Origin of the sequence: Castellaniella sp., assembly GCF_034675905.1 — a bacterium.
Lineage (GTDB): Bacteria > Pseudomonadota > Gammaproteobacteria > Burkholderiales > Burkholderiaceae_B > Castellaniella.
Window position 1 is genome coordinate 340,325 of sequence record NZ_JAUCCV010000005.1, and the last position, 51,294, is coordinate 391,618.

44 protein-coding genes (1 of these 44 running past the window's edge) are annotated in these 51,294 nt (G+C 64.8%); 9 read left to right on the top strand and 35 right to left on the bottom strand.

All coding sequences use genetic code 11. The features are described 5' to 3' along the window. The 7 genes from leuB to VDP79_RS07300 form a co-directional block, all read right to left on the bottom strand. Positions 1–434, bottom strand: partial view of a 3-isopropylmalate dehydrogenase gene (leuB, locus tag VDP79_RS07270; protein WP_323017543.1) — the 5' end (the start) only. 643 nt of this gene lie to the left of the window's left edge; 434 of the gene's 1,077 nt are visible here — the first part of the coding sequence; it begins with the start codon at positions 432–434; its stop codon lies off the left edge, out of view. Between the two features lie 87 nt (positions 435–521). Next, positions 522–1,178, bottom strand: coding sequence for a 3-isopropylmalate dehydratase small subunit (gene leuD, locus VDP79_RS07275; protein WP_323017544.1), 657 nt, complete (start codon positions 1,176–1,178; stop codon positions 522–524). Positions 1,179–1,186: 8 nt separating this feature from the next. Beyond that, complete coding sequence (leuC, locus tag VDP79_RS07280) at positions 1,187–2,590, bottom strand: 3-isopropylmalate dehydratase large subunit (RefSeq protein ID WP_323017600.1); 1,404 nt, start codon at positions 2,588–2,590, stop codon at positions 1,187–1,189. Between the two features lie 132 nt (positions 2,591–2,722). Continuing rightward, positions 2,723–3,544: a M48 family metallopeptidase gene (locus VDP79_RS07285; RefSeq protein WP_416233059.1), complete on the bottom strand. Its 822-nt coding sequence runs from the start codon at positions 3,542–3,544 to the stop codon at positions 2,723–2,725. After that, entirely contained in the window at positions 3,537–4,595 is a 1,059-nt protein-coding gene (gene aroC, locus VDP79_RS07290; protein ID WP_323017545.1) for a chorismate synthase, read from the bottom strand. Before aroC ends, VDP79_RS07285 begins: the two co-directional genes overlap by 8 nt. A gap of 130 nt (positions 4,596–4,725) precedes the next feature. Further along, entirely contained in the window at positions 4,726–6,222 is a 1,497-nt protein-coding gene (locus tag VDP79_RS07295) for a protein adenylyltransferase SelO (protein WP_416233067.1), read from the bottom strand. Positions 6,223–6,258: 36 nt separating this feature from the next. Then, positions 6,259–6,630: a DUF2069 domain-containing protein gene (locus tag VDP79_RS07300; RefSeq protein WP_323017546.1), complete on the bottom strand. Its 372-nt coding sequence runs from the start codon at positions 6,628–6,630 to the stop codon at positions 6,259–6,261. A gap of 41 nt (positions 6,631–6,671) precedes the next feature. Between VDP79_RS07300 and VDP79_RS07305 the strand changes: the two genes are divergently transcribed. Both VDP79_RS07305 and VDP79_RS07310 read left to right on the top strand, forming a co-directional pair. Beyond that, on the top strand, positions 6,672–7,919 hold the full coding sequence (locus tag VDP79_RS07305; RefSeq protein WP_323017547.1) for a YihY family inner membrane protein: 1,248 nt from the start codon (positions 6,672–6,674) through the stop codon (positions 7,917–7,919). 69 nt (positions 7,920–7,988) lie between these two features. Beyond that, positions 7,989–8,456 (top strand): CBS domain-containing protein, encoded by a 468-nt coding sequence (locus VDP79_RS07310; RefSeq protein WP_323017548.1) that lies wholly within the window; start codon positions 7,989–7,991, stop codon positions 8,454–8,456. On the opposite strand, the gene dusA is transcribed toward VDP79_RS07310, so the two are convergent. Further along, entirely contained in the window at positions 8,402–9,460 is a 1,059-nt protein-coding gene (gene dusA, locus VDP79_RS07315) for a tRNA dihydrouridine(20/20a) synthase DusA (RefSeq protein WP_416233060.1), read from the bottom strand. The two genes, VDP79_RS07310 and dusA, sit on opposite strands and share 55 nt — an antisense overlap. A gap of 94 nt (positions 9,461–9,554) precedes the next feature. Here dusA and VDP79_RS07320 point away from each other — a divergent pair, with 94 nt between their 5' ends. Further along, the gene (locus tag VDP79_RS07320; protein WP_323017550.1) at positions 9,555–10,535 is read left to right on the top strand and encodes a homoserine kinase; all 981 of its coding nucleotides are present in this window, start codon (positions 9,555–9,557) and stop codon (positions 10,533–10,535) included. After that, positions 10,532–11,311, top strand: coding sequence for a BPSS1780 family membrane protein (locus VDP79_RS07325; protein WP_323017551.1), 780 nt, complete (start codon positions 10,532–10,534; stop codon positions 11,309–11,311). The genes VDP79_RS07320 and VDP79_RS07325 overlap by 4 nt, the downstream gene beginning before the upstream one ends. Here the strand turns inward: VDP79_RS07325 and VDP79_RS07330 are convergent. The 21 genes from VDP79_RS07330 to metE all read right to left on the bottom strand — a co-directional run bounded on the left by VDP79_RS07330 (position 11,304) and on the right by metE (position 32,841). Then, positions 11,304–11,687 carry a hypothetical protein gene (locus VDP79_RS07330; RefSeq protein ID WP_323017552.1) on the bottom strand — a complete coding sequence of 128 codons (384 nt, stop codon included), beginning with the start codon at positions 11,685–11,687 and terminating at the stop codon, positions 11,304–11,306. The genes VDP79_RS07325 and VDP79_RS07330 overlap by 8 nt on opposite strands. Next, entirely contained in the window at positions 11,684–12,550 is an 867-nt protein-coding gene (locus tag VDP79_RS07335; RefSeq protein WP_323017553.1) for a type II secretion system F family protein, read from the bottom strand. The genes VDP79_RS07330 and VDP79_RS07335 overlap by 4 nt, the downstream gene beginning before the upstream one ends. Before the next feature lie 38 nt (positions 12,551–12,588). Continuing rightward, on the bottom strand, positions 12,589–13,437 hold the full coding sequence (locus VDP79_RS07340) for a type II secretion system F family protein (protein ID WP_323017554.1): 849 nt from the start codon (positions 13,435–13,437) through the stop codon (positions 12,589–12,591). Continuing rightward, entirely contained in the window at positions 13,431–15,254 is a 1,824-nt protein-coding gene (locus VDP79_RS07345; protein WP_323017555.1) for an ATPase, T2SS/T4P/T4SS family, read from the bottom strand. Before VDP79_RS07345 ends, VDP79_RS07340 begins: the two co-directional genes overlap by 7 nt. Beyond that, positions 15,251–16,714, bottom strand: a complete 1,464-nt coding sequence (locus VDP79_RS07350) for a type II and III secretion system protein family protein (protein ID WP_323017556.1) — start codon at positions 16,712–16,714, stop codon at positions 15,251–15,253. Before VDP79_RS07350 ends, VDP79_RS07345 begins: the two co-directional genes overlap by 4 nt. Further along, positions 16,711–17,748 carry a Flp pilus assembly protein CpaB gene (cpaB, locus tag VDP79_RS07355; protein WP_323017557.1) on the bottom strand — a complete coding sequence of 346 codons (1,038 nt, stop codon included), beginning with the start codon at positions 17,746–17,748 and terminating at the stop codon, positions 16,711–16,713. The genes VDP79_RS07350 and cpaB overlap by 4 nt, the downstream gene beginning before the upstream one ends. Beyond that, positions 17,745–18,449, bottom strand: a complete 705-nt coding sequence (locus tag VDP79_RS07360) for a hypothetical protein (RefSeq protein ID WP_323017558.1) — start codon at positions 18,447–18,449, stop codon at positions 17,745–17,747. Before VDP79_RS07360 ends, cpaB begins: the two co-directional genes overlap by 4 nt. Continuing rightward, a complete protein-coding gene (locus VDP79_RS07365; protein WP_323017559.1) occupies positions 18,446–19,165 on the bottom strand; it encodes a hypothetical protein in 720 nt (239 codons plus the stop codon). The genes VDP79_RS07360 and VDP79_RS07365 overlap by 4 nt, the downstream gene beginning before the upstream one ends. 1 nt (position 19,166) lies before the next feature. Then, the gene (locus VDP79_RS07370) at positions 19,167–20,468 is read right to left on the bottom strand and encodes a hypothetical protein (protein ID WP_323017560.1); all 1,302 of its coding nucleotides are present in this window, start codon (positions 20,466–20,468) and stop codon (positions 19,167–19,169) included. Between the two features lies 1 nt (position 20,469). Next, positions 20,470–20,700 (bottom strand): hypothetical protein, encoded by a 231-nt coding sequence (locus tag VDP79_RS07375; protein ID WP_416233068.1) that lies wholly within the window; start codon positions 20,698–20,700, stop codon positions 20,470–20,472. A 289-nt stretch (positions 20,701–20,989) separates the two neighbouring features. After that, positions 20,990–21,688 carry a fumarylacetoacetate hydrolase family protein gene (locus VDP79_RS07380; protein ID WP_323017561.1) on the bottom strand — a complete coding sequence of 233 codons (699 nt, stop codon included), beginning with the start codon at positions 21,686–21,688 and terminating at the stop codon, positions 20,990–20,992. Positions 21,689–21,759: 71 nt separating this feature from the next. Next, positions 21,760–22,296, bottom strand: a complete 537-nt coding sequence (ppa, locus tag VDP79_RS07385; protein WP_323017562.1) for an inorganic diphosphatase — start codon at positions 22,294–22,296, stop codon at positions 21,760–21,762. 35 nt (positions 22,297–22,331) lie between these two features. Further along, positions 22,332–23,810, bottom strand: coding sequence for a heme biosynthesis HemY N-terminal domain-containing protein (locus VDP79_RS07390; RefSeq protein ID WP_323017563.1), 1,479 nt, complete (start codon positions 23,808–23,810; stop codon positions 22,332–22,334). 12 nt (positions 23,811–23,822) lie between these two features. Then, on the bottom strand, positions 23,823–25,073 hold the full coding sequence (locus VDP79_RS07395; protein WP_323017564.1) for a uroporphyrinogen-III C-methyltransferase: 1,251 nt from the start codon (positions 25,071–25,073) through the stop codon (positions 23,823–23,825). 8 nt (positions 25,074–25,081) lie between these two features. Next, complete coding sequence (locus VDP79_RS07400; RefSeq protein ID WP_323017565.1) at positions 25,082–25,864, bottom strand: uroporphyrinogen-III synthase; 783 nt, start codon at positions 25,862–25,864, stop codon at positions 25,082–25,084. A gap of 4 nt (positions 25,865–25,868) precedes the next feature. Then, entirely contained in the window at positions 25,869–26,804 is a 936-nt protein-coding gene (gene hemC, locus VDP79_RS07405) for a hydroxymethylbilane synthase (protein WP_323017566.1), read from the bottom strand. A 91-nt stretch (positions 26,805–26,895) separates the two neighbouring features. Next, positions 26,896–27,612, bottom strand: coding sequence for a TerC family protein (locus VDP79_RS07410; RefSeq protein ID WP_323017604.1), 717 nt, complete (start codon positions 27,610–27,612; stop codon positions 26,896–26,898). Between the two features lie 142 nt (positions 27,613–27,754). Continuing rightward, complete coding sequence (gene sucD / locus VDP79_RS07415) at positions 27,755–28,636, bottom strand: succinate--CoA ligase subunit alpha (RefSeq protein ID WP_323017567.1); 882 nt, start codon at positions 28,634–28,636, stop codon at positions 27,755–27,757. 19 nt (positions 28,637–28,655) lie between these two features. Further along, a complete protein-coding gene (gene sucC / locus VDP79_RS07420; RefSeq protein ID WP_323017568.1) occupies positions 28,656–29,816 on the bottom strand; it encodes an ADP-forming succinate--CoA ligase subunit beta in 1,161 nt (386 codons plus the stop codon). 78 nt (positions 29,817–29,894) lie between these two features. Then, positions 29,895–30,455 carry a DUF2889 domain-containing protein gene (locus VDP79_RS07425; protein ID WP_323017569.1) on the bottom strand — a complete coding sequence of 187 codons (561 nt, stop codon included), beginning with the start codon at positions 30,453–30,455 and terminating at the stop codon, positions 29,895–29,897. Between the two features lie 88 nt (positions 30,456–30,543). Then, positions 30,544–32,841: a 5-methyltetrahydropteroyltriglutamate--homocysteine S-methyltransferase gene (gene metE / locus VDP79_RS07430; RefSeq protein ID WP_323017570.1), complete on the bottom strand. Its 2,298-nt coding sequence runs from the start codon at positions 32,839–32,841 to the stop codon at positions 30,544–30,546. Between the two features lie 103 nt (positions 32,842–32,944). On the opposite strand from metE, the gene VDP79_RS07435 reads away from it, so the two are divergent. Continuing rightward, positions 32,945–33,859, top strand: coding sequence for a LysR family transcriptional regulator (locus VDP79_RS07435; protein ID WP_323017571.1), 915 nt, complete (start codon positions 32,945–32,947; stop codon positions 33,857–33,859). Between the two features lie 5 nt (positions 33,860–33,864). Here the strand turns inward: VDP79_RS07435 and recX are convergent, their stop codons facing one another. Then, positions 33,865–34,377 (bottom strand): recombination regulator RecX, encoded by a 513-nt coding sequence (gene recX, locus VDP79_RS07440; RefSeq protein WP_323017572.1) that lies wholly within the window; start codon positions 34,375–34,377, stop codon positions 33,865–33,867. Continuing rightward, on the bottom strand, positions 34,367–35,437 hold the full coding sequence (recA, locus tag VDP79_RS07445; protein WP_323017573.1) for a recombinase RecA: 1,071 nt from the start codon (positions 35,435–35,437) through the stop codon (positions 34,367–34,369). Before recA ends, recX begins: the two co-directional genes overlap by 11 nt. A gap of 237 nt (positions 35,438–35,674) precedes the next feature. Between recA and VDP79_RS07450 the strand changes: the two genes are divergently transcribed. The 4 genes from VDP79_RS07450 (at position 35,675) to VDP79_RS07465 (ending at position 40,767) form a co-directional block, all read left to right on the top strand. Further along, the gene (locus VDP79_RS07450) at positions 35,675–36,376 is read left to right on the top strand and encodes a response regulator transcription factor (protein ID WP_323017574.1); all 702 of its coding nucleotides are present in this window, start codon (positions 35,675–35,677) and stop codon (positions 36,374–36,376) included. An 8-nt stretch (positions 36,377–36,384) separates the two neighbouring features. Next, positions 36,385–37,848, top strand: coding sequence for a sensor histidine kinase (locus VDP79_RS07455; protein WP_323017575.1), 1,464 nt, complete (start codon positions 36,385–36,387; stop codon positions 37,846–37,848). A gap of 50 nt (positions 37,849–37,898) precedes the next feature. Continuing rightward, positions 37,899–39,527 (top strand): MFS transporter, encoded by a 1,629-nt coding sequence (locus VDP79_RS07460; RefSeq protein WP_323017605.1) that lies wholly within the window; start codon positions 37,899–37,901, stop codon positions 39,525–39,527. 337 nt (positions 39,528–39,864) lie between these two features. After that, positions 39,865–40,767 carry a recombination-associated protein RdgC gene (locus tag VDP79_RS07465; protein WP_323017576.1) on the top strand — a complete coding sequence of 301 codons (903 nt, stop codon included), beginning with the start codon at positions 39,865–39,867 and terminating at the stop codon, positions 40,765–40,767. Here the strand turns inward: VDP79_RS07465 and VDP79_RS07470 are convergent. The 4 genes from VDP79_RS07470 to VDP79_RS07485 all read right to left on the bottom strand — a co-directional run bounded on the left by VDP79_RS07470 (position 40,764) and on the right by VDP79_RS07485 (position 51,076). Further along, on the bottom strand, positions 40,764–42,056 hold the full coding sequence (locus VDP79_RS07470; protein WP_323017577.1) for an aspartate carbamoyltransferase: 1,293 nt from the start codon (positions 42,054–42,056) through the stop codon (positions 40,764–40,766). The two genes, VDP79_RS07465 and VDP79_RS07470, sit on opposite strands and share 4 nt — an antisense overlap. 64 nt (positions 42,057–42,120) lie before the next feature. Continuing rightward, positions 42,121–42,708, bottom strand: coding sequence for a hypothetical protein (locus VDP79_RS07475; protein ID WP_323017578.1), 588 nt, complete (start codon positions 42,706–42,708; stop codon positions 42,121–42,123). Positions 42,709–42,794: 86 nt separating this feature from the next. Continuing rightward, the gene (gene pbpC / locus VDP79_RS07480; RefSeq protein WP_323017579.1) at positions 42,795–45,080 is read right to left on the bottom strand and encodes a penicillin-binding protein 1C; all 2,286 of its coding nucleotides are present in this window, start codon (positions 45,078–45,080) and stop codon (positions 42,795–42,797) included. Continuing rightward, the gene (locus tag VDP79_RS07485; protein ID WP_323017580.1) at positions 45,080–51,076 is read right to left on the bottom strand and encodes an alpha-2-macroglobulin family protein; all 5,997 of its coding nucleotides are present in this window, start codon (positions 51,074–51,076) and stop codon (positions 45,080–45,082) included. Before VDP79_RS07485 ends, pbpC begins: the two co-directional genes overlap by 1 nt. Positions 51,077–51,294: the final 218 nt, after the last annotated feature.

Sequence of the window (51,294 nt, forward strand, 5' to 3'; positions counted from 1 at the left end):
CGCACGCCACGCGGCTGGCCGAAATAGATGTCCCCGGTCAGCTCACGCACAATCAGGATGTCCAGGCCGGCCACGACCTCGGGCTTCAGGGACGAGGCATTAGCCAATTCCGGGTACAGGATGGCGGGCCGCAGGTTGGCGAACAGGCCCAGGGCCTTGCGCAGCCCCAGCACGGCTTGCTCTGGGCGCAGGGCGCGTTCCAATTGATCATATTTCCAGTCACCCACCGCGCCAAACAGCACGGCGTCGGACTGCAAAGCCAGATCCAGCGTGGACTGCGGCAAGGGATGCCCCTGGGCCGCATAGGCTGCGCCGCCGACGGGCGCCTCGGTAAAGGATAAATCCAGATTCAGGGCGCGCAGCACGCGCACGGCTTGTTCGACGATTTCCGGGCCGATGCCGTCACCCGGCAATACTGCAATACGAGAAGTCATGAAGGGTTCCAGGTCACAAGGACCCGGCCCAAGCTGGCGGAATGCATCCACCACCCTGGGCCGGGTCCGGGGGTTGATCAGACAGGGTCAAGAATGGCTGGGCGTCGGCTTGACCAGCCAGGGATGCTGCGCCAGGCGGCGGGACTCGAAATCGCGGATCTGTTCGGCGCGCAGCAGCGTCTGGCCGATCTCATCCAGGCCTTCGAGAAGCGATTGCTTGCGATAGGCATCCACATCAAAGGACCAATGGCTGCCATCAGGCGCCGTCACCTGCTGCTGCGCCAGATCGACCGTCAGCTGATAACCCGGCGTGGATTCCACCGCCTTGAACAGCTGATCGACGACGGCTTCGGGCAAGACGATGGGCAACAGACCGTTCTTGAAACTGTTATTGAAGAAGATGTCGGCGTAGGACGGCGCGATCAGCGCCCGGAAACCATATTGCTGCAGCGCCCAGGGGGCGTGCTCGCGACTGGAACCGCAGCCGAAGTTCTTGCGGCACAACAAGACCGACGCGCCCTGATAGCGGGGCCGATTCAACACGAAATCCGGATTCAGGGGCCGATTACTGTTGTCCATGCCCGGTTCGCCGTGATCCAGATAGCGCAACTCATCGAACAGATTGGGGCCGAAGCCGGTGCGCTTGATTGATTTCAAGAACTGCTTGGGAATGATCAGATCCGTATCGACGTTATCGCGATCCAGAGGGGCCACCAGGCCCTGATGGGTGGTAAAGGCTTGCATGATGAATCCTATTGGAAAGTGCGCACGTCGACGAAATGGCCGGCGACAGCCGCAGCCGCCGCCATGGCCGGACTGACCAGATGGGTACGCCCGCCCTGCCCCTGCCGCCCCTCGAAATTGCGGTTGGACGTAGAAGCGCAGCGCTCGCCCGGTTCCAGCCGGTCGGCGTTCATGGCCAGGCACATGGAACACCCCGGCTCGCGCCATTCAAAGCCGGCATCCAAAAAGATGCGGTCCAGGCCTTCTTGTTCGGCCTGCGCCTTGACCAGCCCCGAGCCTGGCACCACCATCGCCAGGCTCACGTTGGACGCCACGCGCCGGCCCTTGGCCACGGCGGCGGCGGCCCGCAGGTCTTCGATGCGGGCATTGGTACAGGACCCGATGAAGACCTTGTCGATAGCGATATCGCTGATCGCCGTGCCGGGTTTCAAGTCCATGTACTGCAGCGCACGCTCCATGCCCTTGCGGCGCACGGCATCGGCTTGCGCGGCAGGATCGGGCACCTGGCCGCCGACCGCTGTCACCATTTCGGGCGACGTCCCCCAACTGACCTGCGGCTGGATGGCCGATGCATCAATATCCACCACTCGATCAAACGCCGCATCGGCGTCAGAGTGCAGTGTTTTCCAATACGTGACGGCCTGCTCCCACAGAGCCCCTTCGGGGGCGTAGGGACGGCCCTGGAAATAATCGATGGTCGTCTGATCCACCGCCACCATGCCGGAACGCGCACCGGCCTCGATGGCCATATTGCACATCGTCATGCGGCCTTCCATGGACAGGGCCTGGACAGCATCGCCGCCGAATTCGATGGCATAGCCGGTGCCGCCCGCCGTGCCGATCTGTCCGATGATGTACAGGATCAGGTCTTTGGCCGTACAGCCGAAAGGCAGCATGCCATTGACCCGCACCAGCATGCTGCGGCTCTTTTTCATCAGCAGCGTCTGCGTGGCCAGCACATGCTCGACTTCGGACGTGCCGATGCCAAAGGCCAGCGCCCCCATGGCGCCATGAGTGCTGGTGTGCGAGTCGCCACAGACCACGGTCATGCCCGGCAACGTGGCGCCCTGTTCAGGGCCGATGATGTGCACAATGCCCTGGCGCCGGTCATTCATGCGAAATTGTGTAATGCCCCAGGCGTCGCAATTCTTGTCCAGGGTATCGACTTGCAGGCGCGAAATCGGGTCCTGAATCCCCTGAGAACGGTCGGTCGTGGGGACGTTGTGATCGGCCACCGCCAGATTGGCGGCGATGCGCCAGGGCTTGCGGCCCGCCAGTTCCAGACCTTCGAAAGCCTGCGGGCTGGTGACTTCGTGCACCAGATGGCGGTCGATGTACAGCAGACAGGTGCCGTCGGGACCTTGATGCACCACATGGGCATCCCAGAGCTTGTCATACAGGGTTTGGGGCATGGTCATGATCTCTAAAATCAGGAAGGACGCGCCGGACGTCGCCGGCCACTGAAAACCATTATGCCAGTGTGATTTCTGATCGCAAGACCAGTCGTTATCCTAGTATTCGAGGTAACTGGTACCCGTTTAAGCCTAGCGCGGCTGATACAGGGGCAGCACTCGGGCCGAGGCCTGCTCAAGATCCTGGATACGGCTTTGCGACGAGGGATGGGTGGACAGGATTTCAGGAGGGGCGCCACCGCCCGCCTGCTCCATTTTCTGCCACAAGGTGATGGCGGCGCGCGGGTCATAGCCGGCCCGGGCAGCCAGTTCGACCCCCATGCGGTCGGCCTCGGTCTCGTTGGCCCGGCTATTGGGCAGTGTGAACATGACCTGGCTGAGATTCGATCCCAGATCGGCCACGGCCTGGCTGCCGGTCACGGCGGCCAGGATCGAAATGCCGATACTGGTTCCCATCTGGCGTGATACCTGTTCGCGGGCGTGCTCGCGCAAGGCGTGGGAAATTTCGTGCCCCATGACGGCTGCCAACTCGGCATCCGTGGGTTTGATCTTGTCCAACAAGCCGGTATAGACGGCGATCTTGCCGCCAGGCATGCACCAGGCGTTGACCTCGCCGGACTTCAGGACATGGACTTCCCAGTCCCAGTGCTTGGCATCCGGGCGAAACGCGCCGACCTGCGCGATCAGCCGCCGGGCAATGCTCTGCACCCGCTGCGTCTGCGCGGCGGACGGATCCAGCGCCTGTTTGGCCCGCGCCTGGGCCAGTATCTGCTGATACTGGCTGGCGGCTTCCTGGTCCAGTTCAGCCTCGGACACCAGGCTGGACATGTACTGCGTCCGATTGATGCCCACCTGGCCGGACTGAGTGGTCTGCACAGGAGCGCAGGCGGCCAGAGCGACCGTCAGCCCGGCGCTGACGATCCAGCGCAAGATCCGGCGGGGTCGCTTATCCACACTGCCCCCGATGCCTCAGGGCGTGATCCATCAGCACAATGGCCAGCAGCGCCTCGGCAATCGGAGTGGCCCGAATCGCCACGCAGGGGTCGTGCCGCCCCAGGGTCTGCACCATGACGGGTTCGTTGGCCCGGTTCACTGAGCGACGTTCAACCCGGATACTGGAGGTCGGCTTGATCGCCAGGGACACCAGCAACGGCTGTCCGGAGGAAATCCCCCCCAGCACGCCGCCGGCATGATTGGCGAGAAAGCCATCGGGGCTGAGCTCATCGCCGTGCTCGGAACCGCGCATGGCGACGCAATCGAAACCCGAACCGACCGACACGCCCTTGACCGCATTGAGGCCCATCATGGCGTGGGCGATGTCCGCATCCAGACGGTCGTACAAGGGTTCACCCCAGCCGGCGGGCAGGCCTTCGGCCTGGACTTCGATGCGCGCGCCGATGGAGTCCCCATCGTGGCGCAACTGGTCCATGAAGGCTTCCAACTGCGGCACGATGTCGGCATTGGGGGCGTAAAAGGGGTTTTCAGGCACGGCATCCCAGGATTCAAAGGGAATCGGGATCGGCCCCAGCTGGCTCATGTAGCCGCGAATGCGCACGCCGTATTCCTGCATCAGCCATTTGCGGGCGACCGCACCCGCCGCCACGGTAGGCGCCGTCAGGCGGGCTGATGAACGCCCCCCTCCGCGCGGGTCGCGAACACCGTATTTTTTCCAATAGCTGTAATCAGCATGACCGGGACGGAACGTGTCCGCAATATTGGCGTAATCCCGGCTGCGAGCGTCGGTATTGCGGATCAGCAGGCCGATGGGCGCGCCGGTGGTCTGGCCCTCGAACACGCCGGACAGGATTTCCACCGTATCCGGTTCGCGGCGTTGCGTCACGTGACGCGACGTACCCGGCCGGCGACGATCCAGTTCGGCCTGGATATCGGCCTCGGACAGCGGCATGCCGGGAGGGCAGCCATCGATCACGGCGCCGATGGCCGGCCCATGAGATTCACCGAAATTGGTGACACAAAACAAGGTACCCAGGGTATTGCCAGACATGGTCGGTATGCAGTGGGGAAATTGATCAAATAGCGAAATTCATTATGGCATGTCCGGGGTTTCGACGTCTCGAGAGCCTTTCGCTCCAGGCGCACGACCGCTGCAGCGAACCACGCGACTCACGGCCAGATCAGGACGAGCAGCTGACCGCCACGGTTGGCACATCGGCTGCCGGCGGCTGCGCATAGGACTCATGGCCAGTCTGCTGGGTATAGGGGTCCTGCAGCAGCGCCATCAGGCGACCGATTTCCGACGCATCACCCTGCTGAGCCGCCTGAATAGCATGCTGCGCCAGATGGTTGCGCAGCACGTACAAGGGATTGACGCGGTCCATGGCTGCCTTGCGCTCAGCTTGCGGGCGCGGGTCATCCGCCAAGCGCAGCCGATAGCGATCCAACCATTGTCGGGCCGCCCCGCCATCGGCAAACAGGCTCAACCAGGCTGGTTCGTCCGTGCCGACGTCGGCCAGGTAACGGAAAGCCAGCGTGAAGTCCGCTTGCTGCGCATGCAGCAACGCCCACCAGGCGTCTCCCAGTTCGGCGTCTTCCGGGCGCCATGCCGCAAGACCGAATTTCTGTGCCAGGCCCGCATGGTAGGCCTGCAAAAAGACAGACTCAAAAGGGGCCAGCGCGGCTTCCAGATCCGGCACGGTGCAGCCCAGCACCTGCAGGCTTTCCGCCAGGCGGGTCAGATTCCATTGCGCCACGGCAGGCTGCGCATTCCAGGCGTAGCGCCCCAAGGAATCGCTATGGTTGCAGACATGATTGGCCTGGAAGGCATCCATGAAACCATAAGGGCCGTAATCCAGCGTCAAGCCCAGGATCGACATATTGTCGGTGTTCATGACGCCGTGGCAGAACCCGACCAGTTGCCATTGCGCCATCAAACGCGCGGTGCGGCGAGTGACTTCCGCCAGCAGCAGACAGGCGGCGACCGCCCGATCAGGATGATCAGCCTGGCCCGCCAGACAGTCCGGAAACCAGTGCGTCACGACATAGTCCAGCAAGGCTGCCTGGTCCAGCGCTGAATGCGCCCAGTGCTCAAAGTGTCCAAAACGCACGAAAGACGGTGCGATCCTCGTCACGACCGCTGCGGTTTCTGGCGTTTCGCGGATCACGGTGTCGTCGGCAGCCACCAGCGCCAGCGCCTGCGTGGTGGGAATACCCAGGCCTTCCATGGCCTGGCTGGCGAGATATTCACGCACGCTGGATCTCAGCACCGCCCAGCCATCCCCCATCCGGGAATACGGGGTGCGCCCCGAGCCCTTCAGCTGAATTTCCCAAGCACCCTGCGGTCCGCTGACATCGCCCAGCAAATGCGCCCGGCCATCTCCCAACTGCCCCGCCCAGACGCCGAACTGGTGACCGCTGTAGACGGTCGCCATGGGCTCCACGCCCGGCAAGCGGCCGCTGCCGGCGCATAGCGCCAGAAAGGCGGGCGAATGCAGCGCCGCATCATTCAAACCCAAGCGCGCGGCCACCGCCGGATTGACATGCAGCAAACGAGGCCTGGACAAAGAGCGCGGCGCCACGCGGGTATAAAAGGAGGATGGCAGATCCGCAAAGGAACAGCCTGTCGCCTGGCCCGAAAACAGCGCGTCAACCGCCTGCCCGCCAAGCTTGGCCACCGCTGAAGAATCGCTCTGACGCACGATGACTGCTCCTTACGACGCCTTGCTGCGGGCGGCCCGCTTGGCAGGCCGGACATACAGGATGGCGCCGAAATACAGCCCCAGGGACAAGACGATTTCCACCCCGGCCAGCGCGACCGATGCGGTCGAGATATCCGACCAGGCCCGCACCGCGCCTTCCATCAGATACAGCAAGCTGAGCATCGCCACCCACTGCAGGGTATAGAGCTTGGCCTTCAGCACCCCGCGCACGGCAAACAGCAGGGGCACGGCCTTCAATGCCATCAGAGTGCCTCCCGGACGCAGCGGCGCCCACCACAGTTCCCAACCCACGCACAGGACAATCAGCGCAATCAGACAGAAGCAGGCCAGGCGGTGCAGGCCTGAATTGAGTTTCGTTTCCATGCTGCTATTATGGCTCGAAACCCGCCTTCCGCCGCTTGAAGATGACGCAGCCACCTGTTGTTTCCACCGCCGAACGTCGCGCCCGCGCACGAGACATCCTGCGATTCGCGCTGGACTTTGCCGGCCATCGCAAACTAACCCGCGTCGCCTCCAGCCTGACGTTTACGACCGTGTTGGCCATCGTGCCGCTGCTGGCGGTGGTGCTGGCGCTGTTCACCGCCTTCCCCTTGTTTGCTCAATTTCATCAGGCGCTGGAAACATTTTTAAGCGAAAGTCTGCTGCCGCCTTCGGTTTCGGACACCATCATGCGCTACCTGAACCAGTTCGCCGCACAGGCTTCCGGTCTGACGGCAGTGGGCGGCGGCTTTCTGGTGGTGACGTCGATCCTGCTGATCATGACCATCGACGAGGCCTTCAACGAAATCTGGAATGTCGCCCGCCAGCGCCCTCTGCGCCAGCGTCTGCTGGTCTACTGGGCCATCATTTCCCTAGGCCCCATTTTCACGGGCGCCAGTCTGTGGGCGACAACTGTGCTGGCACGCGAATCCCTGGGCTACATCGGCAGCCTGCCCGAAGGGCTGGGCCTGCTGCTGGGGCTGCTGCCTTTTCTGTTGTCAGTGCTGGGATTTACGGCGCTGTTCATGTTCGTGCCCAACTGCCGCGTGCTGTGGCGCGACGCCCTGGCGGGCGGTCTGGGCACCGCCATCATCCTGGCCATCATGAAGGCGGCCTTTACCTGGTATCTGACGCAATTTCCATCCTATACCGTCATCTACGGGGCATTCGCTACTCTGCCTATCTTTCTGCTCTGGATCTATCTGTCCTGGCTGGTGATCTTGCTGGGGGCCACGGTGGCATCCCTGCTGCCCGCCCTGCGCCTGCACCGCTGGGCGTTGCGCCGGCATCCGGGCGCCCAGATCGTGGATGCCCTGGGCATTTTGCACCTGCTGTGGCGGGCTCGCGACACCCTGCCCCCCGGTCGCAGCCTGGGTTTCCTGGAAAAGCACCTGCGCGTCCACCCCGACGCCTTGCACGACATTCTGGCGATCCTGCGCGAACTGGGCTATGCCGTGCCGACCTCGGACAGCGACCACTGGGTGCTGGCCTGCGATCCACGACAAGCGACGCTGGGACCGCTGACGGATCGCCTGCTGCTGGATCGCGATCAGCCCGGACTGGACGCGCCCACGACCGAGGCGCTGGCCGCGACCTTGCATCGCCAGCCTCCGACGCTGGATACGCTGTTCCAGCAGGCGGCTACCGCAAATCCGGACGATGATGCACAATAAGCATACGGGGGGCTTTTCCGCAGATTCCCCAGTGAACCACGACAAAAAAACAGCCCATAGGAAGCCATCATGCTGAAAGTCACTGAAATCCTGCGTGTGAAGGGGCACACGCTGTACACCGGCAGCCCTGACATGCTCGTACACGAGGCCATCACCTCCATGAGCCAGCTGGACATCGGGTCCCTGGTCATCATGGAACACGGCCAGCTGGTGGGCATGCTCACCTTCCGCGAAATCATCAACCACCTGAACCAGCACGACGGCCAGGCGGGGGATTTCACCGTGCGCAGCATCATGGACGACGCGCCGGTCAGCGTAACCCCCAATACCGACGCCGACGAGGTCCAACGCCTGATGCTGGACAAGCACGCCCGCTACATCCCCGTCATGGACGGCCCTACGCTGATGGGGGTGATCTCTTTCTACGACATGGCGCGCGCCATCGTCGAGGCGCAGCAATTCGAAAACGACATGCTCAAGGCCTATATCCGCGACTGGCCTTCCGAAGACGCCGGATCGTCCGCCCGCAAATCCTGATCCCTGCTGCTGGCCAGGGCATCCCAGGCGCGACGCAGCGCCTGGGGACCGCCGGCGCGCAGCGCCTTCGGGTCGGACAGCAGACGACGCCACTGGCGCGCGCCTGGCCGCCCGGAACGCCACCCCAGCAGACCGCGCACCAGCACATGCAAAGGCTCGCCCTGCTCGTGCCGCCACGTGACGTAATCCAAGAACTGCTGCAACACGCCGTCTGCCCAGGCCGCCTCGTCAGGATGTTCTGGCACGGCAGGCATCACTTCGCCCTGCGGCCCCAGGTGACGATCCAGCACGGCCAGAATGTCGGGATGGTGCCAGGCGGCGCGACCCAGCATCACGCCATCGACGCGCTGCATCCAGTCCAGGCAATCCGGCACATCGGCCAAACCGCCGTTCAGCACGATGCGTGCATCCGGAAAATCCTGCTTCAAACGCAAGACTTCGGCGTAGCGCAAAGGCGGCTTTTCCCGGTTGTCCCGAGGCGACAGCCCTTTCAGAACGGCATTGCGCGCATGCGCGATGAACACCCGACAGCCTGCGTCATATAAAGTGCCGACGAAATCCCGCACGAAACCATAGGATTCATCGTAATCCAGCCCCAGACGATGCTTGACCGTCACAGGCACCGACACCGCATCCTGCATGGCCCGCACGCAATCAGCGACCAGCTGCGGCTCGGCCATCAGGCAGGCGCCAAACGCGCCGTGCTGCACCCGTTCGGACGGACAGCCGCAATTCAGATTGATCTCGTCGTAACCCCAATCGGCCCCCAGTCTGGCGCTGCGCGCCAACGCATCGGGTTCGCTGCCCCCCAGCTGCAGGGCCACGGGATGCTCGGCAGCGTCAAAATCCAGGTGGCGGGCGGCCTCGCCGTGCAGCAAGGCCCCCGTCGTGATCATTTCGGTATACACGCGGGCTCGCGGAGCCAGCAACCGGTGGAAATACCGGCAGTGGCGATCGGTCACATCGATCATCGGAGCCACGCACAAACGCCAATCAGCCATCATCACAATTCAGTCGGAAAGAACCGCTAGTTTACTTTCGACTAAAATGCCGCGTTGAATCCATCCCCTTGCGGCCCTCCCGCCGCCTGCTCCATCCATGGCCGTATTCACCTCAGTCTCCGAAGACGACGCCCGCGCGCTGCTGCACCGCTACGACCTGGGTGAGCTGATCACGCTGCGCGGCATTACCGCCGGCATCGAAAACACCAACTACTTTCTGGATACGACGCGAGGGTCCTACGTCCTGACCCTGTTCGAAGTCCTGACGGCCGAACAGCTGCCCTTCTACATCGAGCTGATGCACCATCTGGCCACCCGCGGCGTGCCGGTGCCTCAGCCGCAGACATTGCGCGACGGCACCCGCCTGACTGCCCTGAACGGCAAACCAGCCGCCATCGTCACGCGCCTGAACGGCGGCTACGAACCGGAACCCGGCCCGGCCCACTGCGCGCTGGCGGGCGAAACCCTGGCCCGCGCCCATCTGGCGGCCCAGGATTTCGCCCTGCATCAGCCCAATCTGCGCGGCTTGCCCTGGTGGCAGGCCACCGCCCCTAAAGTGCTGCCGTTCCTGGATGCCGGCCAGGCGGCTCTATTAAGCCAGAGCGTGCAGGAACAAAGCGATTTTGCCGCCACTCCGGCGCTGGCCACGCTGCCGTCGGGGCCAGCGCACTGCGATCTGTTTCGCGATAATGTGCTGTTTGACGGCACTTTTGAATCGCCGCACATGGGTGGCTTCATCGACTTCTATTTCGCCGGTTGCGACGCCTGGCTGTTCGACGTCGCCGTCAGCGTCAACGACTGGTGCATCCAGCGATCTACCGGCGCCTTCGTGCGGCGGCGCCTGCAGGCCTGGCTGCAGGCCTACCATGCCGTGCGCCCCTTTACCGCCGCCGAGCAGGCCGCCTGGCCGGCCATGCTGCGCGCCGCCGCCCTGCGCTTCTGGATTTCCAGGCTCTATGATTTTTATCTGCCGCGCCCGGCGCAGACCTTGAAACCTCACGATCCACGCCATTTCGAACGCATTTTGCGGCTGCGCAGCACACAGGCTGCCCCCGCACTGCCCCAGGTCAGCGCATGAACCCTCTTTCCCTGCAAGCCGCCATTCTGCCGCCCAGCGCCGGTTGGGGCTGGATCGTCCAGGGCTATGCTCTGTTCCGGCGCCAGCCGCTGGCGATGATTTTCTGGAGCACCGCGACCAGTTTTCTGATCAACCTGGGGGCTGCCATCCCCATTCTGGGCCAGATCCTGCTGGTCAGTCTGACCCCCCTGCTGACCTTTCTGACCCTGTGCGCCTGCCGCCACCTGAGCCAAGGCCAGCGCATGCTGCCCGGCATGTGGCTGCGCCCCTTGCAGGCGACCGGCACCACCGGCACCCTGCTGCGTCTGGGATTTGCCTACCTGGGCTGCACTTTCCTGGCCGCCCTGGCGGCAGTCATTCCTTTTCTGCCGCAGCTGCTGGACGCCATGGGCAACCAGGCGCAGCCGGACTATGAGGCGCTGGCCGCCGTCATGACCCGCCCGATGATCGTCTTTGGCGGCTTCTATGTACTGCTGTCGGCTCTGTTCTGGCACGCGCCGGCCCTGATGGGCTGGCATCAGCTGCCCTTGCGCCGGGCCTTGTTTTATTCCATGGTGGCCTGCTGGCGCAACAAATGGGCCATCGTGCTGTATGTCGCCAGTTGGGCTGCCGTGTTCTTCGGCCTGCATCAGGTACTGGACGCTCTGGTGGCGACCGGCCTGTCGACCACGGTAGTGATCTGGCTATCCCTGGTCACGGACATCCTGATCACTGCGTTGCTGTATTGCAGCTTTTACCCGATCTACGCAACCATCTTCCGGGTCAACGCTACATAGATTCCTGCCCGGCCCTGTGCCGCCAGGCGTGTTCAATACGGCGCTGCCAGCCGGCATACCGGCAATACGCTGGCGGCAATTCCAGCGCCGCCCAGGCGCCCGGACATGCCGCGAAACGCCCAGGCGGCCACTGCGGCAACACGCGCAGGACCAGCCCCGTCTTCCCCAGAAACAGCAGATCGATGGGCTGCGCCAGCCCCCATCCCTGCACCGCGCGGCAACGCGGCAACACCAGCCCCCAAGGCGTCTCGCCCCAGGCTTCCCAGGCATGCAGACCCAGCAGGCGCTGTCGGAATGTGTCGGCCTCACGCAGGCTCAGAATATGTGCAGACTGCACCCAGTCCGGTTGATCGCGCGGCCCGCCCAGCAGCCTCATAGCCCGGCATCCAGCAATTTGACCGCGACGGGAAAGCCGATCACCAGAAAGGTGCAGGGAAAAATGCACAGCACCATGGGAAACAACATCTTGACCGGCGCCTGCAGGGCCAGGGTTTCGGCACGGACAAAGCGTTCGCTACGCTGGCGTTCCGCCTGGGTTCGCAACAAAGGTCCCAAGCTCATGCCCAGGCGGTCCGCCTGCGCCAGCGTCAGCACCAGACTGTGGACGCCGGCAAGATCCGAGCCCTCGGCCCATTGCGCCAGCCAGCGGGCGCGTTCGACCCCGGTGCGTTCCAGCGCACAGGCATCACGCAGGCTTTGACGCAACGGCCCCGCCGGCGCGTGATCGGCGACCTGGCGCAAGGCGGCCGGCAGGCTGAGGCCGGCTTCCACACACAAGGTCATGAGATCCAGCATGAACGGCAGTTCTTTCAGCATGGCCTGGCGACGCACCGCCGCCCGCTGGCGCAGGCGCTGATCCGGCCATAGATACGCCACCCCTGCGCCTGCCGCCGCCAAAACGGTCACCACGCGCCAGGACTGTTCGGCCAACAGGGCGCCGCCGCCCGTCAACACCAGCCCCGTCCCTGCCAGCAACAGGCGAGCCGCCAGCCAATGCTCGGCATGCCACGTGTCCGACAGCCCGGCCCGAGGCCCCCAGCGCTGCAAGCGGCGGCGCATGGGCCACGTCACCCAGGCGGCGCAGCTGGGCGCCAGGGCCTGCACCCAAGGCCACCAGAACGGCGCCGGCGGCGCATGCGCCCCCCGGGCGGTGTGCGCAACCCAAGGCCAGCCTGCCACCCAGCACCCCAGGCAGACCGCCAGCGTCGCCAGCATCAGACCCAGCCAGAACCACGTCATGCCTTATTCTCCTTGAACAATCATGCAACCTGGCAGAGTCAGACATCGATATCGACAACGCGCCGAATCCAGACAATACCCAGCCCTTCGAGCGCCGCAATGGCCAGCAGCACCAAGCAGCCGTACCAGGTTCGATACAGCAAGGCCATGGCCTCTGGTTCCAAGCGGCTGAGCACGAGCAGCAGGCACACGGGCAGACCCGCCATGATGTGGCTTTGCATGCGCCCCTGAGCGGTCAAGGCTCGCACTCTCCCCAACCAATGCTGACGCGCCCTGAGCGTCTGGGCAATGCGTTCCAATGTGTCGGCCAGACTGCCGCCGGTCTGGGCGGCGATCCCCAGCGCCGAAACCACCAGGCTGCAGGACTCGGTCGGCATGCGGCGATGCAGCTGCCGCAAGGCATCCTGAAACCCCAGGCCCAGGCGCTGCTCCCGCAGCATCAAGGAAAACTCCTGGGACAAGGGCGGCAGCGACTGCGTCACAATGTGCTGCAGCGCCGGCTGCAGGCCGGCGCCGGCCCGCAGGGCGCCGGCCAGCGCCTGCATCAGCTCGGGCAATTGCGCATCGAACAGGCGGGCGCGCTGCCGCCGCATCCGCTGCAGCACCAGGGAAGGCGCCATCAGCAGCCCCGCCAGCACGGGCAGCACCCCCCACCACTGTCCGACCAGCCAGCCTGCCGACAGCAGGGCCACGGCCCCGACCGCCCACCACAGCGGGCGCAGCTGCGCTGCATCGACAAACAGAAAAGAGTCATCCAGGGTGCGCCGCGTCTCGTCCTGCAGGCGTGAGTCATAATCCCGCCAGTACCGCAGCAGTCGCCCCAACAACAGCCAGGCGCCCAGCGCCACACTGAATCCGACCGACAGAATCAACAGGGTGTCTAGCATGACGCCGCCTGCGCACTATCGCCCAGCACCGCCTGCCCCTGGCGCACCGAGCGTTGCGAAAAAAGCTGGGTATCCAGGGCAGCGACCCCATTGAAGCCTTCCGGCATCAGACCGCAGCCGGCAAAGATGGCCGGCGGGCCTGCTTGGGCGACGAATAGCTCCTGTAATTGAATGCGGCCGCTTTCAATGCCCGTCACCTGCACGATGGCGCTGATCAGCCGCCGCCCGTCGGCAGTCCGCACCAGCTGCACAATTAGATCGATGCTGGCAGCGATATGTTCGCGCACCGCCGCCAGGGGCAGATCCATGCCGGCCATCAGAATCATGGTCTCCAGGCGTCCCAGAGCATCCCGGGGACTGTTGGCATGCAAGGTGGTCAGCGATCCCTCGTGTCCCGTATTCATGGCGGCCAGCATGTCAAAGGCCTCGGCGCCCCGGCATTCCCCCACGACGATACGGTCAGGCCGCATGCGCAGCGCATTGCGCACCAGATCCCGGATTTCTACGCGCCCGCGCCCCTCCAGATTGGGAGGCCGGGCCTCCAGGCTGACAAGATGACGGTGATTGAGCCGCAGCTCGGCGGCATCTTCGATGGTGATGATGCGCTCGCCCGCCGGAATGGCGTTGGACAGGATGTTCAGCAGGCTGGTCTTGCCCGATCCGGTACCGCCGGAGACCAGCAGGCTCTTCCGGTGCCGGACGCAATGTGTCAGAAACGTCGCCATCGCTTCATCCAGCGCACCGACCGTCAGCAGATCCCGCATATCCAAGCGCCGTTTCGGGAACTTGCGAATCGTCAGACTGGCGCCGCGCAAGGCCACCGGCGCAATCACCGCGTTGACGCGCGAGCCGTCGCGCAAACGCGCATCCACCATGGGAGCGCTGTCGTCGATCCGGCGCCCCAGCGGCGCCACGATACGATCGATGATGCCCAGCACGGCCTGCTCGCTGCTGAAACTGGCTGGATCACGCACCAGGCAGCCAGCCCGCTCGACAAAGATTTCATCATGGCGGTTGACCATGATTTCCGTCACGCCAGGATCCGCCAGCAAAGGTTCCAGCGGCCCCAGGCCGACAGCCTCGTCGACCAGCCCCTGCAGCAGAACGCCGCGATCCAGGTGTGCGGGCAGGCCTTCATCTGCCTCGATCAGCTCGGTCAGCACCCGTGTCGCCTCGGATCGCAAAGCAGCATCGCTCATGCCGCCGATATCTCTGCGGCGCAGCTGCAAGGCCCTGATCAGCCCCTCGTGCAGACGCCGCCGATGCGCGTGCCAATCCGGTGAAACAGGGTCTGGCGCGAGTGCGGCCTCTTCCTCGGCAAAAGACGCACCATCAGGCACCGCCCTGGAATCGACCGTCTGCGCCCCCACGCTGTCTGCCATTGCCAGCAGCGTCTTATCACCCCCAGACGACACAGCGGGCTCAGGCAGACGGACGGCTCGATCCGCCGATTCAAGACCAGGAAGGCCTGCCGGTCCCGAAGGATCATGTCCCAAAGGCGGCGGCCCCCCATCAAGCGCGCCGCCCAGCAAATGCATGCGGATCAGACAAGGGCCGATCAGCAATTCGTCTTCCGGCTGCAATGGTCCATAAGACGCGACCCGGCGGCCATTGACGGTGGAACCGAAAATCGAACCCAGGTCCTCCACCCATACCTCGTTGTCACGACACAGCACCCGTGCATGGCGACGGGCCACCCGCCAGCCTTTCAACACCAGCCCGCACTCCGGTTCGCGGCCGATCAGCAGGGGCACGGCATGCACCTCGTGCAGACGGCGGCCATCTTCGAAATGCAGATCCAGGGCGATATCATTCATGGCTGCACCCCCGGCGCCGCCTGCCATTGGGACCTCGGCCCGACAGCGCGCGGATCCCAGCCCTCCCGAGTGGCCGGAGGGCGGACAGATTCAGGCGCCCGGATGGGATTCATCAGACTGGGCGCTTGGGGGAAAGCCTGCTGCAGCATGGCAGCCGTGCGCCCGATACGGGTCCGCACATCGGGATGGTCTGCCGTCACCAGCTGAGGCGTCACCAGAATGGCAAGCTCGGTCTCGTTGCGCTGAAAGCGGGTAGAACGGAACAGCGCGCCCAGCACCGGCAGGTTCCCCAGTCCAGGGACGCGGTCCACATTATCTGCCGTATCACGGGATAGAAAACCGGCCAGCACCAGCGTCTGCCCCGAACGGACGTTGAACTCCGTCGCCGTGCGCCGCGTCTTCAGCGAAGGGCCGCCGGGTACGGACAAGGCGGTATCCACGGAACTGACCTCGACCTCGATGCGCGAACGCACGGCGCCGCTGCGCTCTACCGAGGGTGTGATACGCAAGGACACCCCATATGGTTTGAACGCCGTCTGCGTATTTCCATTGCGATCCACCGTGCTGTAGGGGACCTCACCACCAGCCAGGAACTCAGCGGTCGCACCGCTGCGGGCCAGCAGCTGCGGCTGCGCCAGCACCACGGCCCGCCCTTCCTGGGCCAGCAAATTGAGCTTGGCCGACAGCAGCGCATTGAGCCCGAAATATCCCGCCCCCTGCGCCGCCGGGAACATCAACGGCAGCACAGTTTCACCAGGCCGCTCGGCAAAACGCCGCGACCCGCCGTCCCAACCCAGGCCCGTATTGACGCCGCCCGCGCTCTGGGGATCCCATCGCAGGCCCAATTCCCGCAACAGTGTTTTGGGCGCCTCGACCACCTGGACGTCGAGCAGCACCATCTGGTCCCACCCCACCGCACCCGTGAAGTCCAGCAGCTGCGGATAACGGCGGCCCAGTTCCGCCAGGCGCTGGCGATCCGCATCGGACAGATCATCGCCTTCGATCAGGAGCTTGTCTCCCAGTGAAGTGACTCGGGCGCCGGGAATACGCTGCAGCACCGTGCGCAGTTCATCCTGCAACTGGCGGGCGCCTTCTGGGGAAACCTCGACGGCATAGCGGGACACCTGACCATCGGCCGTCCAGGCGTGCAAGGTGCTAAAGCCAGGTTTGCGGGCGAACAGAATGACCTCGCGGTCGTCTGTGCTGACGGCGTTGATGATCTGACCATCGCCCACCGCCACTCGCGCCACACCGGGAATCCCCAGCACTCGCACCTCGCCCGCCTGCAAAGAGACCAGGGTTTCCGGCGCTGCGGCTTGGATGCGGGCATGCCAAGCCACCGCCAACAGCACGCTGAGCCACGCGCAAATCCATCGCCGCCCCGCCAGCCAGCGGCCAGTCTGGCCTCCCAGCCTCTTATCGACCGCCGATAGGCGACGGCATCGCTGTGCGCGGTTCATGGTTGAGCCTCCGGGTCGCGCACTATCTGGAGATCTCCCTGCCAGGGCGCCGTATGAACGGAGTCATCCCTATCCATCCCGGAGAAATCCGGTATCAGGCCTGATCTGCTCGGCTCAGTCAGCGGACCGCCCGATCCATCACGCCGCCAGGCGCTGCTCAGGGACTGCCGGGACGGCAGATCGAACAGGCCGCTGCCGTCGCCCGGCACGCCACGCCCAGGGACGGCCCAGGACGGCATGCCCTGGGCTTTGGAGCCGCCATACAAAATCACGGCCTTGCGCACAGCGGGCGTGGGCGGCGGATTGACGCCCAACAACGCGGCCAGATCGCCTCTGGCCGCCCGCCGGTCGGCTTGATCGTCCTCTGGATGGCGCAAAATCGCGGTCAGCGTACCTGCCTGTCGCGCGGCCACCAGTTTCACCACATCGTCGGGCGCGGCATCCAGCGTTACGGTTGAATACGACATCTCGTCGGCGCTGCCCCCCGTCGTGCGCGTTTCCCGACCGGTCGCCAACACCAGCACCCCTTGCAGCAAGGGGGCCGTCAGGCGCTTGCGCCGATGGTCGAAAGAGACATACAGATCGATCAAGTCCCCCGGCTGCAGCAGGCCGGACAGCGAATTGACCTGATCAACCGGCAGCGTGATCGCCCGTCGGCCTGGAACCAGATGCGCGGAAAAAGCCGTTTGCGGCTGCAGGGTATGCACCGCCAGGATGGCATCGCCTGCTTTCAGCGCCGCCGTCAGCACCCGGCCCTCCAGATCCGCATAGCGAGCGGCGGGCAAGCTGTCATGCCCCACCCACTGGGCCGGAAAGCTGCGCAGAGCCAGATGATCGGACAGCAGGCGCGTGCCAGCCGGCAGATCCTGCGCCGCCACAATGCGTTCCACCATCGGCAGGCGGGCCTGATCTTCGGCCTGCTGGATCCGTTCGCGCACATGCAGGGCCAGAAAGACGGCGGCCAAGGCCCCGACACCCAAGGCCAGCACCGCCAAGATGGCAGCCCGGGGAACCCGGATCAGAGACAGTGTCATGCAGGCTCCTTGGGGTGATGCCGAAACGTCAAGGCGACAGAACCTGGACGGGCATGCAGGTGAACGGACAGACGGCCGATGTCGGGATGCCGCCATTCAGCAGGCAGCAGCGAGGCATTCGCCGCCACTGCCCCCGAGGCAGGCTCGGCGGCAGACCAGCGGGCGGCGCGCAAGGCCCGCCCCACGGTCTGCGCCACCTGAGACAAGGTCCCCGGGCAATCAAAGCTGCTCAGCGACGCCGGGTCGCCCGGAGGGCGATCCGCTACCTGGAACACCCGACGGGCGTCTACCGGCGCCAGACCGGCGGGATCAAATCCGACGACAGGCGCTGAAGCGGGCATCAGCCGGGATACCAGGCCGATAGCGCCGCCCGCACCGGGCTGCAATTGCGCCAACCAATGCTCGGCCCCCTGCCCGCCCGATAGCCACAGCACGGTCCCGGCAAACTGCAGCCGTGTCAGCCGCATCCCGGACGCTGCCGCCAGTTGCCGGGCAGCCTGCACAGGGGCCACCGGCGCCTGAAAATACTGCAGGGACACGCGCGCCCCCGGCACATCGAACTGTTGCAGACGAGCCCAGACCCATCCTGCCTGCCGCCCCGTGTCAGCCGGATGCCAGGCTTGTGCAACCACTGTGCCTCCCGGCGCAACGGCCAAGCCCAGCCCCATCAAGCATCCCAAGATCCTTCGCAGCAGATTCATGGCGCCCCCCACTGCCTTATGTGACGCGCGGGTACGCTGGCGCTCCAGGCGCCCAGCCAATCCCATTGCGGACGGGTACGTCCCCAGGCCGCATCCACGCCCTGCAGACGCCGATCCACCGCCTGTCCCGCTGCCTGCGAGACGCTTACATAGCGCCCCCACAGCTGTCCGCTGCCACCCAACACAGTCTGGGCGGCAAGGTCCCCGGACGCGGCTCCTGCGCCGCGCAGAATGGCCGTATGGCGCTGTAGGGACACTGCCAGCCGATCAAAATCCCATAGACGCCCCGATGTCTGCCCCTGACCTGCCGTACGGGCGCTGGCCTGGATGCGCCAGAAAGTCTCGTCGCCCAGCTGCAGTTCCTGGCGCGCCAGCGCGGCCCCCGCCACAGGATCTCCCGGCCACCGGCCCGAGCGGACCCGCGAGGCGTCCAGGCGCAAGCCGACGCGATCGGGCAACAGAGCGCTGCCTTGCCGGGTCTGTCCATGCTGGCCAGAGGCCTGGCTGTCGTCCACTGCCTGCGCGGCCAGATCGGTATCGGTGATCCCTTGGTGCGCCCAGGCGAACGCAGCTTGGCGGCTGGCATGCGACAACTGCAGCGCAGCATCCTGCACACGCCCCAGCCACGCCACACCCAACCACAGGCTGGCCAATGCACCCAACACCACCAGGGATTCGGCCAGCGCCTGGCCGCGTTGAGCCTCCATGGATGTCATCTCAGTCCCCCGGCAATGTCAGCAGCGGCGCAGACAGCCGCGCCTGCCAATAGGGATGAAACAGATTGGCAGCCTCGTCCCGTCCATCCGCCCGCGGATCCGGGCGGGAAAACAGGGTTTCCGCCGCGCTGCGGGCGCGCATCGGCACACCCGCGGCGTCGTCCAGCGCTAACTGCACGACAAAGCCCGTCGCCGCCTGGCGATCCATTCCAGGCGCCACATCCAGGTAGCCCCCCAGCCCCCGCGAAGGCCACAGCCGCCGGTTTTGCATGGCGTAGGAATTCGCCAGAGGGTTGGCCTGGCCATCCAGCAGATCCCATTGCGTCGCTGCTTGCACCCAGCGCCAGAAATCCTGCTCAGAGAAATCCTGAGGCGCATCGTCCGCATGGTCTGCTTCGATGGCCTGGCCCGGCTGCGCGGGCATCCAGGCCCAGCCCATGGCATATTCGCGGTAGTAACAGCCGATCCATCGATTGGAGCGCACCGCATGATAAGACTGCGTATCCCCCGACTGCCAGCGCCCGGACGCATCCAGAGCGGTTTCACCCCGACGGCGCAATTCATGCCGCAGCTGCGGACAGCGGGGATCGACTGACCAGGCGTTCTGCGCCGTGGCGTGACGCGGCCCCAGAAAGGCGTACAAACCCGCCATATCCCGCACCAGCTGGAACAAGGCGGCATCCGCCGGACGCGCACGCAATAGGCGCGGCCAGGCATCATCGGACACCACCGGTTGCAGCGTCTGTGCAGGCCGATCCGGATAATGCGCCGCCAAGGCGCCACGGATGGCATCCAGGCGCGCTTGCGGCAAGCCCTGCACCAAGGCGCGGGACAGATCCTGCGCATAGTCATGGACAAAGGACTCGTGCGCCGCAAAGGCCTGCCCCAGCGGACCGTCGGGCTGCGCCTGGACGTCCAATCCCGTCGCAGCGGCAGCCGCCAGATAGGCCCGCCCCTGATCTGCTCCGAACAACATGCCGATCAGGTAGGCGGGAGGATTGCCCTGCGCCAGCCGCTGCGCCTGCGTGCCGCCATAATGCGCCCAGCTGCCCAGCGTCAGCAGATGCGCCATCGCCAGTTGATGGGCCAGTCGGGCGCGATTCAGGTAGGACAGAAAATTCAGCGTGCGGGCCTGAACCAGCGCCCCGCTATAAGCGGCGGCATCCAGGCCATGCACCATCCTGGCCTTGGTAGCGATGACCTGTCCGGCGCCGAAATACCGCAACCACGCCAGGCTCAGCACCGCCGCCAGCAGCATGCCCAGCACCAGCACCTGCCCTTTCTGAGAGTGATGGTTCATCATGCTACTGACCCGCCGCTGCGTTGCCAGTAAAGGATTTCAGGCTTTTGGCAGCCGCCTGGGATGCCGCTGATTCCGCCGCCGACTGGGCCATGCGGGACTGTTCGCTGCCGTCTTCCCCGGCGATTTCCCGCGCCATGGCCGCTGTCTGGGCGCGAATGACCTGACCGAACAGTTGGTAGACGGCGATTGCCGCCACGGCGACCAGCGCCACCACGATGACGTATTCCACCATGGCCTGCCCCTGCTGACGAATATGGGCGGCCAAGCGAGCACGCGGCCTGACAAAAGGCCGGCGACGGGCAAAGAATCCGGAAGAAAACAGTTCAGACGCGCTGAAACGCCTGGACAGACACGGGAAGCGATGGCGGCAGACAGACATGGCGGGCTCCGGCAACACAAGACAGGCGTCCAGTGTGCCCTGCCCCCGCCAGCCCGCCTATTCGCACTTCCCGACTAGGACAAAAGCCGCCCAGCATCCCCAAAACCCTGGACGCCGGACGGCTCTCGTGCCTATTGCTCAATCAGCCGATGCGCACCTGCAAGGCGCCCAGGCCATCAATCTCGCCGCGCAGCTGATCGCCGACGGCCACTGCGCCGACGCCTGCCGGCGTGCCGGTAAAGATCAAATCCCCCGCCTTCAGTTCGAAGAGCGTGGACAGATAGGCGATGGCTTCGGGCACCGACCAGATCATGTCGGACAGATCGCCGGCCTGGCGCGCTTGGCCATTGATCGACAAGGTAATGCGCCCCGACGTCAGCGGCCCTGTGGCAGAGGCCGGATGCACCGGCCCCAGCACGGCGCCGTGATCAAACCCTTTGGCGGTATCCCAGGGGCGGCCGGCCTTCTTGGCCTCGGCCTGCAGATCGCGGCGCGTCATGTCCAGGCCGATGGCATAGCCCCAGATGGCGGCTGCCGCCTGCTCCGGCGTCAAATCACGCCCGCCGCTGCCCAGGGCGGCGACCAGTTCGATCTCATGATGCAGATCGTGGGTCATCGAGGGATAGGGCAGGACGCCCTCAACGCCGTCCGCCACATTCAGCGCGGCATCCGCCGGCTTGCCGAAGAAAAATGGCGGCGTACGGCCCGTATCCCCCATCTCACGGGCATGCTCTGCATAGTTACGGCCCACGCAGTAGATACGACGCACCGGAAAGCGGGCCTGAGTCCCCTGCACTGCCAGAGATACCGGGACCGGGCGGGGAATGACAGTCTCTTCCATGAGAATTCCTTTCAGAAAAAGGCCCGGCTCAAGGCCGGGCGCGGGACCCTAAGCATCAGGGCATCCGGAAATCAGGCCTTGCCCTGTTCGAAACGGGCGACGGAGGCGCGGATTTCCTGCTTGGCTGCATCCAAACCAGACCACCCCTGAACCTTGACCCACTTGCCCTTTTCCAGATCCTTGTAGTGCTCGAAGAAATGCTGGACGCGCTGCAGTTCTTCGGCAGGCAGATCCGCCGTGGAGTCGATGTGGCGATACGGCGGATAGAGCTTGTCCACTGGGCGGGCCAGCAGTTTGGCGTCTTTACCGGCTTCGTCTTCCATGTTCATCACGCCCAGCGCCCGGCACCGGATCACGGAACCCACCTGGACCGGGAACGGCGCAATCACCAGCACGTCCACCGGATCGCCGTCTTCGGACAGCGTCTGCGGGATATAACCGTAGTTGCAGGGATAGTGCATGGCCGTCAGCATGAAACGATCCACGAACACGGCGCCGCTCTCTTTGTCGACTTCGTATTTGACGGGATCCGCATTCATCGGGATTTCGATCACGACATTGAATTCTTCGGGCAGCTTGTCGCCGGCCGGCACACGATCTAGGCTCATGAAGTTCCTTGGTTTGTCAGTCTATAAAACGAAAACTATTTCTGCCCGCTCCGGTCAGACGTCAACGACATGTCGACCCCCGGGATGGGGGCCGTGTCGAAATAATCGTCTTCGGATGAGGACGAAACCGGCTGCGCATCGGATGCAGGCACGGCAGGCGCAGACACCGTTTCCAGTGTTTCATCGCCGGTATCCTGCAGGTAGGCGGCGCTGGCCGCCAAGGGCGCAATGGGCGACGCGGCAGCGGCGGCATCCCGGGGGTTCAGCAGAAATTGCGGGTCCCCTCGGGTATCAGCCGCCGGCAGCGGGCGCTGGATCACGGGCAGTTCCGCATCGGCGGCTTCGCAGGCCCGCCGCCAGTGCTGCAGCGCCTGATCGGGGTGGTCCAAGGCATCATGCAGATTGCCCAGCAGCGCGTGAATATGGATGTCGGCCCGCAACGCCAGGCTGCGTTCCAGGTAATGCGCACCCTGCCCCCAGAGCTGCGCCGCCAGGCATAACTGGCCCAATGCCGCCAGCAGGCCGGGATGATCCGGATGGGATTTCAACCACAATTCAGCGTGGCCCAGGCGCTGACGCGCCTGTTCGGCGTCACACTGCGCATAAGCCCGCAGCAGACGGTCATCCGGCTGACGGTTCAAGGCGGCCTCGAGAATACGGGCGGCCTCGGCGGGACGGCCCAGGCGTGTCTGCGCCCGCGCCCCTGCCAGCGCCACCAAGGGCGTCAGGCGCTCATCGGCCGTCAAGTCCCCCCAGAGCGCATTCCAGCCGGACGCCTCGACGGCGTCCAGCCGCTGGGCGGCGGATTCACAAATGAACAGCCGCGCCTGGGCTTCATCGATGGCGCTGCGCCGCAGCAGCAACCGCGTCAGGGCGTAGACGCGATCCGCGTGACCCAACTGGCGATGCGCCCTCAAGAGCAGCCGGGTGGCATGCAGAAAGCGGGAGGACGCATCCTGCAGGGGTTCCAGCAGATCCAGGGCTTCTTGGGCGCGATTCTGATCCAGCCACATTTCCGCCGTCACCGTATCGACGGCCTGGCGCAGGCGGCTGTCCTTGCCTGCGCCTTCCTGGGCTAGCTGCAGCGTTTGGTCACGGCGCGCGGTTTCGCCCAACAGATGTAAAGCCCGGGCGGCGCTCAACCCGGCCAACACCTTGCGGTCGGCCGAACGGGTACGCGACAGCAGGCTGGACAGGTCCTTTTCTGCCTGCACGTAACGGCCTTCGAGGATATTGATCCAGCCGCTTTCCAGGAGTTCGACATCCCGCCGCTGGGCGCGGCGGCCGCGCCAGGCCCGCAGGCGGTCGGGACTGTTACCCATCCAGCGCAACAGGCGCAACAGCCAATGCAGGGCGACAAACACCACCAGAGCCAGCACCAGGGCCAGCGGCAAGGACAATTCCAGCCGCCAGGGCTGCGCGACAATGATGACGTTGCCGCCATGATCATGCACGGTCAGGGCCAGCGCCACGGCGGCGGCCAGCAGAATCAGGGTCCAGATCCAGGATCGCATCACGTCTCCCTATCAGACTGCGCCGGCGCTGGCGGGCGTCTGCACTGCCGGATCGGCGTCGTCTTGGGCCGGGGGAGCATCCGGTTCGCCGGGCGTGCCGTCATCCTGAGCAGCCTCGGCATCCCGCGCAGCAGCAATGGCAGCCAGGCTGTTGCCCATCGTTGGCAACGCGGCTTCGATCGGCGTGTCGAGCAAGGCACGGACCAGTTTCAAGGCCTGGCGCGAGGATTCGGCGCGCATGTCGTAACGCCGGTCGATGGCCTGGGCAACCCGATCCAGTTCCGCTTTCCAGATCCGCGACTGATGCATCATGAGCGCCAGTTGCGCTGTAATGGTGCGCTGTTTCAGACCCTCGCGAAACCGCTGGGCCTGGTCCGGGGACATCAACAAGGCAGCTGAATCCTCCACCCGGCGGATGTCGAACAGTCCCCGCAGGTCCTGCGTCACCTGAGCGGCAGCCCCCTGGGCCCAGCGCCAGCCATCCTGGACCCACCCCTGCCATCCGGCAGCCGGTGTCGCCGGGGCGGTCTCAGGGTCTACCGCAACCGGCGCCGGCGACACAGCAGGCGCTGCCGCCGGCTGATCCGGCGTCGCCACCGCATCCGGCACCAGCAGCGGAGCCGTGCCGATCAGATCGGACAATTGGTCCAGCTGCGCCGACAAAGCCGGCAGATTGACGGTGGCGACCGCCCGCAAGCGATCCAGATCACCATTGATGGATTGCTGCAAAGCCGCCAGATTGGGGCGGTTGGCCCGTGCCAGCTGCGCTTGGGCGGCTTCCAGGGAAATGATGGCGTTAGCGACATTGCCCCCCAGGGACAGCTGCTGCTGGGCAATAGTGACCAGATGATCGATATCATTGAGCAGCAGCAGATCGGATCCGCTGTCGGTCATCAACTGCAGCGCCTGATCCAATTCCTGCAACTGGTTGTTGGTGGCGTCCAGCGTACCGCGCAGGTCTTCGACTTGCGCGGTTTGTTCGCGCGCCAGCGACAAGGCCTGGGCAGCCTGGCTGCGGGCATCCTGGATCAGCTGCGTATTATCGTCATGCTGGCGCTGAAAATCCGCCTGCAGGGTGCGGTATTGCCGGTTCTGTTCGTACAGCGCCGCTGCCAGCACCAGGGCCAAGAGAATCAGCACGACCAGCAACAATCGACCGACGCCGCCGGACTGCCGGGGGGCGGCCTGCGCACTGGCCAGGGCGGATGCCGGCGAGGCGGAATCGGGGGAAGAGGAAGGCGTGCTGTGATCGGATTCGCTCATGACGGCGTTCAGGTCCTTCGGGAAAGCTGTCGGGATGCTGCCACTATAGCCTGAAACAAAGCAGCCCCATCGGGACTGCTGAGCGTGACGTGCAACATCCCGTCCGGCTGGTCAGCGTACAGATATTGTAAACGGCGCGCGATGCGTTCGTGCAGCGTGACCACCTGCAGGGCCGGAGGCCAGCTCACGCCGCAGGCCTGCAAATTGGCCTCGATGGCCGCCAGCGCCTCCAGGCTGGTCACCAGCAATACCAGAGGTTCAGAGGACGCCAGCCGGGTGCAGATCGCCGGATCCCACACGCAGGGATCCCGCCGATACAGGGCATGGCACGCCACCTGCCAGCCCAGCTGCCGCAACTGATTCGCCAGCCAGTCCCGCCCCTCGGTGGCGCGCAGGATATGCACCCGCCCAGGGCGCAGCCCACGGGCCTGGATCACAGCCAGCAAGGACTCGGAATCAGGCGGCAGATCATCGGCCGGCGACAGGATCCGGGCGGGCGGCACATGCGCCTGCAAGGCCTGCGCCGTGGCGCCGCCCACGGCGCCCGCCCAGGCCTCGGCCGGCCAGGAGACGGGCTGCTGCGAAAAATAGGCTGTCACGGCCTGGCCGCTGACGAAAATCAGCAAGTCCCCGGGGCGCGCCACCGGGCGCGGCGTATCCAGCCATGATATCGCCAGCGCCGGGGCGTCGATGACTGACAAGCCAGCCTGACGCAAAGCCTGCGCCAGCGGCGCGTTGCGCCCTTGGGGGCGCGTCAGCAGCACCGGGGCGGCAGACGGCTGGTCCTGCATGCAATCAGGCCGACAGGCGAGCCAGGATGGCGTCGGCCCCCTGGCCGAGCAGGTCTTGGGCCACGATGGCTCCCAGGGCTTCCGCCTGATCGGCGGCGCCCTGCGCCTGAGCCCGCAGCACCTGACTGCCATCGGGTTCCGCCACCAGGGCCCTGAGCCATAGACCATCGGCCTGCACCACTGCGTAGGCGGCCAGCGGCACCTGACACGATCCGCCCAGGGCTCGGGACACGGCGCGTTCCGCCAGGGCGCAAGCGGTCGTCTGGTCGCTGGACAAAGGCGCCAGCCACGCCGCCATATCCGTACGCGCACCCAGGGTCTCGATGCCCAAAGCCCCCTGCCCCGCAGCCGGCAGGCTGAGCTCCACCGGCAGCACAGCCCGGATCCTGTCACCCAGGCCCAGGCGCTGCAGGCCGGCGGCCGCCAACACGATGGCGGCGTAATCGCCCCGGTCCAGCTTGGCCAGCCGCGTATCCAGATTGCCGCGCAACGGTTTGATGATCAGATCAGGATAGCGGGTGCGCAATTGCGCCTCGCGCCGCAGGCTGGACGTTCCCACGACGGCGCCTGCCGGCAGCTCGTCCAGGCTGCCGGCCGTATTGGACACCAGGGCATCGCAGGGATCGGCCCGGTCCAGAATCGCCGCCAGCGTAAAAGGATCGTTCAGATCGACCGGCACATCCTTCAGGGAATGCACGGCCAGATCGGCGCGCCCATCCAGCAAGGCGGTTTCCAGTTCCTTGACGAACAGGCCCTTGCCGCCGACCTTGGACAGTGTGCGGTCCAGGATCTGATCGCCGCGCGTGGTCATTTCCAACAGTTCTACCCGGCAATCCGGATACAGTTCCCGCAGGCGGTCCTGCACGTGATGGGCTTGCCACAAGGCCAGACGGCTGGCCCGGGTAGCGATGACGAGTTTTTCTGGGGACACAACAGACATCACAGCGTTATCCTGGAAAGCAGCAAACGGGCAATCAGACCGATGGCGGCCAGAGCCACCAGGGTTTGAAGCAAAGAGGGGCGTTTCAGTTTCATGAAGCAACCTTTTTTCGCGCCTGCGCCGTATGGCGCCGGGCCAGCCAAAGACCGATCCCGACCACCAACAGAGCGCCGGCAATTTCCGCCGTCAGGCGCAGCGTCGCATCCACCTGACCCAGCCAAGGGTCCAGGGCGATATCCGTTACCAGCATGCCGCCGGCGATCCAGCCCAGCAGGCCGGCCCCGAACGTCACCAGCAGCGGAAAGCGGTCAATCAGCTTGAGCACCAGGGTGCTGCCCCAGACGATGATGGGCACACTGAGCAGCAGGCCAAAGGCCACATACAGGATTTGATGATCCGCGATGGTGTTTTGTGCCGCAGCAGCGATGGCTACGACATTATCCAGGCTCATGACGAAATCCGCCACAATGATGGTGCGCACGGCCGCCCAGACAGAACCGGCGCCGCTCACCTGTTCGTGGGCATTATCGTCGGGCTGCATCAGCTTGACGCCGATCCACAATAGCAAGGCTGCCCCGACCATCTTCAGGTACGGCACCGTCAGCAGGGCCAAGGCAAAGGCGATCAGGATCACCCGCAAGGTAATGGCCCCCGCCGTCCCCCACAGGATCCCCTGCAGACGCCGGCGGTGTTCCAGTTTGCGGCACGCCAGGGCGATGACGACGGCATTGTCGCCCCCCAGCAAGATGTCGATCAGGACGATCTGCAGCACCGCCCCCCAATGCAATTGCTCCAGCCAAGCCAGCAGCATGTCTCAAATCCCGTTTTTTTCAATCATTCACCCAGCAGGCAGCCCCCGCATGAAGCCGCTGCGCTCGTGAAAAAGGCCCGCCGAGCGGGCCTTTCCTGGTGCAGGGGCAGGCATGCCCGCCCCTGTCAGCACACAATCATTACAGCACGGTTTTGAGCAGCTTGCCCATTTCCGAAGGATTGCGCGTCGTGCGGATGCCGCAGGCTTCCATGACTTCCAGCTTGGCATCGGCCGTGTCGGCGCCGCCCGAAATCAGGGCGCCGGCGTGACCCATGCGCTTGCCGGCCGGCGCGGTGACGCCTGCGATGAAGCCGACAACCGGTTTTTTCATGTTGTCCTTGGCCCACTGCGCGGCATTGACTTCGTCCGGGCCGCCGATTTCGCCGATCATGATGACCGCATCCGTATCCGGATCGTCATTGAACATCTGCAGCACGTCGATGTGCTTCAGACCATTGATCGGATCGCCGCCGATACCCACGGCGCTGGATTGGCCCAGGCCGAGTTCCGTCACTTGAGCGACGGCTTCGTAGGTCAGGGTGCCGGAACGGCTGACGATGCCGATACGGCCCTTGCGGTGGATGTGGCCAGGCATGATGCCGATCTTGATTTCGTCCGGCGTGATCAGGCCCGGGCAGTTGGGGCCCAGCAGCAAGGTCTTGCGGTTTTCAGCCCGCATGCGGTTGCGCACTTCCAGCATGTCGCGCACGGGGATGCCTTCGGTGATGCAGATCGCCAGATCCAGATCGGCCTCGACGGCTTCCCAGATGGCGGCAGCGGCGCCGGCAGGCGGCACATAAATGACGGAGACGGTCGCGCCCGTGGCGGACTTGGCGTCCTTGACGGAAGCGTAGATGGGAATGCCCTCGAAGTCCTGGCCGGCCTTTTTCGGGTGCACCCCGGCGACGAAGGCAGCCTGGCCGTTGGCGTATTCACGGCACATGCGGGTATGGAACTGACCGGTCTTGCCGGTGATCCCCTGGGTGATGACCTTGGTGTCCTTGTTGATCAGAATCGACATGTTCTATTCCCTGTAATGCTTATTTCACAGCTGCGACGGCAGCGGTCGCGGCTTCGGCCATGGTGTCAGCGCTGATGATGGGCAGGCCCGAGGCCGCCAGCATCTGCTTGCCCTTTTCTTCGTTGGTGCCGCGCATGCGGACCACCAGCGGCACACTGAGGTTGACCGCCTTGCAGGCCGCGATCACGCCTTCGGCGATGACATCGCAGCGCATGATGCCGCCGAAGATATTGACCAGAATGGCCTTGACGCCATCATTCTTGAGCATGATCTTGAAGGCTTCGGTCACCTTTTCCGCCGTGGCGCCGCCGCCCACGTCCAGGAAGTTGGCCGGCTCGCCGCCAAACAGCTTGATCGTGTCCATGGTGGCCATGGCCAGACCGGCGCCGTTGACCAGGCAGCCGATGTTGCCGTCCAGCTGGATATAGGCCAGATCGAACTTGCTGGCTTCGACTTCGGCCGGATCTTCTTCGGCCAGATCGCGATATGCCAGGATTTCAGGATGGCGGAACAGCGCATTGGAATCGAAGTTGAATTTCGCGTCCAGGGCGACGATGTTGCCCTTGCTGTCACGATTCAGGGGGTTGATTTCTACCAGCGCCGCATCGGTTTCCATGTAGCAGGTGTAGAGCTTCTGGCACACATCGATGAACTGGGCGACGGAATCCGCCGGCATGCCCACGCCCTTGGCCAGCTTGTCGCCGTCGGCCTGGGTGAAGCCCTGCAGGGGATCGACCATCACCGTGATGATCTTCTCGGGGGAAGAATGCGCGACTTCCTCGATGTCCATGCCGCCTTCGCTAGAAGCGATGAAAGCCACTTTCTGCGTGGCGCGGTCGGTCACGGCTGACAGGTAATATTCTTGCTGGATATCGGCGCCGTCTTCGATGTACAGGCGACGCACTTTCTGGCCTTCCGGGCCGGTCTGGTGCGTGACCAGCTGCATGCCCAGGATCTGGCTTGCCAGCGTCTTGACGTCATCCAGCGACTTGGCGACTTTCACGCCGCCGCCCTTTCCACGACCACCGGCATGAATCTGCGCTTTGACGACCCAGACGGGCCCGCCCAGCTTTTCAGCCGCTGCGACGGCCTCTTCGACCGAGAATGCGGGGATGCCACGCGGGACAGTCACGCCAAACTTCTTCAGCAATTCCTTGCCTTGATATTCGTGAATTTTCATGAGTTACCTGTCAGTGAAGAAAAAAGAAAACCGCCGATGGACCGTTTCGGGCCACCAGCCTGGGCCAGGCCCGGAAGTCTAGCTTTCATGTCGCTCTACCGAGGGGACATACCAGGGTGCATAGTGTTTCTGCACCACCGGGCCGTCCACCCGAAGCGCGTGGCAGCCGTCCAGCTGAAAGGGGCGCTGGCCGTCCGGGTTCTGCCGCCGCTGGCCGGCCATGGTCTGGACGGCCACCGTCGGCAGGACGTTGGTGAGTTCGGTGACGTGAGTACAGCCCGCCGTGCGGCCAAAGCGTTCACGCACGCGCTGACGAAACTGATTGAGCAGATTCAGGCCGATCAATTCGCCATAATTCGGCGCGATCGCGCTGCAGAATTCCCCATACGGGGCGGCCTCGTAGGCCACCTGGGCATCGGTAATGGTGAACTGCGCATCGATGGTGACGCGCAGATGCATATGATGAATGGGGGCGCCCGCAGGGTGCACATGCCCGTCGTGCATGGGGAACCCGTAGGCCTTGGTGTCGATGAGTTCGGCTTCCAGGTCCCACAGACCGTCTTCCCGGGCATAGGACTGGACGCGTATCGATCGCGTATGCAAAGGTTGACGGGGGCTCGTCGGCGCAGACAAGGGCATGGAATGCAAAAGGTCGGAATCTGTTTAACCTTTCGATTATACCGTGCATCAGCGCCTGCTTATGAACCCCCGCCCGGGGGCGCTGCGATCAGGCGGCCTGGCGCAAGGTCCTGGCCGCATGCACCATGGATTCCAAGGCTGCCCGCGTTTCCGGCCAGGCGCGGGTCTTCAGGCCGCAATCTGGGTTGACCCACAGCCGCTCGGCCGGCAGGCGCTGGGCCGCCTTGCGCATCAGGTTCACCATCCAGTCTTCCTTGGGCACATTGGGGGAATGGATGTCATACACGCCCGGGCCGATATCGTTCGGATAGGCGAAATCCTCGAATGCGCCCAGCAGTTCCATATTCGAGCGCGAGGTTTCGATGGTGATCACATCCGCATCCATGGCTGCGATCGCCTGGATGATGTCATTGAACTCCGAATAGCACATATGCGTGTGGATCTGCGTGTCATCGCGCACCCCGCTGGTGGACAAGCGGAAACTGTCCACCGCCCAATCCAGATAGGCGGCCCAATCCCCATGGCGCAGCGGCAGGCCCTCGCGAAAGGCGGGCTCGTCGATCTGGATGATGGTGATGCCGGCCTGTTCCAGGTCCTGGACTTCGTCACGCAAAGCCAGGGCGATCTGGCGGCACGTCTGTTCACGCGGCTGATCGTCGCGCACGAATGACCACTGCAGGATCGTCACGGGGCCAGTCAACATGCCCTTGACCGGTTTGTCGGTCAGGGACTGCGCATAGGAAGACCAGGCTACCGTCATGGGCGCCAGACGGGCCACGTCGCCAAAAATCAGCGGCGGCTTGACGCAGCGGGAACCGTAGCTCTGCACCCAGCCGTAGGCCGTAAAGGCGAATCCGGCCAGCAATTCCCCAAAATATTCCACCATATCGTTGCGTTCAGGTTCGCCATGCACCAGCACATCCAGGCCGATGTCTTCCTGAAAACGGATCACGCGTTCGATTTCCGCACGGATGGCCTTTTCGTAGGCGGCATCCCCCAAAGCGCCCGAACGCCAGTCACGGCGCAGCGCCCGGATATCCGTGGTCTGCGGAAAAGACCCGATCGTGGTCGTCGGAAACGCCGGCAGCCCCAAGCGCTGCTGCTGACTGCGGATGCGCTGGGCAAACGGCGCGCGCTCACGGCTAAGCGCGGCGGAATCCGCCAGGCGGGCGGCGACATCCGTCCGATGGATACGGCCTGATGCGGCACGGTTGCGCACGGCCTGGCGGGCGGCATCCAGCGCCTGCTGTTCAGCCGCGCCGGCATTGCCGTCGACCAAGGCCTGCAACAAATGCAGCTCATCCAGTTTCTGGATGGCGAAGGACAGCCAGCCGCGCAGTTCGGCATCCAGGCCGGTTTCCAGGGACAGATCGATCGGCGTGTGCAGCAAGGAGCACGACGGCGCCAGCCACAGGCGGTCTTTCAACTGCGCGGCAACCGCTTTGATCTGGCCATGGATCCGATCCAGATCGGCCCGCCAGACATTGCGCCCGTCGATGACGCCCAGGGACAGCACCTGATCATCCCGCACACCGGACAGCACCGCATCCAGCTGAGCCGGCGCCCGGACCAGATCCACATGCAGGCCCTGCACCGGCAGCGCGCGCACCACATCCAAATTATCCCCGATGCCGCCAAAATAGGTGGCCAGCAACACCTTGGGACCCTGCGCGGCCAAGCGGGCATAAACGGCTGCAAACGCGTTTTTCCAGGCAGCAGGCAAATCCAGCACCAGAATCGGCTCGTCGATTTGCACCCACTCTACCCCCTGAGCCGCCAGACGTTGCAGCACCTGCTCATAGACGGGCAGCAAGGCCGCCAGCAAGGCCAGCTTGCCTTCGTCGGATGCGCCCTGCACGAAGGCATCGCCCTTGCCCAGCCACAACCAGGTCAGCGGTCCCGGGATCACGGGACGGGCGCGGTGCCCCAGCGCCTGGGCCTCGGCCACCTGCTCAAACAACGACTCGCGGGCAATCCGATAGGTCTGGCCGGGGTGCAGTTCCGGCACGATGTAGTGATAGTTGGTGTCGAACCATTTGGTCATCTCGCATGCCGCCGCCGGCGTGCCCGACGGCGCCCGGCCCCGCGCCATGCGAAACAGCGTATCCAATGCGACCGGCGCAGCCTCATCCTGGCCAAAGCGGGCCGGTACCGCCCCCAGCAGCGTGGTCCATTCCAGAATCTGGTCATACCAGGCGAAATCCCCGACTGGCGCCCACTGCAGTCCGGCCTGCGTCTGCACCGCCCAGTGGCGAGCCCGCAATTCACGCCCAGTCGCCAGCAGACTGTCCTGATCCGCCTTGCCCGCCCAATAGGCTTCCTGAGCCCGCTTCAATTCCCGGGCCGCGCCGATGCGGGGGAAACCAAGATTATGAATGATCGTCATGCTGAATCCCTGATAACATTAATAATATTCAATGAACAACATTGTGCACGGGAAGGATTCAAATAAAAAATCAAATCCTGCACTCATAACATGAGAGAAATTCATGCTAGAAGTCAGACACCTGGAAACCTTGCTGGCGATCCGCGACGGCGGCAGCCTGCAGGAAGCCGCCGAACGCCTGCATGTGACCCAATCCGCCCTGTCGCATCAGCTACGCGATCTGGAAGTCCGCCTGAAAACCCCGCTGCTGAACCGGCGCACCCGACCGGCGCGTTTGACCACTGCCGGTCTGCGGCTGGTCGCCTTGGCGGAAGACGTGCTGCCACGCATCCGCGCGACTGAACTGGAATTGCGCCGCCTATCGGCCGGACGCGCCGGCCGGCTGCACGTGGCCATCGACTGCCATTCCTGCTTTCAATGGCTGATGCCCACCCTGGACGCCTTTCGCAAGGACTGGCCGGAGGTCTCTCTGGATTTGAGCGCGGCGTTTTCTTTCGCTCCCCTGCCCGCGCTGAGCCGAGGCGACCTGGATGTCGTGATCACGTCCGACCCCGAAACACTGGACGGCGTGCACTACGCCCCGCTATTCGCCTACGAACTGGTGCTGGCGGTATCCAGCCAGGGGCCGCTGGGCGCGGCGCGCCGCGTCGAAGCCGAAGACCTGCGCGACCAGATCCTGATTACCTATCCGGTGGATCGCAGCCGGCTGGATGTGTTTACGGTATTCCTGGACCCGGCCGGGGTGGAACCCGCCGGCATCCGTACTGCGGAACTGACCCCCATGATCGTGCAACTGGTCGCCAGCGGGCGCGGCGTGGCCGCTCTGCCCAGCTGGGCGTTGGATGAATATAAGGATCTGCCGGGCCTGCACATCTGCCGGCTGGACGACGGCATCTGGCGCACGCTGCAGGCGGGCGTCCGGGCGGAAGACACCGATACAGCCTATGTGCAGGCGTTTTTGGAACAGGCGCGGCGGACGTGTTTCGAGGCCCTGCCAGGCATCCGCCAGGCAGGATGATGCCGTCAGGCAGATTCGTCAGTCGCCGAATCGCCGGAGCCGTCCACATCCGGGTCGAATGCGGTATCTCGGTCGGACAACAGGCGCCGAATCACATCGCTGCTGAATCCCCGCCCCGCTAAAAAGCGGTACTGCCGGGCATAGTCGCGAGCATCGGCGGGCGGTGCAGAAAACTTACGCTGCCAGACGGCACGGGCGCGTTCGGGTTCGGAGGTGCGCAGGGTGTCCTGCAGATCGGCCAGTTGTCCGTCCGCGACCCCTTGCTGCCGCAGGGCGCCCAGAATGCGCTGCGCGCCCTGCCGGCCGGCCGTGCGATGCACATAGGCCTGGGCATAGCGTTGGTCGGACTGCCAGTGGGTGCGCTGCAAATCATCCAGCACGGCTTCGATTTCGGCTGGATCATCACAATAAGCAGACAGCTTGCGCTGCAATTCCAGGCGGGAATGTTCCCGCCTGGACAAATAGGCCACCGCCCTGGCCTTCAGGCTGGGGCCGGGCCTGAAGGGACTATTCGCCATCCGCAGGAGCGGCGGCGACTGGCATGCCGCCGGCAGGCGCAGCCCGCAGCACCACCCCCAGCTGTTCCCGCACCTTGTTTTCGATCTCGAACGCCAAGGCAGGACGTTCTTTCAGGTAATCGCGGACGTTGTCCTTGCCCTGGCCGATACGGTCGCCGTTGTAGCTATACCAGGCGCCTGCCTTGTCGACGATGCCGGCCTGCACGCCCAGATCGATGATTTCGCCTTCGCGCGAAATGCCAGCGCCATACATGATGTCGAATTCCACCTGTTTGAAGGGGGGAGCGACCTTGTTTTTGACGACCTTGACCCGGGTTTCGTTGCCGACGACCTCGTCGCCCTTTTTGATGGAGCCGATGCGGCGGATATCCAGACGCACGGATGAATAGAATTTCAGGGCATTGCCGCCGGTAGTGGTTTCGGGATTGCCGAACATGACGCCGATCTTCATGCGGATCTGATTGATGAAGATCACCATGCAATTGGCGCGTTTGATATTGGCGGTGAGCTTGCGCAGGGCTTGGCTCATGAGGCGGGCCTGCAGGCCCGGCAGGGAATCGCCCATATCGCCTTCGATTTCAGCCTTTGGCACCAGCGCAGCCACGGAGTCGATGACGATCAGATCGACCGAGCCGGAGCGCACCAGCGCATCGGTGATTTCCAGGGCTTGTTCACCGGTGTCAGGCTGGGAAATCAGCAGGTCTTCGAGGTTGATGCCCAGGCGCGATGCGTATTGCACGTCGAGTGCGTGTTCGGCATCGATGAAGGCGCAGGTGCCGCCGATTTTCTGCATTTCGGCAATGACCTGCAAGGTGAGCGTGGTCTTGCCGGACGATTCCGGACCATAGATTTCAACCACCCGGCCACGCGGCAGCCCACCGACGCCCAAGGCGATATCCAGCCCCAACGATCCGGTAGAGACGACCTGAATGTCGTGTTCGACCTGATTGTCGCCGTAGCGCATGATGGAGCCTTTGCCGAATTGCTTTTCGATCTGCGACAGCGCGGCGGCCAGCGCCTTGGCGCGTTCGGGGTTGGCCTTGCCGGTGCGTTCGTCCATGGGGGGTTTCCTTTTACTGGGTGCGGTAGATGTCATGGGGGAAATTATGGCATTAATTATACTGTATAAAAACCCAGATATGATAATTCAATCCCATCCTGTCCGCCGCAGCCCGCCGGTGCGCTTCCCGCAGTCCATCGTTAACCCTAAATGACGGCCCGCCGCGCCCCATGCGACAATTCTCCACATCAGGGTGACTCGTCACCCGCCCCTGTTTCCCTGGATGTCATTCCCGCCATGCGTATCCTGATTGCCGAGGACGACAGTATTCTCGCGGACGGGCTATCCCGATCACTGCGCTACGACGGCTATGCCGTGGACGTCGTCCATGATGGCTCCAGCGCGGATTCCGCCCTGCAGCTACAGACTTTCGACCTGCTGATCCTGGATCTGGGCCTGCCCCGGATGACCGGCCTGTCCGTGCTGCGCAAGCTGCGCCAACGCGGCACCCCCCTGCCCGTGCTGATCCTGACCGCCGCCGATTCCATCGAACAGCGCGTCGAAGGCCTGGACCTGGGCGCGGACGACTATATGTCCAAGCCTTTTGCGCTCAGCGAACTCGAAGCCCGTGTCCGGGCCCTGATCCGCCGCCACGGCGGCGGCCGCGCATCGATGCTGCGCCACGGCCGCCTGGCCTTCGACCTGAATGGCCGGATCGCCACGATCGACGACGCACCGATCGAACTTTCCGCCCGCGAGACCAGCCTGCTGGAAATTTTCCTGTCACGCAGCGGCCGCATGATCAGCAAACACCAGCTGGTGGATCTGTTGTGCGAATGGGGTGAAGAAGTCACCACCAACGCCATCGAGGTCTACATCCACCGCCTGCGCAAGAAAATCGAACCCGCCGACATCCACATCCTGACCGTGCGCGGTCTGGGCTACTGCCTGGAACCGGAAAGCCGCAGCCAGACGGCCGATACGGCAGCCGCCACCTGACGCCGCCCATGTTCGCGGACTCACGCCCAGCCTATGCCCGGCGCCGCCGGCGGCGGCGCCATGCCACGCTGTTGGGCCGCATCCTGCTCTGGATGATCGTGCCGCTGTTCGTGCTGTGGTCCATTGGCATCGTGATCACCTATTTCATTTCCCTGAACATCGCCAATTCGCCCTACGATCGCACCTTGTCCAGCCATCTGCGCCTGCTGCGTCACGAAGTCGAACAGCAGCGCCTGTCCACGGGCATCACGCTGTCGGAATCCGCCCGCACCATCCTCGCGGGCAGCGGCGACGACACTCCCACCACCTGGCAGATCCTGGATGCCAATGGCCATCTGATGGCCGGCAACCCCAACATCCCCACCCCGGAAAACTGGACCTACGACATCGACCAGGTCCGCTACCGCAATGCCACGCTGAACCATCAGGCGATCCGCCTGGCTTACCTGTGGGGCGGACGCGACCGCGATGGCACCGGTTTCCTGACGGTCGTGGCCGAACCCGGCGAAGCCCGCGCCACCTTGCAGCAGGAAATCCTGACCGGGATGCTGACGCCGCAGCTGATCATTCTGCCGCTGGCGGCCATGCTGGCAGGCCTGGGTCTGACACAGGGCCTGGAGCCCCTGAGCCTGCTGCAGGAACACATGCGACGGCGTAAACCCAGCGACCTGTCGCCCATCCGCGACGACCTGGCTCCTGCCGAAATCGTGCCCCTGATCGCGGCCATGAACAATGTGCTGCAGCGCCTGTCGGCGTCCATCGAATCCCAACGACGCTTCGTCGCCAACGCCGCTCACCAACTGAAAACCCCGCTGGCCGGCATCCGCACACAATGCGAAATCGCCTTGCGCGAACAAGAACCCGCCCGCATGCGCGACAGCCTGCAGCAACTGATCACCGGGTCCCAACGCGCCACCCGGCTGGTCAATCAGCTGCTGCTGCTGGCGCGCGCCGAATCCCTGGACCCCAACCAGTCCCGCACCACCGAACAGCTGAATCTGCACACCCTGGCCGCCGAAGGCACCGGGGCATGGGTGCAGACCGCGCTGCAGCGGGGCATCGATCTGGGCTTTGAATCCTCGGACGAGAATCTGCCCGTCTTTGGCAACGGCATCATGATCCGAGAGCTGCTGAACAACCTGATCGACAATGCCCTGCTGTACACCCCCGCGGGCGGCCAAGTCACGGTGCGCGTGCTCGCCGACGGCGATCTGGCCTGCCTGGAAGTCCAGGACACCGGCCCCGGCATCCCGCTGGACGAGCAATCCCAGGTCTTCGACCGCTTCTACCGGATTCTGGGCCACGAGGCCGAAGGCAGCGGCCTGGGCCTGGCGATCGTACGCGAAGTCGCTGAACACCACCAGGCCAGCATCGCCTTTCTGCCGCCCGGCAATCACTACGACCCGGTCAGCGCCGGCACCCGGCTGAGGGTGTCCTTTCCGCGCGATCACGTTCCCAGGACCCGCACGTGAATCGAACTTCCCCCCTGACGTCCGACCCCATGGACGATGACCGGCGCCCCATGACGCACGAGGAACGCCGGGTGATTCTGGCCTCGTCCATGGGCACCGTCTTCGAATGGTATGACTTCTACGTATACGGTTCGCTGGCGGCCATCATCGCCCAGCACTTCTTTTCGGGCGTCAATTCCACCGCCGGCTTCATTTTCGCGCTCTTGACCTTTGCCGCGGGTTTCGCCGTGCGCCCCTTCGGCGCCCTGGTCTTTGGCCGGCTGGGCGACATGGTGGGACGCAAATACGCCTTCGTCGTCTCGATCCTGATCATGGGCCTGTCGACGTTCCTGGTCGGCGTGCTGCCCTCGTCGGCGTCCATCGGCACGGCCGCCCCCATGATCCTGCTGCTCCTGCGCCTGCTGCAAGGTCTGGCCCTGGGGGGTGAATACGGCGGCGCCGCCGTGTATGTCGCCGAGCACGCGCCCAATCACCGCCGGGGGTTTTTCACCAGCTGGATCCAGACCACGGCCACGACCGGCATGTTCCTGTCCCTGGTCGTGGTGCTGGGCACCCGCGCCACCCTGGGGCAGGAAGCCTTCGAAGCCTGGGGCTGGCGCGTGCCCTTCCTGATTTCCGTGCTGCTGCTGGTCATTTCCGTCTGGATCCGGCTGCGGTTGCACGAATCCCCGGCCTTCACCCGCATGAAATCCGAAGGCCTGATTTCTCGCGCCCCCATCAAGGAAGCCTTTGGCCGTTGGCGCAATCTGCGCCTGATCCTGCTGGCCCTGTTCGGCTTGACGGCGGGCCAGGCGGTCGTCTGGTACACCAGCCAGTTCTACGCCCTGTATTTCCTGACGGAAACCCTGCGAGTCGATGCCAATATCGCCAACATCCTGGTGGCCCTGGCATTGCTGCTGGCCTGCCCCTTCTTTCTGGTGTTCGGCGCGCTATCGGACCGGATCGGGCGCAAGCCCATCATCATGGCGGGCTGCCTGATTGCTTGCCTCAGTTATTTTCCGGTCTTCAAAGGCCTGACCCATTACGCCAATCCAGCGCTGGAACGGGCACAGAAAAGCGCCCCCGTCTACGTGGTGGCCGACCCCGATAACTGTTCGCTGCAATTCAACCCCATCGGCACCGCCTCGTTCACCAGTTCCTGCGACCTGCTGAAGGCCTTCATGGCCAGCCATTCGGTGCACTACGTCAATCAGGACGCACCGGCCAATACCGTGGCCTATGCCCTGATCGGCGACCAGCGTATCGATTCCTTCGAGGGCACCATCCTGCCACGCGCCGAATTCGCCCAGCGCAGCGCCGCCCTGCAGGACACGCTGCGCCAGGCGGTCCGCGACCACGGCTACCCCCATCATGCCGATCCCTCGCAGATGAATTACGCGATGGTGCTGTTGCTGCTGTTCTTTCTGGTGCTGCAGGTCACGATGGTCTACGGGCCGATTGCGGCCATGCTGGTGGAAATGTTCCCCACCCGCATCCGCTATACGTCCATGAGCGTGCCCTACCATATCGGCAACGGCTGGTTCGGCGGATTCGTGCCGCCCGTGGCCTTTGCCACCGTCGCCACCACCGGCAATATGTACGACGGCCTGTGGTATCCCATCGTCATTTGCGCCATGACGCTGATCGTCGGCACGCTGTTCATTCGCGAGACCCGGCACAACGATCTGGATGCCCTCTGATTCAGAGTACCGTCAGGGGCCATCCGGTAGAATCTTGATGTGCATCAAAGCTGGGCTCCGGTATCTTGTTCCCCCTTGCATCCCGGACCCGCACACACTTGATGCGCCGCCGTCCTTGCACCCCCCGCGAGCCTTTTTGTGCCTGGACGGCTGCCCCTCATGGCCCGGTATCGATACCGGGCCATTTTTTTCGCTCCTGCTCCGCCGGCGCCCAGTGGCCCGGCCTCCCGCCGCCAACCGGGCGGCGCGACACAGCCGCCGGCGGTGGCATGCACCGCATCGCGTACAATCAAAGCCCTCTTTTCACTGCCGCCTGCCGGCCTATCCGCACACGACCATGTGGTTCAAGAATCTCAAGCTCTATCGCCTCGCCCCCAATACCCAGCTGACCGCCGCCGATCTGGAAGCCGCCCTGGAACCCCTGGCCTTTCAGCCGGGCAGCAGCCAGGACAGCCAGGTGTCGGGCTGGCTGCCGCCCCGGGATGACAGCGGCCTGGCCTACGCCCAGCATGGCCAGATCCTGCTGCGCCTGCAGACCGAAAAGAAACTGCTGCCGACGACCGTGGTCAACCAGGCCAGCCGCGCCCGCGCCCTGCAAATCGAGGAGCAGCAAGGCTACAAGCCCGGTCGCAAGCAGATGAAGGAAATCAAGGAACAGATGACGATGGAGCTGCTGCCGCGCGCCTTCGTCATCGCTCACGACACCCACGTCTGGATCGACACCGTCAATCAGTGGATGGCCATTGACGCCGCCGCTACCGCCCGCAGCGACGAAGTCCTGAGCCTGCTGGCGAAAACGCTGACGCCCTTTCCCATCGTGCCCCTGCACGTGGAAATGTCACCGGCCGCCGCCATGACGCTGTGGCTGACGGAAGACGAAGCCCCGGCCGGATTCACCATCGACCAGGACACGGAATTGCGGTCCACCGGCGAATCCCGCGCCACGGTGCGCTACGTGCGCCAGACCGTGGACGCCGACGAAGTCCGCCGCCACATCCAGGCCGGCAAGCAATGCACGCGCCTGGCCATGACCTGGAACGACCGGGTATCGTTCGTGCTGACCGACAATCTGGACATCAAGCGCGTGGCGCCCCTGGATGTGTTGAAAGAACACCAGGACGCCCAGGCCGCCAACGAAGCCGAGCAGTTCGAAGCCGACTTCGCCCTGATGACGGGCGAACTGGCGCGCATGCTGGACGATCTGGTGGCTGCGCTGGGCGGGGAGCGCAAGACCTCTTAATACATGCCGTGGAACACGCTGTCGTCCGGACCGATATGGGACGGCGGCGTCCAGGTGACATCGCGCAACGAGTGCTGCACCAGGCCTTCCACCCCCAGCAGCACGGCGAAAATCGCCATCCGCACCGGGATGCCATTATCCGCCTGACGGAAAATCGCCAGGCGTGAATCGTGATTCAGATCGGTGCTGAGGTCGTGCGCACCTTCGCGGCTGTCGCGCGGCAGCGGGTGCATGACAATCACATCCGGCCCGCAGCAGGCGTCCACCAGAGCGCGGTTCACCTGGAAATCAGCCGTGTAGCCTTCCAGGTTCTCGCCGGCAAAGCGTTCTTTCTGCACCCGGGTGGCGTAGATGACGTCCGCCCCTTTCAGGCCGGCCGCCAGATCATGGGTCTGCTCGATCACATGGCCGTTCTTGCCGGCCTTTTCCAGTAGGTAGTCGGGCATCTCCAGCCCCGGCGGCGATACCAGGGTGAATTTCATCCCCCGGTACAGGGCCAGCAGCTTGATCAGCGAATGCACCGTGCGGCCGTATTTCAAGTCGCCCGCCATGACGATATGCGCCCCATCCAGCAGTTTGCCCAGGCGGGAAAACTCCGTCAGGATGGTGTACAGATCCAGCAGCGCCTGGCTGGGGTGTTCCCCCGCCCCGTCGCCGCCGTTGACCACCGGGATGTTGGTCGCAGCGGCGAATTCCGCCACCGAACCTTTTTCCGGGTGGCGGATCACCATGGCATCCACATAGCCGCTCATCACGCGGCTGGTGTCATAGATCGATTCACCCTTGGCCATGGACGAAAAGGTAAAGCCGGTGGTATCGCAGACCGAGCCGCCCAGACGGCAGAAGGCCGCCCCGAAACTGACCCGGGTGCGCGTGCTGGCCTCGAAGAACAGATTGCCCAGCACCGCGCCTTCCAGTACCCGCGAGACCTTTTGCCGCCGCGCGATGGGCTGCATCAGATCGGCGACGCGGAACAGTTCCTCGACCGATTCCCGTGTGAACTGATCGACGGACAGCAGCTGGTGCTTGCTATCTGCTGCAATGCGATCCCGCAGCGGCCCGGATTGTGCGCTTTGCGCATACTTTTCCATCAAGGCGCTGTTTTCGACGATTTCCGTGACGAACCGCGACACGACTTCCGGCATATTGCGCGCTTCCTGGGAGCCCTCTGGCAACAGCCAGGTGTCCAGGGCGCGGCGCTTGACACCGATGCGGGCGGCGAACACGTCGCGGGTCAGATTCAGGCGACGCATGGCATCGCGCAGGAAAACTTGCTGGGAAACGGCCATGATGGGCTCCGATATACGCAATGCGTAGATTTTCGCCTAAGTCACCACAGAAATGCAAGCACCTTTAGGGGACGCCGGCCACGGAACGGGCGGCAATATCCGCATTATGTGCAGACCCCACGCCAAAGGCCAACTGCTGCTCCTGGACCGGGGCGGCATAGGCCGGGGCCGCCAACATGATCTGCCCCACCACCAGCGCCAGGCGCAAGCCAGGGTGGGCCGCCGTGGCAGCACGGACCTTTTTCAAACCCTCGTCCTTCAGGATCAGCATCAATACCCCTCCACCGGCCTGATCCGTCGCGGACTGGATGCCCATCAGATCGCTGCGATCAATGATGGCATCCGTGCGCACATACAACAGGCCTGACGGTTTCAGCGGCACCGGCGTCCAGCCGGGGTGCGAACGGGTATCCGCCAGAAATACACGCAGATCAACCGCCTCGCGATTGGGGGCCACAGCCCGGACAGGATCGGAACGCACCATCGCCGTCGCCGTCGCACTGGATGCCTCGGCCATCGTCTGACCTGACGGCACCCCAGCCCCGGCGCCCGGCACAGCCTGACAGGCGGCCAAGGCGGACGCCAGCAACACCCCCGCCCCCGCCCGCAAGCAGCGTCGCAGTCCATCGCCTCGGCTTTTTGGATGGTTCATGGTCCGGCCCTTTTGCACTTGCTCTCTCATCCCCCCGATGATGACATACTTTAGCGGCCCGTCTGACCCAAGCAGCGCCATCGTCCTTAGCGATCCGGCGCTGCCCAGGAGCCGGCACGCACGGTCACCTGCGCCTGATCCAGCACACTGCCCTGGGCATCTCTCAGTTGAAACACATGCCGCCCCGGCTGCGGCGCCCAATCCGGTGCGCCTCCCGCCCCGTAAGGCTGACCGTTCAAAAACCAGCGGACATCGGTCACCGGGCGAGACAATGCGTCCACCGCCCGCAGGGGCAGGCGCTGACGCTTCCAGGGAATATCCGGGTCCAGTGCGATCACGGTGCCATCGACCGGCGCCGCAATCCGGGGGCGGCCAGGCGTGGCGCCCTGACCCGGCGGGGCGAATACCGCCTGGGTGGTATCGCCCAGAAAATATTCAACACGCGCCGGTTCCAGGCCTGCTGCAAAGCGGACTGGCGCCGGCACCACCTCATCGGGTCGGGCCGGCTGCCCCGCCGGTAAGCCGGCGACACGCCCCAGCGAGCCGGCAACAACACGGGGCGGCGCTGACGGACTGGCGTGATCCTTGTGCAAGGCAGCGCGCCGCCGCGTCAGCCACTCCATCAGATCATGCCAGATCGGCCCCGCTCCGCTGACGCCGGACACCTGCCGCATGCTGGCGCCCGCGCTATTGCCCACCCAGACGCCCACGGTGTCATCCGCCGACCAGCCCACGGTCCAGTTATCGCGCATGTCACGGCTGGTACCGGTCTTGACCGCCGTCCAGGACTGGGTGGATAAAGGGCTGTCCAGCCCGAACGTCCGCGCGCGCGCCTGACGGTCCGCCAGGATATCGCCGACGATCCAGGCTGCGCCAGAAGAAAACACCGGCGATCCCGCCTGATCCGGCGCATCCGGGCGCGCCGCCGCCATGCGGACCGGTGCGTAATCCCCGCCTCGTGCCAGCGCCCGGTAAGCATTGGTCAGGGACAGCAGCGTTACGTCGGCGGATCCCAGCGCCAGGCTGTAACCGTAGTAGTCCCCGTCCCGCGTCAAGGGCAATCCCAGCGCCGTCAGGCGCTGCGCCAGCACATCCGTGCCCATCAGCAGCAAGACACGCACCGCGGGAATGTTCAGGGACGAGGCCAGCGCCGTGCGCGCGCTGACCCAGCCGCTGAAACGGTGATCATAGTTGTCGGGGATGTACAAGCCGCTGCCGCCATCCAGGTCCAAAGGCCGGTCATCCAGCAGGGACGCCGCCGTCAGACGCTGCTCGTCCAGCGCCAGGGCATATAAAAAAGGCTTCAGGGTCGACCCGGCCTGGCGCAGCGCCTGGGCATGATCCACCTCGGCGGCCTCGGACAAACTTCCGGACGAACCCACATAGGCCCGCACCGCCCCCGAACGGTTATCCAGCACCACCACGGCGGCATCCGTCACCCCCGTCCCCTGCAGATCCATCAAATGGCGGCGCACCGAACGCACGGCCAAGGCTTGCAGGTCCGCATCCAGCGTGGATCGGACCGTACCGTCCGCCGATACCTGCCCGTCCCGGATCAGCTGGTGCGCCCAATGCGGCGCCAGACCCGGCGCCTCGAAGCGGGAGGCATGCGCCCGCGACAGCGACAGGCCGATGAAATCCCGCAGGCCCTCGCAGCCCTCCGGGCGCCCCAGGTCCTGCAGCAAGGCGCAGCTGCGCTGGGTCAGGACAGCCACCGATGCATTGGGCCCGCGCAGCAAGACAGCGGCCAGGGCCGATTCGCGCAAGGTCAGCCCCGATGCCTGCTTTTGGAACATCACCCGCGACAAGGCATCCACGCCGCGCAGTTCACCCCGGTAATCGGCCAGATTCAGATAGGCCTCCAGGATCTGCGCCTTGGACCAGCGCGACTCCAACTGGCGGGCCGCCTGCATCTGATCCAGTTTCTGCCACACCCCTCGGCCAGCCGGTCCGCGCCGCAGATCCGCATCCAGCATGGCCGCCAACTGCATGCTCAGGGTCGAGGCCCCGCGCCGGCCATCGCCCCACGCCGCCGTCCAGGCCGCCGACGCGCTGGCCAGCCAGTCGACTCCCCCATGCGCATAAAAACGATGATCTTCAGACTGCACCACCGCCCGCTGCAAGGCGGCTGAAATATCCTGCAGCGGCGCCCAATCCCCGCGCCGGGCGGAAAAGTCCGTCCGGACGCGCTGGATCTCCCGGCCATCGGCCGCCAGCACCCGGATGTCCGACGCACGCCAGGCCTGACGCACCGCCTCGTAATCCGGCAAGGCGGCAGCAGACACCGCGACATCCGCCGCCGCCGATGCCGATGCCGACAGCGGCCACAAGGCCGCCGCCAGCAGCCAGACCCCCAGGCGGCGCCCAAGCATCAATCCGCCGCCACCCGGAACGGCTCGTTGGGCAGGCTGCCGAACACATCGGGCTGGTACAGCGCCTCGATCCGCGTCGGGGGCAGCTGATAATCCCCCGGCGTGTTCAGACGCACCGTGTATTCCAGATCCTGGACGCCTGCGGTCAGGACCTCAAAATACGCCCGGTACATGCCCGCATCACGTTCGATGAAGGTCGGCCGGTCCCAGAACGGCTGACCTTCGGATTCATCCTGGACGGCAATCGCCGAATCCCGCCCCAGGCTGCCGCCCAGAATCGACGCCCCGGCCGGCACCGGGTCGCTGATCACCGACCAGACGACCGGCTCGCGGCTATGGATGCGCAAACTGACCCGGTAGATGTCGCCCACCGACCATCGGTCCGGCCGGGCGCGGGACACCGGCGTGATATTGCGTTCCACGCGCATGCCTGCATCCACGGGGCGTGTCTGCGGCACAGCGGCTCGCGCCGTCACCGTCGCCCAGCCGCTGCCTGCTCCCTGCTGCGCCAGATCCACCGTCCCCTGCCGGGACGGCGGCCAGGGCAGATCCAGCGTCTGGCGATGAATGCCATCCGCCAAGGGCATCTCGGCCCAGACCAGTGTCTGTGCCTGCCCCGGCGGCAGCGCCACTGACACGGCCCCCTGCCCGGCTTGAGTTTCCACCTGCCGCGCATAGTCATTGACTGCCAGCATGCCCAACACGTTGGCCGTCGTCGTCGACCAGGCCCCGTGGCTTTGGAAGGACAGCAGCCCCGTCAGCAGGCGCGACAGGTCCGGGCGCCACTCCGGACGCGGCAAGACCGTCATCAGCAAGCGCGCCTGGGCTGTCGCAACATTGCTCATCAACCACCAGCCCTGATCCGCCGTTGCATCCGACAGCACCAGCGACGTCCCGTGACGGCTGAGCCGCGCCCGCAATACCGCATCGGTCTGCGCCAGCAGCGCCGCACGATCCGGCAGTTCAGGCACATGCTGCAAGATGGACAGCCAGGTCACCACGGCGGGCGTCGGCCAATCGCTGACGTCCAGGGCAAAGGAATCCAGCATGCCCGGCTGCCAGGCCCCTGCCAAGGCCAGGGCATCGATGGCGATCAATTTGCGCCAGAACAGATCCTGCACCGGCGCCCAGGCGGACTCGTCCAGCCGGCCCAGGACAAAATCCTGCAGGGCGGACAACATGCGCTCGCGCGCCTGGGCAGGCAGCGCGTACGCCTCGCCGGCCGCCTGCGCGCGCGCCGAGACCTCGACCAGCTGGGCAGTCAGAATCACGCTGCCGCGCCCGCCGGGGAAATACGCCAGCAGTCCGGCATCGTCCTGATAGTCCGGCAGCCGCTGCATCAGCGCCTGCCAGGCGGCCGCGTCCTGCATGCCGACGGCTTTGGAGCTGAGCTGTTCCATGCAGGTATAGGGATACGCTGCCAGCCAATCCTGCACACCCGGCAGGGTTCCCGCCAAACTGGACTGCAGCCGGACCGTGACACCGCCGCGCGGCGTCCCTTGCGCATCCCGCTGCGCCTGGGCCGAGGCATCGACCGGCAAGCGCTGCGGCACTCCCTGGCGAATCTGCAACAGCGTCGCCTGCCGCACGCTCACCGGCACGGCGGCTTGCAGCGTCTGGCGCACCACGATCCGATCTGCCGCCTGCTGGGCGCCGGGTCGTGTCTGAGCCGCAAAGGTCCACTGCAAGGTTTCACTGTCCTGCTGGTTCCCCAACAAGGGCGCATCCACCGGCCACTCCAGCGTGACGGATGCGCCGCCCGCCAGATCCAGGGTCTGCACCGGCAAAGACTGCCCGGCGCCGCCCGACGCCTGCACCTGCGCCGACACGCTCAAGGGCAGCGCCGCCTGGGTGCGATTGCGCACGGTGACGCGGGCCTGATAGTGGTCGCCTTCACGCACCACCTGGGGCAGGCCCGAAACCACCTGCAGATCCTGGGTGCTGATGATATCGGTCGAACCCGTGCCAAAGCGCCCCTGCCCCTGATCGACCACTGCCACCAACCGGAAGCGCGTCAGCGAATCATTCAGCGGCACTTCGATTCGCGCCCGCCCCTGATCGTCCAGCGTCAGGTCGCCACGCCACAACAGCAGGGTGTCGAACAGTTCGCGCGTCGCCCCAAAGCCCCCGCCGCCGCCCGGCGGCACGGCCTTGCGGCCATAATGCCGCCGCCCCACTACCTGTCCCTGACTGGTGGCCGTGCGCACGCCCTCGTCGCGCTCGACCCGCATGGCATCCAGCAAGTCCCAGCTGCGGTTGTCCATCAATTCCAGCAAGGCCGCATCCACGGCGGCAAACGCCACCCCGGCGCCCGCAGCCGGTTTGCCATCGGGCAGGAAGGCCTGGATATCCACCTGCGCCTTGTCCCGCACCTGATAGGTCTCATGATCGGCCTTGACCTGCACTTTCAGGCGGTCTTCATCGCTGCTGACGCGGATCTGCGCCAGCCCGAAACGGAAGGACGGCTTGGCCAGATCGACCAGCCCTGTCGGCGCCGGGGCGTCATCGACCTGAGCAGCCCGGGCGCGCATCCAGTCCACCGGATGGCGCCAGCCCCAGTCAAAGAAGGATGCCCAAGGCACATGGCGGATACGGCCGCGCACCGCCAAGACGGAAACATAGACGTTCGGCCCCCACTCGGCTTTGACCGGCAGGCGCACCACAGGCTGATCGCCCTCCAGGGACACGACATGGGTTTCCAGGACACCTTCGCGTTCCACCGCCACCAAGGCCTGCGCCTGACGAAACGGCATGCGTACGGTGAATTCGGCGGTTTCGCCTGGACGATAACTGGTCTGGGACGGAATCACGTCGATCCGGTCGTCATCCCCGCCGGAGAACCAATTTTCACCGCCCCACACCCAGATCGACGTCGCCGCACGGGACACACGGTTCTGGGCGTCCCGGGCCTGAGCGAACAATTGGATTTCCCCATCCCGATCCAGGCTGACGGGACATGCCAGCAGCCCCTTGGCGTCCGTTCTTCCCTGGCACAAGGTGCCCAGTGAGTCGACCTGTGCATGCGTGTCGTAGGCATAGAACCCGCCCACCAGGCGCTTACGCGTGGAATAGGTGGTCCGCACCCGGCCATCCAATTGCACCGCCACGCCCGCCTGAGGCCGGCCCTGAGCGTCCACCGCCAGCAGTTTGACGGTCGACGTGTCATTGCGCGACATCCAGCGACCGGTCTGCAGCCCCACCGTCACGGCTGCCGGCCACACCTGCGCCGTCTGCGACAAAGTCTGGATTTCCCCATTGGGGTCGGCGAACGAGGCCTCGAACAGCCAGGACTGGGGAGCATGCACAGCAGGCAGATCCCGCAGATCGACCCGCGCCCCGCCCTGCGCATCCAGGCGCAGAGGACGTTTGTCCAGAATCAGGCGGCGCAAGCCATCGGGCGCCACCTGATCCGGCTGATCCTGCAGGCTGTCCGGCACCCCGAAACTGAAATCTGCATAATCACTGAAGCCCGGGGTCAAAGGCTGCGCCACCGCCGACAAGCTTGCCTCCAGATCCCGCGCCGGTCCGCCCGACTGCCAGGCCAGCTGCAGATCCGCCTGAACAAGGGCTGGCGCAATCAGAGGGCCTGCCGTCGCCGGCGCTGCGCCGTCCGATGCTGCATCCGCCGTGATCTTCAGCGACCCCGTCAACAAAGGCAGCTTGAAGGCCTCGACCCGGAAACCGCCGGCAAAGATCGTCGGCGTCCAGCCATCGTCCTGAGTATCACTAGCAGGCGGCGTCATCTGGATCGCATACTGCCCCAATTTTGCTGTGCGGGGGATGGCATAGTCCAGCAAAGCATACAGACCGCCGCCGGGGCTCAACTGCCACGCGACCGGCAGGCCGACGCTATCGCCAGAGCCTTCGTGCACAATATCTACTGTCTTGGGCAGGCAATCGGGCTTGCCCGCTGTCAGGCAGTCGGTCGGCGGATTGCGCACTCCGTCACGCGTCAGATCGCGCAGAAACAGCTTCATGGATACCGTTTCGCCCGCTCGCAGCAAAGATCGGTCCAGCACGGCATGAGCCACCTGGTCCGGCGTCGGCGATTGGCTGGTGGGTACATCAAAGCGCCAAGGCTCGATCCCCTGGTCCCAACTGGACCAGGCAAAGGAGAAATCCGCCTGACCATGCGCTGCCGGGTGATCGGCAGCGACCCGCGCCGTCACGAATATCCCCGATTGCTCCGTCCCCTCGCAATAGGCGTCTGCAGGCACTGCCCCCAGCGAATGCCACACCCCCTGTGCATCGGTCTGTCCCTGGCGGATGCGCGTGCCATCGCAGCTGAGTATCGCGACCTGGGCATCTGCCACCGGCTGCCCGCCGTCCAGCGTCGTCACCCAGACCAAGGCATCATCGCGGCCCGTCTTGATGTGCACCGCCAAGTTGGTGACCAGCACCGCCGAACGCACATACATGGTGTCGCCCGGCTTGTCCTTGTCTGCCAGCAGCGCCGCCCCCAATTTAGGGGATGCGGCTTCCAGCACATGCAGGCCGGGCGCCGCCACCGGCACCCCGATCATCTCGATATCCTTGCCTTGGGCATCCTGCAACCCCGGCAGCGTCAGCGTGCGGGCGGCATCCTGCGTACCGAACACGGACCGCGACCGCACATCGATCAGGGCTTCGTCCTGTTTCGAATCCCGCATCGCGCGCGAGGCCAGCACATCGGCGAACTGGCCTGCCGTCAATTGCCCCGCCTGCAGACGCTGGACCTTCGCCATCCATTGCAGCGCCTGCACATCGTCGGTCGTGACGTGATCGTCCACCCGTCCGGCGGAAATCAGCATCTCCCGGGTCCGCAACTGCGGCCCGACCCGCCGCAGCGCCAACGGCGCCAACGCCGGCCTATCCTGCGCCGGCGCGCCATCGGCAAAACGCTCGATGATCCCGAACGGCCCGGAAGCGAATTTCACCAGCGGCGGCAGCGCATCGATCGGCACGTCCAGGGGAAAGCGCGACGCGTTGACCAGCGTGCGCCCCATGTCGTCGCGCAGGTCCTTGGGCAGCACCAAGCGCAATGTGGATTGTTCTGCGAACGGCGCGCCAAACGTCAGGCTGGATACCGAATCCGGCGCGGCCTCGTCATCGACCGCTTGTATCTGCCGCGGCCCGTTCGGGGTTTCCAGCCGGACCTGATTGGCCAAGGCGCGCGGCACCGGACTGGAAAACGTCAGGCCGATCGGAAACAGCGGTGAACACGGCGCCTGGGCATTGCTGCGGGTGCAGTTCATCGAGGCCCGGAAAGGCCCCCGCACCTTGAAATCCTGTGTCAACACGGTCCGGCTGACCACGCCCGGTTGGCCTGACAGATCCGGGGATTTCACCCCCGGCCCGACCACCAGACGCACCTGGGCCGAAGACGGCAGCAGGCGCTTGCACTGCAGCAAGCGGGCATCCGCCAAGCGCCGGGGATCGCCCTGGTCCCAGCCGATAGACTGCAGGATCTGGTCGCGATGATCGCCGCCGATCAGGCGCACCGGCACCGATTCCCCCAATCCCTGGATCTCGCAATGCGCATGCGCCAGAATCGACTGCGGATCGGTCGCGGTATTGAAGCGCAGCACGAAGATCTGGTCTTCCACGATCCCATGATCCCAGGGATAGGACACCTGTGCCCGCGGCCCGCCCGTGGTAAAGGCATAGGTTTTGCCGCCGTCCAGCCGCTGCCCCTGCAGATCCCGGAAATCGGGATTGGGGTCCGCCTGGCACGACACGGCGCCCGCCAAGGGCCGATCAAAGGAATAGACCCAATGCTGCGGATCCACCCAGCGCCCTGATCCCTTGACCGCGTCCGAATCGCAACGGATCCGATAAGGGTCTGCCGCCAGATCGTCGCCCAGTGCAATCGCCGGCGCGTCGAAATCCACCTGCGCCTGCACGATCCGGGCCATGGCCCCCTGAGGGGTAAAACGCGTGACCTGAGCGGCAGAGACCGACGCGGCCCAACCCAGCATCAGACCAGCCAGCAGAGTACGGGAGAGGATCGGATGCATGGGGCGGCCCTGTTCTGTGGTTCTGCTGATGCCACGTCCTGTGCAAGGCGCGCACGGCCGGGCGGCGATGCAGGCAGGTTACCACCACCCCCATGCCGCCACCAAGACGTCTTATGCGATAATTCCCGCTTTCCCGGCGGCCGGCCATCCGCGCCCGCCGCCGTCGGGGGCCTCTAGCTCATGCCTGGTTAGAGCAGCGGACTCATAATCCGTTGGTG

Bases quoted from the DNA above. Each gene is read 5' to 3' on its own strand.
- leuD (WP_323017544.1), bottom strand. From the start codon at position 1,178: ATGCAAGCCTTTACCACCCATCAGGGCCTGGTGGCCCCTCTGGATCGC.
- leuC (WP_323017600.1), bottom strand. From the start codon at position 2,590: ATGCCCCAAACCCTGTATGACAAGCTCTGGGATGCCCATGTGGTGCAT.
- aroC (WP_323017545.1), bottom strand. From the start codon at position 4,595: ATGTCTGGCAATACCCTGGGTACCTTGTTTTGTGTCACCAATTTCGGT.
- VDP79_RS07300 (WP_323017546.1), bottom strand. From the start codon at position 6,630: ATGGAAACGAAACTCAATTCAGGCCTGCACCGCCTGGCCTGCTTCTGT.
- VDP79_RS07305 (WP_323017547.1), top strand. From the start codon at position 6,672: ATGACGCAGCCACCTGTTGTTTCCACCGCCGAACGTCGCGCCCGCGCA.
- VDP79_RS07310 (WP_323017548.1), top strand. From the start codon at position 7,989: ATGCTGAAAGTCACTGAAATCCTGCGTGTGAAGGGGCACACGCTGTAC.
- dusA (WP_416233060.1), bottom strand. From the start codon at position 9,460: ATGATGGCTGATTGGCGTTTGTGCGTGGCTCCGATGATCGATGTGACC.
- VDP79_RS07320 (WP_323017550.1), top strand. From the start codon at position 9,555: ATGGCCGTATTCACCTCAGTCTCCGAAGACGACGCCCGCGCGCTGCTG.
- VDP79_RS07325 (WP_323017551.1), top strand. From the start codon at position 10,532: ATGAACCCTCTTTCCCTGCAAGCCGCCATTCTGCCGCCCAGCGCCGGT.
- VDP79_RS07330 (WP_323017552.1), bottom strand. From the start codon at position 11,687: ATGAGGCTGCTGGGCGGGCCGCGCGATCAACCGGACTGGGTGCAGTCT.
- VDP79_RS07335 (WP_323017553.1), bottom strand. From the start codon at position 12,550: ATGACGTGGTTCTGGCTGGGTCTGATGCTGGCGACGCTGGCGGTCTGC.
- VDP79_RS07340 (WP_323017554.1), bottom strand. From the start codon at position 13,437: ATGCTAGACACCCTGTTGATTCTGTCGGTCGGATTCAGTGTGGCGCTG.
- VDP79_RS07345 (WP_323017555.1), bottom strand. From the start codon at position 15,254: ATGAATGATATCGCCCTGGATCTGCATTTCGAAGATGGCCGCCGTCTG.
- VDP79_RS07350 (WP_323017556.1), bottom strand. From the start codon at position 16,714: ATGAACCGCGCACAGCGATGCCGTCGCCTATCGGCGGTCGATAAGAGG.
- cpaB (WP_323017557.1), bottom strand. From the start codon at position 17,748: ATGACACTGTCTCTGATCCGGGTTCCCCGGGCTGCCATCTTGGCGGTG.
- VDP79_RS07360 (WP_323017558.1), bottom strand. From the start codon at position 18,449: ATGAATCTGCTGCGAAGGATCTTGGGATGCTTGATGGGGCTGGGCTTG.
- VDP79_RS07365 (WP_323017559.1), bottom strand. From the start codon at position 19,165: ATGACATCCATGGAGGCTCAACGCGGCCAGGCGCTGGCCGAATCCCTG.
- VDP79_RS07370 (WP_323017560.1), bottom strand. From the start codon at position 20,468: ATGATGAACCATCACTCTCAGAAAGGGCAGGTGCTGGTGCTGGGCATG.
- VDP79_RS07375 (WP_416233068.1), bottom strand. From the start codon at position 20,700: ATGGTGGAATACGTCATCGTGGTGGCGCTGGTCGCCGTGGCGGCAATC.
- VDP79_RS07380 (WP_323017561.1), bottom strand. From the start codon at position 21,688: ATGGAAGAGACTGTCATTCCCCGCCCGGTCCCGGTATCTCTGGCAGTG.
- ppa (WP_323017562.1), bottom strand. From the start codon at position 22,296: ATGAGCCTAGATCGTGTGCCGGCCGGCGACAAGCTGCCCGAAGAATTC.
- VDP79_RS07390 (WP_323017563.1), bottom strand. From the start codon at position 23,810: ATGCGATCCTGGATCTGGACCCTGATTCTGCTGGCCGCCGCCGTGGCG.
- VDP79_RS07395 (WP_323017564.1), bottom strand. From the start codon at position 25,073: ATGAGCGAATCCGATCACAGCACGCCTTCCTCTTCCCCCGATTCCGCC.
- VDP79_RS07400 (WP_323017565.1), bottom strand. From the start codon at position 25,864: ATGCAGGACCAGCCGTCTGCCGCCCCGGTGCTGCTGACGCGCCCCCAA.
- hemC (WP_323017566.1), bottom strand. From the start codon at position 26,804: ATGTCTGTTGTGTCCCCAGAAAAACTCGTCATCGCTACCCGGGCCAGC.
- sucD (WP_323017567.1), bottom strand. From the start codon at position 28,636: ATGTCGATTCTGATCAACAAGGACACCAAGGTCATCACCCAGGGGATC.
- sucC (WP_323017568.1), bottom strand. From the start codon at position 29,816: ATGAAAATTCACGAATATCAAGGCAAGGAATTGCTGAAGAAGTTTGGC.
- VDP79_RS07425 (WP_323017569.1), bottom strand. From the start codon at position 30,455: ATGCCCTTGTCTGCGCCGACGAGCCCCCGTCAACCTTTGCATACGCGA.
- metE (WP_323017570.1), bottom strand. From the start codon at position 32,841: ATGACGATCATTCATAATCTTGGTTTCCCCCGCATCGGCGCGGCCCGG.
- VDP79_RS07435 (WP_323017571.1), top strand. From the start codon at position 32,945: ATGCTAGAAGTCAGACACCTGGAAACCTTGCTGGCGATCCGCGACGGC.
- recX (WP_323017572.1), bottom strand. From the start codon at position 34,377: ATGGCGAATAGTCCCTTCAGGCCCGGCCCCAGCCTGAAGGCCAGGGCG.
- recA (WP_323017573.1), bottom strand. From the start codon at position 35,437: ATGGACGAACGCACCGGCAAGGCCAACCCCGAACGCGCCAAGGCGCTG.
- VDP79_RS07450 (WP_323017574.1), top strand. From the start codon at position 35,675: ATGCGTATCCTGATTGCCGAGGACGACAGTATTCTCGCGGACGGGCTA.
- VDP79_RS07455 (WP_323017575.1), top strand. From the start codon at position 36,385: ATGTTCGCGGACTCACGCCCAGCCTATGCCCGGCGCCGCCGGCGGCGG.
- VDP79_RS07460 (WP_323017605.1), top strand. From the start codon at position 37,899: ATGACGCACGAGGAACGCCGGGTGATTCTGGCCTCGTCCATGGGCACC.
- VDP79_RS07465 (WP_323017576.1), top strand. From the start codon at position 39,865: ATGTGGTTCAAGAATCTCAAGCTCTATCGCCTCGCCCCCAATACCCAG.
- VDP79_RS07470 (WP_323017577.1), bottom strand. From the start codon at position 42,056: ATGGCCGTTTCCCAGCAAGTTTTCCTGCGCGATGCCATGCGTCGCCTG.
- VDP79_RS07475 (WP_323017578.1), bottom strand. From the start codon at position 42,708: ATGAACCATCCAAAAAGCCGAGGCGATGGACTGCGACGCTGCTTGCGG.
- pbpC (WP_323017579.1), bottom strand. From the start codon at position 45,080: ATGCTTGGGCGCCGCCTGGGGGTCTGGCTGCTGGCGGCGGCCTTGTGG.
- VDP79_RS07485 (WP_323017580.1), bottom strand. From the start codon at position 51,076: ATGCATCCGATCCTCTCCCGTACTCTGCTGGCTGGTCTGATGCTGGGT.